At 57.7% G+C, this 57671-nt stretch carries 43 protein-coding genes and 1 pseudogene (1 of these 44 only partly in view); 30 read left to right on the top strand and 14 right to left on the bottom strand.

The annotated features are described in order from the left end of the window. On the bottom strand, positions 1–1025 hold the 5' end (the start) of the coding sequence (locus tag AACY19_RS18760) for a UvrD-helicase domain-containing protein (RefSeq protein ID WP_339452762.1). The gene continues 1450 nt to the left of window position 1, outside the view; the window shows 1025 of its 2475 coding nt (coding positions 1–1025); it begins with the start codon at positions 1023–1025; its stop codon lies off the left edge, out of view. 259 nt (positions 1026–1284) lie between these two features. Between AACY19_RS18760 and AACY19_RS18755 the strand changes: the two genes are divergently transcribed. Then, positions 1285–1980 carry a pirin family protein gene (locus AACY19_RS18755; RefSeq protein ID WP_339452760.1) on the top strand — a complete coding sequence of 232 codons (696 nt, stop codon included), beginning with the start codon at positions 1285–1287 and terminating at the stop codon, positions 1978–1980. 66 nt (positions 1981–2046) lie between these two features. Here the strand turns inward: AACY19_RS18755 and pgm are convergent, their stop codons facing one another. The 4 genes from pgm to AACY19_RS18735 form a co-directional block, all read right to left on the bottom strand. Next, entirely contained in the window at positions 2047–3693 is a 1647-nt protein-coding gene (pgm, locus tag AACY19_RS18750; RefSeq protein ID WP_339452758.1) for a phosphoglucomutase (alpha-D-glucose-1,6-bisphosphate-dependent), read from the bottom strand. Positions 3694–3799: 106 nt separating this feature from the next. Next, complete coding sequence (locus tag AACY19_RS18745) at positions 3800–5200, bottom strand: aminotransferase-like domain-containing protein (protein WP_339452756.1); 1401 nt, start codon at positions 5198–5200, stop codon at positions 3800–3802. 49 nt (positions 5201–5249) lie between these two features. Then, positions 5250–6713, bottom strand: coding sequence for a hypothetical protein (locus tag AACY19_RS18740; RefSeq protein ID WP_339452754.1), 1464 nt, complete (start codon positions 6711–6713; stop codon positions 5250–5252). A gap of 548 nt (positions 6714–7261) precedes the next feature. Beyond that, positions 7262–8284, bottom strand: a complete 1023-nt coding sequence (locus AACY19_RS18735; protein WP_339452752.1) for a zinc-dependent alcohol dehydrogenase family protein — start codon at positions 8282–8284, stop codon at positions 7262–7264. A gap of 269 nt (positions 8285–8553) precedes the next feature. On the opposite strand from AACY19_RS18735, the gene AACY19_RS18730 reads away from it, so the two are divergent. The 4 genes from AACY19_RS18730 to AACY19_RS18715 all read left to right on the top strand — a co-directional run bounded on the left by AACY19_RS18730 (position 8554) and on the right by AACY19_RS18715 (position 15660). Beyond that, complete coding sequence (locus tag AACY19_RS18730; protein WP_339452750.1) at positions 8554–9471, top strand: LysR family transcriptional regulator; 918 nt, start codon at positions 8554–8556, stop codon at positions 9469–9471. 310 nt (positions 9472–9781) lie between these two features. Further along, positions 9782–11035 (top strand): multidrug efflux RND transporter periplasmic adaptor subunit MexE, encoded by a 1254-nt coding sequence (mexE, locus tag AACY19_RS18725; protein ID WP_339452748.1) that lies wholly within the window; start codon positions 9782–9784, stop codon positions 11033–11035. A 15-nt stretch (positions 11036–11050) separates the two neighbouring features. Next, on the top strand, positions 11051–14242 hold the full coding sequence (locus tag AACY19_RS18720; protein ID WP_339452746.1) for an efflux RND transporter permease subunit: 3192 nt from the start codon (positions 11051–11053) through the stop codon (positions 14240–14242). Then, a complete protein-coding gene (locus tag AACY19_RS18715) occupies positions 14239–15660 on the top strand; it encodes an efflux transporter outer membrane subunit (RefSeq protein ID WP_339452744.1) in 1422 nt (473 codons plus the stop codon). Before AACY19_RS18720 ends, AACY19_RS18715 begins: the two co-directional genes overlap by 4 nt. Positions 15661–15844: 184 nt before the next feature. On the opposite strand, the gene AACY19_RS18710 is transcribed toward AACY19_RS18715, so the two are convergent. Genes AACY19_RS18710 through AACY19_RS18700 form a run of 3 tightly spaced genes read right to left on the bottom strand, consistent with a single transcriptional unit; the run spans position 15845 to position 19131 of the window. Then, a complete protein-coding gene (locus AACY19_RS18710) occupies positions 15845–16789 on the bottom strand; it encodes an HlyD family secretion protein (protein WP_339452742.1) in 945 nt (314 codons plus the stop codon). Between the two features lie 4 nt (positions 16790–16793). Then, positions 16794–16994 carry a DUF1656 domain-containing protein gene (locus AACY19_RS18705; RefSeq protein ID WP_339452740.1) on the bottom strand — a complete coding sequence of 67 codons (201 nt, stop codon included), beginning with the start codon at positions 16992–16994 and terminating at the stop codon, positions 16794–16796. Then, positions 16984–19131 (bottom strand): FUSC family protein, encoded by a 2148-nt coding sequence (locus AACY19_RS18700; protein ID WP_339452738.1) that lies wholly within the window; start codon positions 19129–19131, stop codon positions 16984–16986. The genes AACY19_RS18705 and AACY19_RS18700 overlap by 11 nt, the downstream gene beginning before the upstream one ends. A 160-nt stretch (positions 19132–19291) precedes the next feature. On the opposite strand from AACY19_RS18700, the gene AACY19_RS18695 reads away from it, so the two are divergent. The 3 genes from AACY19_RS18695 (at position 19292) to AACY19_RS18685 (ending at position 23652) form a co-directional block, all read left to right on the top strand. Continuing rightward, positions 19292–20347, top strand: a complete 1056-nt coding sequence (locus AACY19_RS18695; protein ID WP_339452736.1) for a tetratricopeptide repeat protein — start codon at positions 19292–19294, stop codon at positions 20345–20347. Between the two features lie 135 nt (positions 20348–20482). After that, positions 20483–21985, top strand: a complete 1503-nt coding sequence (locus AACY19_RS18690) for an ATPase domain-containing protein (RefSeq protein WP_339452734.1) — start codon at positions 20483–20485, stop codon at positions 21983–21985. Then, complete coding sequence (locus AACY19_RS18685) at positions 21982–23652, top strand: ATP-binding protein (RefSeq protein WP_339452732.1); 1671 nt, start codon at positions 21982–21984, stop codon at positions 23650–23652. The genes AACY19_RS18690 and AACY19_RS18685 overlap by 4 nt, the downstream gene beginning before the upstream one ends. Before the next feature lie 70 nt (positions 23653–23722). Here the strand turns inward: AACY19_RS18685 and AACY19_RS18680 are convergent, their stop codons facing one another. The 5 genes from AACY19_RS18680 to AACY19_RS18660 are packed head-to-tail and all read right to left on the bottom strand — an operon-like array spanning position 23723 to position 30267. Next, entirely contained in the window at positions 23723–24100 is a 378-nt protein-coding gene (locus AACY19_RS18680) for a response regulator (protein WP_003225116.1), read from the bottom strand. Positions 24101–24144: 44 nt separating this feature from the next. After that, entirely contained in the window at positions 24145–25359 is a 1215-nt protein-coding gene (locus AACY19_RS18675) for a hybrid sensor histidine kinase/response regulator (RefSeq protein ID WP_339452730.1), read from the bottom strand. After that, on the bottom strand, positions 25353–25946 hold the full coding sequence (locus AACY19_RS18670; RefSeq protein WP_339452728.1) for a chemotaxis protein CheB: 594 nt from the start codon (positions 25944–25946) through the stop codon (positions 25353–25355). The genes AACY19_RS18675 and AACY19_RS18670 overlap by 7 nt, the downstream gene beginning before the upstream one ends. Beyond that, complete coding sequence (locus AACY19_RS18665; protein WP_339452726.1) at positions 25943–26776, bottom strand: CheR family methyltransferase; 834 nt, start codon at positions 26774–26776, stop codon at positions 25943–25945. Before AACY19_RS18665 ends, AACY19_RS18670 begins: the two co-directional genes overlap by 4 nt. Beyond that, positions 26776–30267, bottom strand: coding sequence for a response regulator (locus AACY19_RS18660; RefSeq protein ID WP_339452724.1), 3492 nt, complete (start codon positions 30265–30267; stop codon positions 26776–26778). Before AACY19_RS18660 ends, AACY19_RS18665 begins: the two co-directional genes overlap by 1 nt. A gap of 261 nt (positions 30268–30528) precedes the next feature. Between AACY19_RS18660 and AACY19_RS18655 the strand changes: the two genes are divergently transcribed. The 14 genes from AACY19_RS18655 (at position 30529) to AACY19_RS18590 (ending at position 46028) form a co-directional block, all read left to right on the top strand. Then, positions 30529–30894 carry a response regulator gene (locus AACY19_RS18655; protein ID WP_339452722.1) on the top strand — a complete coding sequence of 122 codons (366 nt, stop codon included), beginning with the start codon at positions 30529–30531 and terminating at the stop codon, positions 30892–30894. A 75-nt stretch (positions 30895–30969) separates the two neighbouring features. After that, positions 30970–32280: a glycosyltransferase gene (locus AACY19_RS18650; protein WP_339452720.1), complete on the top strand. Its 1311-nt coding sequence runs from the start codon at positions 30970–30972 to the stop codon at positions 32278–32280. Positions 32281–32397: 117 nt separating this feature from the next. After that, positions 32398–33264, top strand: coding sequence for a phospholipase (locus AACY19_RS18645; RefSeq protein WP_339452718.1), 867 nt, complete (start codon positions 32398–32400; stop codon positions 33262–33264). Between the two features lie 192 nt (positions 33265–33456). Beyond that, the gene (locus tag AACY19_RS18640; RefSeq protein WP_339452716.1) at positions 33457–34335 is read left to right on the top strand and encodes a phospholipase; all 879 of its coding nucleotides are present in this window, start codon (positions 33457–33459) and stop codon (positions 34333–34335) included. Positions 34336–34404: 69 nt separating this feature from the next. Next, positions 34405–35310, top strand: a complete 906-nt coding sequence (locus tag AACY19_RS18635) for an AraC family transcriptional regulator (RefSeq protein ID WP_339452714.1) — start codon at positions 34405–34407, stop codon at positions 35308–35310. A gap of 252 nt (positions 35311–35562) precedes the next feature. Then, positions 35563–36873 (top strand): ABC transporter substrate-binding protein, encoded by a 1311-nt coding sequence (locus tag AACY19_RS18630; protein ID WP_339452712.1) that lies wholly within the window; start codon positions 35563–35565, stop codon positions 36871–36873. A gap of 154 nt (positions 36874–37027) precedes the next feature. After that, the gene (locus tag AACY19_RS18625; RefSeq protein WP_339452710.1) at positions 37028–37954 is read left to right on the top strand and encodes a carbohydrate ABC transporter permease; all 927 of its coding nucleotides are present in this window, start codon (positions 37028–37030) and stop codon (positions 37952–37954) included. 8 nt (positions 37955–37962) lie between these two features. Then, complete coding sequence (locus AACY19_RS18620) at positions 37963–38793, top strand: carbohydrate ABC transporter permease (RefSeq protein WP_339452708.1); 831 nt, start codon at positions 37963–37965, stop codon at positions 38791–38793. Between the two features lie 79 nt (positions 38794–38872). Then, a complete protein-coding gene (locus AACY19_RS18615; RefSeq protein WP_339452706.1) occupies positions 38873–39976 on the top strand; it encodes an ABC transporter ATP-binding protein in 1104 nt (367 codons plus the stop codon). A gap of 17 nt (positions 39977–39993) precedes the next feature. Beyond that, positions 39994–41466 (top strand): mannitol dehydrogenase family protein, encoded by a 1473-nt coding sequence (locus AACY19_RS18610; protein ID WP_339452704.1) that lies wholly within the window; start codon positions 39994–39996, stop codon positions 41464–41466. Between the two features lie 94 nt (positions 41467–41560). After that, positions 41561–43057, top strand: a complete 1497-nt coding sequence (gene xylB / locus AACY19_RS18605; RefSeq protein WP_339452702.1) for a xylulokinase — start codon at positions 41561–41563, stop codon at positions 43055–43057. 14 nt (positions 43058–43071) lie between these two features. Then, entirely contained in the window at positions 43072–44010 is a 939-nt protein-coding gene (locus AACY19_RS18600; protein ID WP_339452700.1) for a carbohydrate kinase family protein, read from the top strand. Positions 44011–44055: 45 nt separating this feature from the next. Beyond that, on the top strand, positions 44056–44676 hold the full coding sequence (locus tag AACY19_RS18595; RefSeq protein ID WP_339452698.1) for a transglycosylase SLT domain-containing protein: 621 nt from the start codon (positions 44056–44058) through the stop codon (positions 44674–44676). Positions 44677–44825: 149 nt separating this feature from the next. Beyond that, positions 44826–46028: a hypothetical protein gene (locus AACY19_RS18590; RefSeq protein WP_339452696.1), complete on the top strand. Its 1203-nt coding sequence runs from the start codon at positions 44826–44828 to the stop codon at positions 46026–46028. Between the two features lie 166 nt (positions 46029–46194). On the opposite strand, the gene AACY19_RS18585 is transcribed toward AACY19_RS18590, so the two are convergent. Next, positions 46195–47496 carry an OprD family porin gene (locus AACY19_RS18585; protein WP_339452694.1) on the bottom strand — a complete coding sequence of 434 codons (1302 nt, stop codon included), beginning with the start codon at positions 47494–47496 and terminating at the stop codon, positions 46195–46197. Between the two features lie 374 nt (positions 47497–47870). On the opposite strand from AACY19_RS18585, the gene AACY19_RS18580 reads away from it, so the two are divergent. From AACY19_RS18580 to AACY19_RS18545, 8 genes and pseudogenes are all read left to right on the top strand, one after another. Then, positions 47871–49943, top strand: a complete 2073-nt coding sequence (locus AACY19_RS18580; RefSeq protein WP_339452692.1) for a type VI secretion system Vgr family protein — start codon at positions 47871–47873, stop codon at positions 49941–49943. Continuing rightward, on the top strand, positions 49940–50788 hold the full coding sequence (locus AACY19_RS18575) for a DUF4123 domain-containing protein (protein ID WP_339452690.1): 849 nt from the start codon (positions 49940–49942) through the stop codon (positions 50786–50788). The genes AACY19_RS18580 and AACY19_RS18575 overlap by 4 nt, the downstream gene beginning before the upstream one ends. Next, the gene (locus AACY19_RS18570) at positions 50785–51117 is read left to right on the top strand and encodes a hypothetical protein (protein WP_339452688.1); all 333 of its coding nucleotides are present in this window, start codon (positions 50785–50787) and stop codon (positions 51115–51117) included. The genes AACY19_RS18575 and AACY19_RS18570 overlap by 4 nt, the downstream gene beginning before the upstream one ends. A gap of 14 nt (positions 51118–51131) precedes the next feature. Further along, positions 51132–52001 (top strand): hypothetical protein, encoded by an 870-nt coding sequence (locus tag AACY19_RS18565; RefSeq protein ID WP_339452686.1) that lies wholly within the window; start codon positions 51132–51134, stop codon positions 51999–52001. 8 nt (positions 52002–52009) lie between these two features. Next, positions 52010–54235 carry a lipase family protein gene (locus tag AACY19_RS18560; RefSeq protein WP_339452684.1) on the top strand — a complete coding sequence of 742 codons (2226 nt, stop codon included), beginning with the start codon at positions 52010–52012 and terminating at the stop codon, positions 54233–54235. Between the two features lie 1493 nt (positions 54236–55728). Further along, positions 55729–55929, top strand: a pseudogene (locus tag AACY19_RS18555) (type VI secretion system tip protein VgrG); the annotation flags it as partial. Between the two features lie 140 nt (positions 55930–56069). Beyond that, entirely contained in the window at positions 56070–56861 is a 792-nt protein-coding gene (locus tag AACY19_RS18550; protein ID WP_339452682.1) for a hypothetical protein, read from the top strand. Between the two features lie 11 nt (positions 56862–56872). Then, a complete protein-coding gene (locus tag AACY19_RS18545; RefSeq protein WP_339452680.1) occupies positions 56873–57304 on the top strand; it encodes a hypothetical protein in 432 nt (143 codons plus the stop codon). Positions 57305–57671 lie beyond the last annotated feature (367 nt).

The following is a 57671-nucleotide window of genomic DNA, read 5'->3' as shown; positions in this document are numbered from 1 at the left end:
GGCTCAATACCTTTGATCGGCCAGGCGCCTGCGCGGAACCACAGATCCTCGATGACATCGCACAACTCTTCATCGCGCTTGGCAGCGAGCTCGGTCACGGCCATGCGTTTCTGCACGTCCGGGTGATCGCGCTCAAGCTCCTTGAGCTGTAAGCCGGCCCGGGACAGCGGCTGAATCACTTCACGGAAACGCTCGTCCTTATTGAACAAGCGGTGATAGCAGGCATTCAATTGCTGGCGCTGGGCATCGTTGATGCGCAGATCGAACGGGTTACTGTCGACTTCTTCTTCGCCGCCCTGTGGTCGATCGCTGAGGTTTTCAAACGCCCGCAGGCGCTCGAACCCCGGCAAGCTGCGCACCATCGGCAAAATCCGCGAGTGGAATGTCCTCACCAGTTCGCGCGCCTGCTTCAGACTCAGGGCCTGATCCCACAGCGCGAACAGCTCGATCATTTTGTTGATGAAATCCTTGCGCGACTCGCGGGTAAAGGTCACCACGGTCATGGCATCAAGCTCAAAACCCAGGTAATGGGTGAGCAACAAGATGCGCAGCACCAGCGTGGTGGATTTACCCGCACCGGCACCGGCGACCACGGAGGTCGACGGCGTGTCACTGAAGATCATTTTCCACTGCGCCGCGCTGGGCTGGGCGTGTGCAGGCAGCAATCGGGCGACGTCAGCCTTGATGCGTTTCTTCAGCTCGGCGGTCAGCGGCAAACGCCAGTCATCGAATAAGTGGTTATCGATGCTGGGCGGACGGTGTTCGGTGTTGCGACTGTCGCGAATCAACAAGACTTGCCGGCCTTCCTCCAGACCTTCCAGTCTGCCCTCTTTGTATCCGTACTCGACGCCGGCGGTATGACCGCTACGAAAGCCATCGGCCTGACCGTGCAACCAGGAAGCGCGATGTTGCGCGCGCAGACGGGTCAAGCCATGACCGAAGAAACGCGCGGCCAGACGCTTGAACCAGGGCATCTCGGCCAACGGACGAAGTTCGGGTGGAAGATCGGGGGTGTGTTGCGCCACGCTGACGGACTCCAGAGTGTGAGGCTGTTGAGGGGCTATGGTGTCTGTATTTACCGTTGAGTTCTAGCGAAATGCTTGCAGGTCATTGGTTTAGGCGCACAAGTGAAAGTGGCATGAGACGGTGCCCAGCATTTGTCTTATCAACTTATTCGATGCTGATGCCGCACTTTTTACGCTTTTTATCGATGGTTGCCTGATAGATGATCGCCGCCATAAACCCACCGGCCTCGCGTCGGGCGAACCTCTTGAGGAGACGATCATGCTTGAACTCAGACCCTTCAGCACGCTGGGCGGCGCCCATCACGGCTGGCTGGATGCCCATCACCACTTTTCGTTCGCCGAGTATTACGATCCCCAACGCATGAACTGGGGCAACCTGCGCGTCTGGAACGACGACATCATTGCCGCCGGCACGGGGTTCCCGCAGCACCCGCACCGCGACATGGAGATCATCACTTACGTGCGTGAAGGCGCGATTACCCATCAAGACAACCTGGGCAACAAGGGCCGCACCGAAGCCGGCGACGTACAAGTGATGAGCGCCGGCACCGGCATTGCTCACAGCGAATATAACCTCGAAGCCAAGGACACCAAGATCTTTCAGATCTGGATTCTGCCGAGCGAAACCGGCGCGCCCCCGTCTTGGGGTGCAAAGCCGTTCCCGAAAGGTCAGCGTGAAGGCTTTGTGACCTTGGCGAGCGGCAAGGATGGCGATGACCAGAGCTTGCGCATTCGCGCAGATGCGCGCTTGGTCGCAGCCAATATCAAGGCTGGCGAAACGGCGGAATATCGATTGGATGAAGGACGCCGGGCTTACTTGGTGCCAGCGACGGGAGTCATTGAAATCAACGGCTTGCGCGCACAAGCTCGAGACGGTGTAGCAGTAGCCCATGAGCAGTTACTGACTGTCACGGCCATTGAGGACAGCGAGATTGTGCTGGTTGACCTGGTCTGATTAGCCCACTGGAAACACTGTGGCGAGGGGATATATCCCCTCGCCACAGGTTTTGTGCCGACTTGATTACCGGGTCGAAATCGCGCCATCCACCAGGGTTTGCGCTTCAGCCACCAATTGCTTCAAGTGGTCATCACTGATGAAGCTTTCGGCGTAGATCTTGTAGATATCCTCGGTGCCCGAAGGACGTGCTGCGAACCAGCCGTTTTCGGTCATTACTTTCAGGCCGCCAATGGCTTGATCGTTGCCCGGTGCGTGGCTGAGGATGCTCTGGATCTTCTCGCCCGCCAGCTCGGTGGAAGTCACCTGTTCAGGCGACAGCTTGCTGAGCAAGGCTTTCTGCTCCGGATTGGCCTTGGCATCGACGCGCACGGAGAACGGCTCGCCCAGCTCATCGGTCAGCGCCTTGTACGCCTGGCTCGGATCACGACCGGTGCGCGCGGTCATTTCCGCTGCAAGCAAGGCCGGAATCAGACCGTCCTTGTCGGTGCTCCATACGCTACCGTCCTTGCGCAGGAACGAAGCACCGGCGCTCTCCTCCCCGCCGAAGCCCAGCGAGCCATCGAACAGGCCATCAGCAAACCATTTGAAACCAACCGGCACTTCGTACAGGCGACGGCCAAGGCGCTTGGCCACACGATCAATCAGACCACTGCTGACCACGGTTTTGCCCACGGCCGCGTCGGCACGCCATTGCGGGCGATTCTGGAACAGGTAATCGATGGACACGGCCAGATAGTTATTCGGCGCCAACAAGCCACCCGACGGAGTAACGATGCCGTGGCGGTCGTGATCCGGATCGCAGGCAAAGGCGACGTCGAAGCGCTCCTTCAAGCCGATCAGCCCCTGCATGGCGTGGCTGGACGATGGGTCCATGCGAATCTGGCCATCCCAGTCGACAGTCATGAAGCGGAAAGTCGAATCGACTTGCTTGTTGACCACTTCCAGGTCCAGACGGTAGTGCTCGGCAATGGCCGACCAATAGCGCACCCCGGCGCCGCCCAACGGATCGACCCCCAGACGCAGTTTGGCGTCACGAATGGCGTCGAAGTCGATCACATTGATCAGGTCAGCGACGTAGGTGTTCAGGTAGTCGTGGCGGTGGGTCGTGCCGGCCTTGAGCGCCTGCTCATGGCTGATGCGCTTCACGCCGGCCAGTTTGTTGGCCAGCAGTTCGTTGGCCTTGGCTTCGATCCATTTGGTGATGTGGGTGTCCGCCGGGCCACCGTTGGTTGGGTTGTATTTGTAGCCGCCGCTTTGTGGCGGGTTATGCGAAGGCGTGATGACGATACCGTCCGCCAGACCGGAGGTGCGCCCACGGTTGTAGCAGAGAATCGCGTGAGAGACTGCAGGCGTCGGAGTGTATTCGTCACCCTCGGCGATCATCACCGTGACACCGTTGGCCGCCAGCACTTCCAGGGCGCTGGCGCCTGCCGGAGTCGACAGTGCGTGGGTGTCGATGCCGACGAACAATGGACCGGTAATGCCCTGCGCTTCGCGGTACAGGCAGATCGCCTGACTGATGGCCAGAACGTGCCATTCATTGAAACTCAAATCGAAAGAACTGCCCCGGTGCCCGGACGTGCCGAACGCTACTCGCTGAGTGGAAACCGATGCATCAGGTTGGCCGGTGTAATAAGCCGTTACCAGTCGCGGGATATCGACCAACAATTCTGCCGGTGCCGGTTTGCCCGCAAAAGGACTGAGTGTCATGCAAAACCTCTGAGATCGAGTGGTTCAGGAAATACAGCGCAGTTTACTGGCAGTTTGACCGCAGTGCGATGGGATGTATCCGGGACATCACGGATGTTTTTTAACATCAGTCCCCTGGCGCAAGGCGCAAGGTATCGGCCACCCGCCCGACCACGCAGGCCAGATCATGATCACTGTGGCTGATCGGGCTCAAGCGCAGGTGTTGCCGGTAGCGGCCCTGCAGGCTGAACAGCTCGCCCGGCGCCACGACAATCAGCTGCCGGAGCAAACGATAAAATACTTCGCTCATATCGACCCGACGCACTGAACGCACCCAGACTGTCGCGCCGCCCTGAGGCTCGACAATCTGCAGCGCATCGCCCGCACGCTCACGCAGCAACTGGATCAAGTACGTACGCCGCTCCTTGAGCAGACGCTTCAAAACCAGCAGGTGCTGGTCGACGCGTCCGCTGGCATACAAACGGGCAATGGCTTTCTGGCGGTTGGCTGACAGGCGGAAGGCACGCAGCAGGAAGTGTCGTTGCAACTCATCGCGCCAGTGGCGAGACAAGAGATAACCATAAGGTGCCTCGGCGCCAATGACCTTGTCGAAGGTCGAGAAAACCAGCAGTCGATCAGGATCTAGCCAGTCGCGCAGGCGCTGGCCGTTCGGCTCGTCGGCCAGCTCGCTGCAACAGTCGTTTTCCAGCACCCAGGTGCCATGCTCGGCAAGTAACTGCGCAATCGCCTGCCGATTGGCCTGGGGGCCTGAACTCCCATGGGGCAGGCTCAACGCCGAGGACAACAGGATGAACCCTACCCGTTCAGACTTGAGCAGTGACGTCAGATGCTGGGGATCGATGGTGCCGTCTGCCTGCAGCGGCAGTTCGATCATCCGCACCTCAGCTGTTGCGAACAGACGCAGGATCACCCAGTCACAGGGTGATTCGACCAGTACCGTCGTATGCCGCAACTGCAAAACCGAAATCAGTATTTCCAGCACCGAGCGCAGGTCGGCACCGACGTAAACGTCATCAGCGTGCCAGTAATTGACCGGGGACGAGGTATATCGGGCCGCCAGCGCAGTGCGCAACTCCAGCTCGCCACAGGGTTGTACCAGCAACTGCGGCTGACGTGGATACTGGCGCAACAGCTCACGCTCCAGCGTCAGCAACGGGCTGTCCAGCGGCTGCAACGATGCCGGTTCATCCGCGCTCAGCACACACATTCCCATCTGCCGCGCATTGACATACACCGCTTCGAGCAAATCACTGCCGATACCGGGCGCTACCGCGAGCTCTGGCACCTGGGCGTAGTATCCGGACTTGGCGACCGAATAGACCCGCCCTTCTTTCTCCAGCAGCGAATAAGCGTACTGGATGGTCGATATCGACACATTCAAGCGTACTGCCAGATGCCGCAAGGAAGGCAGACGCACGGCACCACTACTGGCAGAGTCATTGATCAGCAGCGTCAGATAGCGATAGACCGCCTGATACGCGAAGTCGGTTTCCCGGACTGTTTTCATAGGTGCGCATCCCGCAAGCCGGGTGCAACACCTGGTGAGTGGTTCACGCTCAACCTTCCGCCGACCGCTCGCCTGAGTTTGACTGCACGCCCTCCACCTGCGCGTCTCGCGGGTCGAAATCGAGTGACTCGGGCAACTGGACCGGTGCCATCGCATACAGTCGGGCAATCAGCTTCACCGGCAGTCCGCTAACGTCGGTCATCCACTTCATCACCTGTTCTGGCGCATGCAAACCCTGCATCGCACGGTGCAGGTCAGGCAACGCGACCAGCATGCCCGGATGGCACTCCCGCAAAAACCGCTCCAGCCCGGCACCCTGCTCAATAAAAGGCGCGAACAACAGGCAGGTCAGTTGGGTTTCGTTGAGCCCGAAAACCTCCTGCATATGATTGACCGCATGCAAGCGTCGCTGCTCAAGATCGAGAAGATTGCCGAACGTCGCAAGCCACTGTTCACACGCCGGCTCGGGAACGTGGTTGCTGCGCATGGTTTTCAGGCTGTCCTGGAGGAATTCCGCCACGCCGGCTTCGTATGTCCTCCCCTCGATGATGCTCGCCTGCAGGCCGCGCAGATGTGCCGCCACCCTTGGTTCGGCAAATTCATGATCACCGTGATACAGGGTCAGACCATCGGTCTGGAATCCGAGGAAGTCACTCAGCAATGGCCAGCGTTCATCGAGCTTGCCGACAATCATGTCGCTGATGTCGATAAAGCTGGATCGACGACATGCCTCGAACTGCCCTTCAGGGCGCCACGGCATGTCCTCGCCGTCCGTATGAAATTGACGGTAATAGTTGCTGCCTAGACGGTCCAGCGTGGGAAACAGCACTTCGAAACCGCCGTGACTGGGCAGCAGCCCCCCTATTCCGGCCTTGAGCGCAGCACGGTTGAGTCCTTCGAGAAACAGCTTCTGCCGACTCGAGGATTCGGCACCGATCATCGCGTCGACACCGTTGTTCCAGCGAGCGATCTGGCTGTAGAACTCGGCGGTAGCCAGATAGGCGTCGTCCCAGAACTCGAGACGCTCATTGGCGATCCGTCGATGCCCCATCATCAGCAGGTTCATGCGGTTTGCTTCAAGATTGTCTTCGCTGGGTACGCCGTCATGAGCGAAGGGCAATACCTGATGATGATCCACCATCACCAGTTCAACCCGTGGATCGTCGTAAAGAAACAGCGCGCCAAAGCTGCGATGCATGTTGTGCAAGGCCGAATGACTGGTGCCGCTCAAGCGCAGCGTGGCCACACGCAATTGAAATGTCGCTGGCGCTCGCCCAGCCAGGCTCAACTGGGCGGCTCGCAGCAACGCAAGGGTATAACAGCTGTCTCGTGAACCCGACTGAATCACCATCACCTTGAAATTACCGATGTGCTCCATGCCTCCGGCGGCCACCAACAATCGCTGGATCAACAGCTGCAATGCCGTCCGTTCTGCCCGGGAGAAGAAACTCTGCAAACGCTGCAAAACTTGCTGGTAGACATAATTCATTGCCTGATCATGGATCGTGGTCATCGATATTTACCCGGTATCAATAATTTCATGCCGCGCAACGTGGGATATCCCCTGCACGACAATTCATCAATAAGTAATAGACGCTCAAATGCTAACACTTCAGCAATCGTAGTTATTTGAAACACATGAGCAGTTAATGGCTCACTGCTGCGCAGGTGTTCGCCATCAAGCCATTGTTATATAAGATGTTTTTTCTTCTAAAAAATGTCCTCGGAAACTTCCGACAACATCCCACGACAAGTGAGTACAAGAAAAAAAGACGCGACTTCGGAATCGCCCTACAACAATTAAACAAGAATTGGCGTATCGGCCTGAAGTAGCCGTTTGATATTGCGCGAAAGAAATTGAATGCACAGACATGGCTCATTCCTTGAGATGAAAGTAATCATTCAATTATCAGGGCTTATATGGCGATTAGAAGATACAGATCCACGCAAAAAACCAGTTCAGTTGCTGAGCGGTCGCGAGGCAGCGCCGGAAGGCTTCACATTTTTTGACGGGATAAACAAAAAAAGTCCGTGCGGGAGCACGGACTCTGATCGGGAGGGTTACGCAGGTTCGACTTGCAGTGCAACCCGCTCACGGCAAGGGCATTCGTCCATGTAGCGATGGGCTTCGACGAACTCGTTGAACGCGAATACGCGGGTCTTGAGCGGAAGCAGCACACGGTCAGCGGTCAATTGGTTGATGTCACGCAGGGCACGTTGCAGGGCGACGTGATCCTGGGTGATGCCCAGTTCCGGTTTGCCGGTGAAGTTGCCGATGCAGTGCACGAAAAACTGAATGTTCTTCTGGAACGCCGCACACGCCGGGAACGGTGTCTGGTTACCGCCTTGCAAGCCATACAGCACCAGGCTGCCACGGGGTGCCAGTACGTCGCCAAGCAACGACATCTGCGGGCCGCCAAGACCGTCGAACACCACGTCTACACCGCGGTTTTCGGTGATCTTGTTGATCCGCATCAGCAGATCCTCTTCCTCGGTAACGATGACCTTTTCGGCCCCCAGGGACAGCAGGTATTCACGCTCCTCCGAGGTTTTCGTCGCGGCAATCACCCTTACGCCCAACGCCTTGCCCAACTGGACAAAAGACGGACCGGCACAGTGGCTGGCGTCAGTCACCAAGGCAAACTGCCCCGGTTTGACCCGCGCCAGATCGGCGTAGGCGAAATAGGCGATCAACAGCGGCGTGTAATGCACGCTCGCCTCGACAGGGCTCAGAACGTCCGGATATCGGGTCAGCGCAGTACGCGGCAGAACGATCTGCTCGCCATAAACCGGGTAGTCGTTCGGGCTTTCGGCCGGGAAACTGGCAACTTTGTCACCCACCGACAAATCGTCGACGCCAACACCTACAGCGGTGACCACACCGGCCATTTCATGGCCAAGCCCGGATGGCAGCCGTGCCTGGGACGAGGCCAGGTTCTGGCGCCAGAGAATGTCGTACCAACTGATGCCGATCGCTTCGACACGCACCTGCACTTCGCCAGGACCTGGCTGAGCGGCCGCATGCTCTTCGCATTTGAGCACCTCGGCCGGACCAAACTTGTGAAAACGGATCGTGCGGGACATCGCAAACCTCGTCAAAGTAACCTCTAATGCCATGAACTCTATCTGGGCTTTTGACCCAAGACTATCAGTGGCTATTAATAGTCGACATGCCTGTCATTGATTCCGCAGCAGGGGCGGCATTGGCAAAATCCATGAAAAACTGCTGGCACCGTCTCAGTAAAGCTTAATTTTCCGGTGCAGAGTACCAGCCTTTCCCCGTAATATTCATGCCGGCCATTGTTCTCATATGGCCGCTCTCGTCAAGCTTGATGACTCTGCCAGGACTCCAGATGAATCGTAATGACCTGCGTCGTGTCGACCTGAACCTGTTGATCGTATTCGAAACATTGATGCACGAACGCAGCGTGACCCGCGCAGCCGAAAAGCTGTTCCTGGGTCAGCCGGCGATCAGTGCGGCGCTTTCGCGCCTGCGCAGCCTGTTCGATGACCCACTATTCGTGCGCACGGGGCGCAGCATGGAGCCGTCTGCCCGCGCGGTGGAAATCTTCGCCCTGCTCTCGCCCGCCCTCGATTCGATTTCGACTGCGGTCAGCCGTGCGGCTGACTTCGATCCGGCGACCAGTACATCGGTATTTCGAATCGGTTTGTCCGATGATGTCGAATTCGCCCTGCTGCCGATGCTGCTCAAGCGCCTGCGCGCCGAGGCACCGGGCATCGTGCTGGTGGTCCGGCGCGTCAATTACATATTGATGCCGGGCCTGCTGGCCTCCGGCGAGATTTCGATTGGTGTCAGCTACACCACCGACCTGCCCGCCAACGCCAAACGCAAGGTCTTGCGACGCAGCGCTCCCAAACTGCTGCGTGCCGACACGGTGCCGGGGCCTTTGAGCCTGGACGACTACTGCGCGCGGCCACATGCGCTGGTGTCATTTGCCGGCGACCTCAGCGGTTTTATCGATGAAGAACTGGAAAAGCTCGGGCGCAAGCGCCACGTCGTGCTCGCGGTTCCGCAGTTCAACGGATTGAGTACGTTGCTGGCCGGCACTGACATCGTTGCAACCGTGCCGGATTACACCGCTGATGCGCTAACGGCGGCGGGCGGTGTGCGCGCCGAAGATCCACCATTGCCGACGCGCACGTTCGAACTGCACATGGCGTGGCGTGGGTCGCAGGATAATGATCCGGGTGAACGTTGGTTGCGGTCGCGGATTCAGATGTTTTTCGGCGATCCGGACAGCCTCGCCTGACCTTGATAGTGTTGAGTGGCTGATGTCCGCCTTCGCAAACAGGCCCGGCCTACCCTGAGATACGCCCCTTCTTGGGAGCGAGCCTGCTTGCTGCATCAGCCTCTCGAGCCAAAGCCAGATTTTTGCATTGTCGGCAAAACAGAATTGTCGTCAAACAAATTGATAGCCTCCTAACGAAAGGCGCATGCTAGAGAGCTCGAAACGTCCTTATATCATTCCGAATGATAGTTACCTTTGCTTCATTCGATTCGTGCCATCACACCCTGCCGAGCATCATCCGCCCATCTTCAATACATTGGCGGATGAATCCATGGAACAGTCACTCAAACATTTGCGCTTCCCGTTGGCCATGTTGGCCGTACTGGTGATGAGCGCCTGCGGCAAGACTCCGGAGACTGCCGCCACCCCGCCTGCTGCAAAGGTCAGCGTGGCCAAGGTGCTTGAACAACCGGTCAACGAGTGGGACGAATTCACCGGGCGCCTGGAGGCGCCGGAAACCGTTGAAATCCGTCCTCGAGTCTCCGGCCAGATCGACGAGGTAGCCTTCACTGAAGGTGCACTCGTCAAGAAAGGCGACTTGCTGTTCCAGATCGACCCACGTCCCTTCCAGGCTGAAGTTCGCCGTCTCGAAGCGCTGGTCGCTCAAGCCCGCGCCAATGCCACTCGCAGTGAAAACGAAGCCGGTCGCGGTGAGCGTTTACGCGCCAGCAACGCGATCTCCGCTGAATTGGCCGAGTCGCGTACCAGCGCCGCCCAGGAAGCCCGCGCCGCCGTCGGCGCCCTGCAAGCGCAACTGGATCTGGCCAAGCTGAACCTCAGCTTCACCCGCGTGACCGCGCCGATCAGCGGCCGCGTCAGCCGCGCCGAAATTACCGCCGGCAACCTGGTGACCGCCGACACCACCGCGTTGACCAGCATAGTTTCCACCGACCGCGTTTACGCCTACTTCGATGCTGACGAGCGTGTCTTCCTCAAGTACACCCAGCTTGCCCGCAACGGTCAGCGCGGTGCCACCACCCCGGTGTACATGGGCCTGTCCAACGAAGACGGCAATCCGCACCTCGGTCAGATGAACTTCGTCGACAACCAGGTCAACCCGAAAACCGGCACCATCCGTGGTCGCGCCGTGTTCGACAACCGCGATGGCACGTATACCCCGGGCCTGTATGCACGTCTGAAACTGGTCGGCAGCGGCACCTACAACGCCATGCTGATCAATGACGAAGCGGTCGGTACCGATCTCGGCAAGAAGTTCGTACTGGTCATGGATGCGGACAACAAAACCGTATACCGCGCCGTCGAACTCGGGCCGAAAATCGAAGGCCTGCGCATCGTCCGTACCGGCCTGAACAAGGGCGACACAATCATCGTCAAGGGGCTGCAACGGGTACGTCCTGGCTCACCGGTCACCCCTGAAGTGGTGCCGATGGCCAGCGAACAGACCATCGCGGCACTCGCTCAACAACGTCAAGCGCTGGAAGCCAGCAACCTGCCCAAAGTCGCTCCTGCCAAAGGCGCGTCCGGTTCGGTTGCGAAGCTGGCTGCTACGACCCCACGCGGTTAAGGGACGACAACTCCGATGAATTTTTCCCAATTCTTCATTTCACGACCGATCTTCGCAGCAGTGCTGTCGCTGCTGATCCTGATCGCCGGTGCGATCTCGCTGTTCCAGCTGCCGATCAGTGAGTACCCGGAAGTTGTGCCACCGACCGTGGTGGTTCGTGCCAACTTCCCGGGCGCCAACCCTAAAGTCATCGGTGAAACCGTGGCCGCTCCACTGGAGCAAGCCATCACCGGCGTCGAGAACATGCTGTACATGTCCTCGCAGTCGACCGCAGACGGCAAGATCACCCTGACCATCACGTTCGCGCTGGGCACGGACCTGGACAACGCGCAGGTGCAGGTGCAAAACCGGGTCACCCGGACCGAGCCAAAACTTCCTGAGGAAGTGACGCGCATCGGTATCACCGTCGACAAAGCCTCGCCTGACTTGACCATGGTTGTGCACTTGACCTCCCCGGACAAGCGCTACGACATGCTCTATCTGTCCAACTACGCCATCCTTAACATCAAGGATGAGCTGGCGCGTCTGAACGGTGTCGGCGACGTACAGCTGTTCGGTATGGGCGACTACTCGCTGCGGGTCTGGCTCGATCCCAACAAAACCGCTTCACGCAACCTGACCGCGACAGATGTGGTCACCGCAATTCGTGAGCAGAACCGTCAGGTCGCGGCCGGCCAGCTCGGTGCACCTCCTGCACCGAATGCCCAGAGCTTCCAGCTGTCGGTCAACACTCAGGGGCGACTGGTCACTGAGGAAGAGTTCGAGAACATCATCATTCGCGCAGGCGACAACGGTGAAATCACTCGTCTCAAAGACATCGCTCGGGTAGAACTCGGCTCCAGCCAATACGCCCTGCGTTCGTTGCTGAACAACCAGCCCGCTGTAGCGATCCCGATCTTCCAGCGCCCAGGCTCCAACGCCATCGATATCTCGAACGAAGTTCGCGGCAAGATGGATGAGCTGAAGAAGGGTTTCCCGCAAGGCATGGACTACAGCATCGTCTATGACCCGACGATCTTCGTTCGCGGCTCCATCGAAGCGGTGGTTCACACCCTCTTCGAAGCATTGATCCTCGTAGTGCTGGTGGTGATCCTGTTCCTGCAAACCTGGCGCGCCTCGATCATTCCATTGGTGGCCGTGCCGGTATCGCTGATCGGTACGTTTGCGGTGATGCACTTGTTCGGCTTCTCGCTCAACGCGCTCTCACTGTTTGGCCTGGTACTGGCCATCGGTATCGTGGTGGACGACGCCATCGTGGTGGTGGAGAACGTCGAACGGAACATCGAACTCGGACTGACGCCGGTCGAAGCAACCAAACGGGCAATGCGCGAAGTGACCGGCCCGATCATCGCGACAGCACTGGTGCTCTGTGCAGTGTTTGTTCCGGCGGCGTTCATCTCCGGTCTTACCGGGCAGTTCTACAAGCAGTTCGCACTGACCATTGCCATCTCGACGGTGATCTCGGCGTTCAACTCGCTGACCCTGTCGCCAGCGCTGGCCGCTGTTCTTCTGAAGAGCCATGACGCACCGAAAGACCGCTTCTCCAAGGTACTCGACAAGATCTTCGGTGGCTGGTTGTTCCGTCCGTTCAACCGCTTCTTCGACCGTGCCAGCCATGGTTACGTAGGCACCGTGCGCCGGGTTATCCGGGGCAGCGGCATCGCCCTGCTGTTGTACGCAGGCCTGATGGTGCTGACCTTCTTCGGCTTCTCCAGCACCCCGACCGGTTTCGTGCCCGGCCAGGACAAGCAGTACCTGGTGGCCTTCGCGCAATTGCCGGACGCCGCGAGCCTGGATCGCACCGAAGACGTGATCAAGCGCATGTCCGACCTGGCACTGAAACAACCCGGCGTGGAAAGCGCCGTAGCGTTCCCGGGCCTGTCGATCAACGGCTTCACCAACAGCCCGAACGCCGGCATCGTGTTCGTGACCCTGAAACCGTTCGACGAGCGCAAAGACCCGAGCATGTCCGCCGGCGCAATCGCCGGGGCTCTGAACGGCCAGTACGCGAACATTCAGGAAGCGTACATGGCGATCTTCCCGCCACCGCCGGTACAAGGTCTGGGCACCATTGGTGGTTTCCGCCTGCAAATCGAAGATCGGGGCAACCTGGGCTACGACGAGCTGTACAAAGAAACCATGAACATCATCAACAAGAGCCACAACGTGCCGGAACTGGCCGGCCTGTTCACCAGTTACACAGTGAACGTGCCGCAAGTCGATGCCGCCATCGACCGTGAAAAAGCCAAGACTCACGGCGTGGCCGTCAGCGACATCTTCGACACCCTGCAGATCTACCTGGGTTCGCTGTATGCCAACGACTTCAACCGCTTCGGGCGCACCTATCAGGTCAACGTACAGGCCGAACAACAGTTCCGCCTCGAATCCGATCAGATCGGTCAGTTGAAAGTCCGCAACAACAGGGGCGAAATGATCCCGCTGGCGACCTTCATCAAGGTCAGCGACACCTCGGGCCCGGATCGCGTGATGCACTACAACGGCTTCATCACGGCTGAAATCAACGGTGCAGCGGCGCCAGGTTACAGCTCCGGCCAGGCCGAAAAAGCCATCGAGAAACTGCTCAAGGAAGAACTTCCGAACGGCATGACCTACGAGTGGACCGACCTGACCTACCAGCAGATTTTGTCCGGTAACACCGCGCTGTTCGTGTTCCCGCTCTGCGTACTGCTGGCGTTCCTGGTACTGGCCGCTCAATACGAAAGCTGGAGCCTGCCTTTGGCGGTGATCCTGATCGTACCAATGACCCTGCTGTCGGCCATCACCGGTGTGATCATCTCCGGCGGTGACAACAATATCTTCACCCAGATCGGCTTGATCGTACTGGTGGGACTTGCCTGCAAGAACGCGATTCTGATCGTCGAGTTCGCCAAGGATAAACAGGAAGAAGGCCTCGATCCGCTGGCTGCGGTACTGGAAGCCTGCCGCCTGCGTCTGCGGCCGATCCTGATGACCTCCTTCGCGTTCATCATGGGTGTGGTGCCACTGGTGTTCTCCAGCGGCGCGGGTGCCGAGATGCGTCATGCCATGGGTGTGGCGGTGTTCTCCGGGATGCTCGGGGTGACTTTCTTCGGTCTGCTGCTGACGCCAGTGTTCTACGTGCTGATCCGTAACTTCGTTGAACGCAGCGAGCAGCGAAAAGCAGCCAAGGCGCACAATCTTCAAAAGCCACTGGAGGCGCAACAATGAGTCTGAAAGTCTTCCTGCCGAGTCTGCTGGTGCTGGCCCTCAGTGCCTGCGCCGTCGGCCCCGACTACAAGACCCCAGCCACGGAGGCGGCCAACATCACGGCCGTCACCGATGGCGCCGCCGGTCAAAAGAACTTCGACCGTTCGAAATTCGAAGGCATCTGGTGGCAGCAATTCGATGACCCGACTCTCAACCAGTTGGTCACCCAATCGCTGCAAGGCAACCGTGAACTGCGTGTAGCGTTCTCCCGCTGGAAAGCTGCCCGCGCGATCCGCGACGACGCCAGCAACGACGCGATGCCGACCATCACCAGCCGCGCCAGCAGTGACCTGGCCAAGGGGCAAATCCCTGGCCAGACCACCAACCGGGTCAACAGCGAACGCTACGACCTGGGGCTGGACATGGCCTGGGAGCTGGACCTGTTCGGACGCATCCAACGCAATCTGGAAGCCAGCGACGCCGATCAGCAGGCTGCCGAAGCTGATCTGTACCAACTGCAAGTCACCATGATTGCCGAACTGGTCGACGCCTACGGCCAACTGCGCGGTGCGCAACTGCGCGAAAAGATCGCCGTGGCCAACCTGAACAACCAGCAGGAATCGCGCAAGATCACCATCAGCCTGCGCGACGCCGGCGTCGGCGATCAGCTTGATGTCGAACGTGCCGATGCGCGTCTGGCCTCGGTTGAGGCCAGCGTGCCGCAACTGCAGGCTGAGCAGGTAAGACAGAAAAACCGTATCGCGACCTTGCTGGGTGAGCGTCCGGACAAGCTGACCGTCGACCTCAGTCCAAAAGACCTGCCGGCGATTGCCAAGGCCCTGCCAATCGGCGATCCGGGCGAACTGCTGCAACGTCGTCCGGACATTCTCAGCGCTGAGCGCAAACTGGCCTCGGCCACAGCGCGGATCGGCGTGGCGAAAGCCGACCTGTTCCCACGGGTCAGCCTCAGCGGCTTCCTCGGCTGGACGGCTGGGCGCGGCTCGCAGATCGGATCCTCGGCGGCCAACGCCTGGGCACTGGGCCCGAGCATCACCTGGGCAGCGTTCGACCTTGGCAGCGTGCGCGCCCGTTTGCGCGGCGCCGATGCCGATGCCGAAGGCGCACTGGCGACCTACGAGCAACAAGTGCTGCTGGCACTGGAGGAATCGGAAAATGCCTTCAGCGATTACGGCAAGCGTCAGCAACGCCTGATCTCGCTGATTCGTCAGAGCGAGTCGAGCCGCAAGGCGGCTGACCTGGCAGAGATTCGCTATCGCGAAGGCACGACAGACTTCCTCGTACTGCTCGATGCCCAGCGTGAACGTCTGAACGCCGAGGACAGCCAGGCCCAGGCCGAAGTGGATCTGTATCGCGGCATTGTCGCGATCTACAAAGCCCTCGGTGGTGGCTGGCAGCCGGAGGCAGTGGCCGCCAGGTAATCAGTTGTTAAAGAGCTCCTTTGGTTGGCCGCAACCAACCAATTTTTTTGCCCCGCGTATCATTTGATCGCGGGGCTTTTTTTGCCTTTTTGATCGTTCCCAAGCGCTGGGCCGGCATGCAGCCGAGGACGCTGCGCATCACAAAATCAAAAGAGCGCAGCCTTCGCCGCCACTTACCCGAGGATCAGTTTTCCATCACGGTAACGGTGGCTGTGGTGCCGGCGCGCAACCGGTTTTTACCGGTATATTCGGGGTCGATGTCGATCCGCACCGGAACCCGCTGCGCCAGTTTTACCCAGGTATAGCTCGGGTTGATGTTGGCCAGCAGTCGGCTTCCCGGTGCATTTTCCCGGTCAGCTATAGCGAACGCGATGCTTTGCACGGTGCCACCGAACGTTTCCCCGCTCATCAGTTGTATCCGCACCCGATCACCCTCCTCGATCCGCGGCAACTTGGTTTCTTCGAAGTAGCCGCTGACGTAGAACGAATCGCTGTCGACCAGGGCCAGCAAGGCACCGCCGCTCACCGCATAATCGCCTTCGCGGGTCAGGAGGTTGGTTACGTAACCGCTGACCGGCGACTCGACGCGGGTACGTTGCAAATCCAGTTCGGCCTGGGTCAGCGCGGCAATCGCCAATTGCACGTTGGCCTCGGCCAAACCGAGATTGGCCTGATTGCGTAACAGGTCGGCCTGCGCTACCGCGACATCGGTTCTGGATTTTTCCCATTCCTCGCCGGAGATGGCGAAACCCTGCTTGAGGGTGCGCCGCCGACGCTCTTCGCTCTGCCGCTGTTTGAGCAGCGCTTCACTGGCAACGATGGCAGCCTGCGACTGACCCAGCGCGGCTTTGGCGACTTCCACCGAGCGGCGCGAATGCTCCACCGCCAACCGATAGCGTGCCGGATCGATCTCCATCAGTAACTGGCCCTTGTCGACATGCTGGTTGTCCTGCACCGCCAGACTGACGATGCGTCCGGAGACATCCGCCGACAGCGTCACCACATCCGCCCTCACCCGCGCATCGCGGGTCCATGGTGCGCGGGTGTAATACTCCCAGGCAAACCAGCCGAGCACGATGGCCAGAACGACCACTGCCAGGGTCATCGAGCGTGCAAGTAACACTTTCAAGGCATCAGGCTCCCATCAACAGAATCAGCGCGGCACAAACGCAGGCATACAAGGCACCTTCGAATAATGCTTCATGCCAGACCAGCCGCAGCACCCCGGCGCGTCGCAACACCCAGTCCAGCAGGATGAATATCGGTATCGCCAGCAACAGGGCCTGGGCAATTGGCGGCAGATAGACGCCACCAATCTCGAAATCAATGGGCAAGGGCCGGTTCTCCTTCTGGTGTATTACGCTGCAGAGATTCTCCATGACGCTCGAGGAACGACACGACAATCAACAAGGCCACGCGCATGCGGAACACAGCCCCTAAATGCTCATGGCTGGCGACATGCAGATTATCCAGCTCGTCGCCCAATGCGTGCAGCGCGTCCAGAGTCGGCGCCAATTGCGCATCCGGGCGCCCCGCAATGAAGCGGCCGGTCTTGCGCAGCGCCGAGGACAGGCGCTGGCTGTAGGCGTCCGTGACCAAGGAATTGTTTTGCGCTTGCCGCCGAAGCTGATGCATGGCGACGCCCACCGCCACACAGGCGAGGCTTGTTTCATACAGCTGCTGCATGTGCCGGTCGTTGGCGGCGGGCAACAGGCCCAACATGCTGGTCAGACGGTCGACCATGCGGCTCTCAAAGGCAAATTGCTGCTCATCGGTGGCGGGCGTCTTGCTCAATGCATACACCTGCTCACGGGCTTCGTTATACAAGCGACGAATGCGCAACACGGGGCGGAACGGAAAAATCCACGCATAGACGATCAGTGCCAGCATCGCCGCGCTGACATAGGCACCGGCGAATTCGAACCATTGAATGGCTGTGTTCTGTCCGGTCCCGACATTCTGTGGGCCGATCATCAGGAAGCTCGACAGACCGAGCCCCATGCCGATACCCGCCGTCGCAGGGCTCGCCAACCCGACCGCGATGACATACAGCAAGGGCGCCAGCATCAGCGCCAAGGGTTCGAAATCACTGATCGACGGCACCAGCATGAATTGATAAAGCGCTGACACCAGCAGCGCCAGGCCCAAACCCCGCGCATAGCTCTGCGCTGCCATCAGGGGCCGGGGGAACGTTGCCATCAGGGAACACAGGATGCCCACTAGAATCATCCCGCCCCGGGCGCCGTCCCAAGCCGTTTCTATCCAGATCAACCCGGCGGCCAACAGCGCAGTAAAGGCCCGGATGGCATTCATTGACGCCAACGTGAAATCCAGGTGCAAGGGGCTGGCCTGACCGCGATAAAGGCAACTGGCCTCTCGCCCTTCCTGAATGGCATCGCTCAGTTCAAGGATCTGTTCCAGTTGCTGTAGCAGTCGCGCCTGCTCCCAACGCAACGCCCATGCCAGCGAACGCAGGGTGGCGCTCATGTCTTCGGTGAGTTGTTCGGCTTCATAAGCCATTTGATCGAAGCGCTGTTGCAGCGTGATGAAACGCTGACGTGCCTGCGCCGACACCGAACGCCCCTGCTCTGCCAATTCATCGAATAGTGCCAGTTCCTCGGCGCGCAGCCGCTGGATATCGAGTGGCAAATCACCCTCCCAGCGCTCAGTCAGCAATTGCCGCTGATGACGCAAAGCCGTCAGCCGTGAGGTGAGCAACATCAACTGGTTGCCCAGCAACAGCACCAGATTGTTCGCGCTGCGCAAACGCGGCGCATCGAAATACAGATGCCGACGCAGCCCTTCCAAAGCGCTGATCTCACCGAGCAACTGCATTTGTCTGCGCTGGAATTCGTCCTCGCTTTCTTCGGTGCGGATGACTGCAGCGGCATGCCGGGCGACCAGTTTGATCACTTGGTCGACCTTGGCGAAATACCCCTTGGCCACGGCTTCCGGGCGGGCTGTCAGCAGGCTCACCACGCAGACACAGGCCACCGCCAGCAGGGTTTCGGTGACTCGCGTGACGGCCAGCAGAAAAGTGCCGTCCTGGTCCGGTATCGCCAGCAACGCCACCACCACTGCGGTGTAACCGCTTAGCACGAACGCCTGTGAGCTGGTGTAGCGCAGCAACGTGCCGCCCGCCGTGCACAACGCCAGCCACAGCGCCAGCGTGGTAATGAACGGCAGCGGCGCCTGCGGAAAAATCGCCATGATCAGCACCGCCACCACCGCCCCGAGCGTGGTGCCGATGATCTGGCCGAAGCTGCGGGCCAGGGCCATTCCTGCCAGTGGCTGGCTGACGATGACAACTGCCATGATTGACCATTTGGGTTGATCGAGATCGAACAGAAACGCGAGATACAGGGTCAGCAACCCGGCCGCAATGGTGCGCAGGGCAAACAGCAGCACCGCCTGGCCGGGATGGATCACCGCTTTGAAATAATTGAACAGGACTTGCATGGGCACACTCATCGAAGCAACTCCTGCAAGCGTAGACACTGCATCGCAAGCCTGACGGGTAACAGAGTCGACGCGACATGTAGGGCAATTCGCAGGCATCGGGTTTGACTCATGACTCAAGCTGATCGAAGCTTACTGCTCTGCCCAAGTACGACTGTTTTCGGAAACCTGCATGCCTCAGTCCCGCCGCTACTTGTTGATCAGCCTTGGTCTGGCACTCGTCATTCTCGTTGGCTGGCTTTCTCTGCGCACGGCTGCGCCCATGGTGCCCGACGCGATCAAACACGGCTACAGCGAAGCCTTGTCCGCCGCCCGTGCCGGCCAACCCGGCGCAGCGCGTCAGTTGTATCAGCAATTGGCGCGACCGGACCTCTCGACCAAGCGTCGCGTCTGGCTGCATGCCGAGTTGCCCAACTACCCTAGCCCGCAAGCCTTGAGGCTGGCCGATGCGGATCTGCAAAACGAGGCACCGGCGGTGCGTCTGGCCGCGATCAAAAGTGTCGTCGGATTGGTTCCGGGGGGGCAGCGCAGCCTGTTGCTGGGGCCAATCCTCGATGATCAAGACCCGACTGTGCGCGTCGCGGCGGTCAATGCGCTGCTCGGCTTGAGTCCGGATGAACTGGGTTTGTATTTCGCCCCGTTGCAGCAAGCCATCGACGCCTGGGAGCAGGTGCTCAAAGGCGAGCCGGCTGACGCCCAGACCTATGCGCAACTGGCTCGCCTGCACTTGCATAATGCTGAACTGAAGCAGGCGCAGGATGCGTTGGAAAATTCCCTGCGTCTGGCACCGGACAATCTGTCGGCACTGGTGATGCAAATCGATGTGCTCGACCGTCAGGGCCAGAGCGACGCCGCCCGGCAACTGCTCGCCCGCCAACTCAAGGCGCAACCCGAATCGGCGTATCTGCAACACGCCCTCGGCCTGTGGTTGCTGCATCACGGGCAGCGTGAGTTGGCGTTGCTCGGTCTCTCGAAAGCGGTCGAGATCGAACCTGACAACAAGGATTACCGCTACGACCTCGCGACCACGCTGCACAGCGCGCAGGAGCTGGAAGCGGCACAAAACCAGTTGCAGGAAATCGTCCAGCGCCACCCTGCCGACCGCAAGGCACGCGTGCTGCTGATCAATTACTGGAAAGAAAGCGGTCAGTTGCAGAATGTACAGATCCTGCTGGCTCAGCTGGAGCAACTGAACCCGGACGATCCCGCCCTTCAACAGGGGCTTTAACGGTGTTTTTTTGCCAGCCTGCAGGCCCTTTGCGAAAGAAAGTGCGGAACTGCCATCACCGCGACAGGGTCAAGTAATTCAGGTCGGTCAATTTCGTCAACGGCCTCGATTCCCGTAGCCATGAGAGGGCATTTTTTGTCTACATCTAACGAGTTGATCAGCGCAAAAGCCGCTACCGGCATCAAGGGCATGGATGACATCCTTGCCGGTGGCTTGTCTCGCGGCCATGTGTTTCTGCTGGAGGGTGAGCCCGGAACCGGTAAAACCACTGTTGCTTTGCATTTTCTGATGGCTGGCGCAAAAGCCGGCGAGCGCTCGTTGTACATCACCCTGTCCGAGACCGAGCGCGAGCTGCGTCAAGGTGCGCTGTCCCACGGCTGGGAGCTTAACGAGAACATCGAGATCTTCGAGCTGACACCGCCGGAGAGCTTGCTCAATGCCGAGCATCAACAGAGTCTGCTGTATTCCTCCGATCTTGAACTGGGCGAAGCGACGAGGCAGATTTTCGAAGTGGTCGAGCGCTTCAAGCCGACCCGCGTGGTGATCGACAGCCTGTCGGAGATCCGTTTGCTGGCGCAGAGTTCGCTGCGTTATCGCCGGCAGATTCTGGCGATCAAGCATTACTTCGTGCGCTACGACGCCACGGTGTTGCTGCTTGATGACCTGACCACCGAATCCCTGGACAAAACCGTGCACAGTGTCGCGCACGGGGTGATCCGCCTCGAAGAATTGACGCCCAACTACGGAGCCGAGCGCCGTCGCGTCCGGGTGATCAAATACCGTGGCCAGAAATATCGCGGTGGCTTCCATGACTTCACCATCATGGGCGATGGCGTTCATGTGTTCCCACGGCTGGTAGCAGCAGAACATCGTGGTGATTACGAGCGATTGCAGTTGAGCAGCGGCATCACTGAAATGGACGCGCTGTTGGGCGGCGGTATCGAAACCGGCTCCAGCACGCTGATCCTCGGTCCCGCCGGTACCGGCAAGTCGCTGATTTCGCTGGTGTTCGCGGCGGCAGCAGTGATGCGTGGCGAGAAAGCCGCCCTGTTCATTTTCGATGAAGAACTCGGCTTGCTCTTCGAGCGCATGAATAATCTTGGCATCGACCTCAAGGCACTTCAGGCCACTGGCAACCTGTTGATCGAACAAGTCGACGCCGCCGAGCTGTCACCGGGCGAGTTTTCCCATCGGGTGCGGCGCTGCGTCGATGAAGACAACATCAAAACCGTGGTCATCGACAGCATCAACGGTTATCAGGCAGCGATGCCGGAAGAGAACGCGCTGGTGCTGCACATGCACGAAATCCTGCTCTACCTCAATCGCAAGGGCGCGGCAACGTTCATGACCGTGGCCCAGCATGGGCTGGTCGGAGACATGCAAGCGCCAGTGGACATTACCTATCTGGCCGACACGGTGATTCTGCTGCGTTACTTCGAAGCCGTCGGCAAAGTGCGCCGGGCCATTTCCATCATCAAGAAGCGCACCGGCAGCCACGAATCGACCATTCGCGAATACCGCATTTCGTCCACGGGCATGACTATTGGCGAACCGCTGGAGGCCTTCCAGGGCGTGCTGCGCGGTGTGCCGACCTACCTCGGGGCAAGCAGCCCGTTGCTCAAGGATGAAACCCTGTGACCCTGACCGTGCCGCTGGCCGAACGCGCGCTGATTCTGGCACCCGTGGGTCGCGACAGCCAGATTGCGCAGATGATTCTCAATGAGGCGGGATATGGCGGCGTAATCACTCCCAACCTCGGCACCCTGTGTACGGAACTTGAACTGGGCGCAGGCTGGTTGCTGATCGCTTCCGAAGCGTTGCGCGGCCCGGAGCTGGAAGCACTGTTCGCCTATCTGGAGCAACAGCCGGCCTGGTCGGATCTGCCCATTGTCGTGCTGACTCATCATGGCGGCCATGAGCAGGGCCCGTCGTCACGACTCAGTGGCCTGCTCGGCAACGTGACATTTCTGGAGCGCCCGTTTCACCCGGCGACACTGGTGAGCATGGTGTCCGCCGCATTGCGCGGGCGACGACGACAATACGAAGCCCGCGATCGACTGATCGATCTGAGTGAAAGCGAACGGCGCCTGCAGTCGACCCTGGAAACCCTTGAGCATCAGGTCGAAGAACGCACCGCGCAATTGCGCCACAACGAAGAGGCGTTACGTCAGTCGCAAAAGATGGAAGCGGTCGGCCAGCTCACCGGCGGTATCGCTCACGACTTCAACAACATGCTCACCGGCATCATCGGCAGTCTGGAATTGTTGCGTCGACGCCTGGCACGTGGGCGCCTGGACGATCTCGATAGCCTGATCGATCTGGGCGTGACCTCGGCCAATCGCGCGGCGGGCCTGACACACCGGCTATTGGCGTTTTCCCGTCGCCAGTCCCTCGACTCCAAAGCCGTGCAGATGAACACGCTGGTGCTGTCGATGGGGGAGCTGCTGCAACGCAGTCTCAACGAAAGCATCCAGCTGGACATGCGTCTGAATGAAAAGCTCTGGGTCGCCGAAGCTGACCCTAATCAGCTGGAAAGCGCCCTGCTCAATCTCGTACTCAACGCCCGTGACGCCATGCCAGAGGGCGGCAAACTGATCGTCGAGACCAGCAATCGGACGCTGAACCGCGAGTTTACCGATGCCTATGCCAACCTGGAACCCGGCGATTACGTGATGCTGAGTGTCAAGGATAACGGCAGCGGCATGCCCGAGAGCGTGATCAATCGCGCATTCGATCCGTTTTTCACCACCAAGCCCATCGGCCAAGGCACCGGGCTCGGCCTGTCGATGATCTATGGCTTCAGCAAGCAGTCTCGCGGGCACGTCTCGATTGATAGCGAAATTGACCAGGGCACCACGGTCAACCTGTATTTGCCGCGCTTCCGTGGTGAAGAAATGTCGAGCACCGACTCCGACATCCAGCAAGCCCCCGACGCCCGGGACGGCGAAACCGTGCTGATCGTCGAAGACGACCCGGCCGTGCGCGTACTGGTCAGCGCCGTGCTCAGTGAGTTGGGTTATGCCTTTGTAGAGGCCAGCGATGCCGACGGCGCCGTGCCGATTCTCAACTCAACGCAACGCATCGATCTACTGATCAGTGACGTCGGCCTTCCGGGCATGAACGGCAGGCAACTGGCCGAAGTCGGCCGGCAATATCGCCCCGGTCTGAAAGTGTTGTTCATCACCGGCTACGCCGAGCACGCGGCGGTGCGCGGGGGCTTTCTGGACTCGGGCATGCAGATGATCACCAAGCCCTTCACCTTTGATCTGCTGACCGCCAAAGTCCGCGAAATGATCAACAACTGAACCCTGAAAGTGCCTGTGGAGCTGTCGCACGCGGCGCCAGCTCCTCCATGAGCGCTTCAGCGTTGGTGGGTCAGGCGAGCAATTCCTGGATCTTTTCCTGCAACACGTCCAGATCGAACGGTTTTTCCAGAATCGGCGCCTTGCGCGTGATCGGGCTGCCGGTTTCGCGGATTTCCTGCGGATAACCGCTGATAAAAATCACTTTCAGATCAGGTCGCAGCTTTACGGCGGGCTCGGCGATCTGCACGCCGGAGATGCCACCCGGCAGGCGGAAATCAGTGATCAACATGTCCAGATGGGGTTTGCTGGCGAGGATCTCGAAGGCCTGTTCGCCGTTTTCTGCTTGCAGTACGCGATAGCCCTGCCCCGACAGATAATCGGTCAATACCATCAAGATAACCGGTTCGTCCTCGACGACGAGTACTACATCTTGCGCATCTACGCTCATGGGAAGCCTTTGTTCGGTCAATAGCTGCTGATACGACCGTGTGGTCACTCAGAGGTTGCGTCGGATTTGCCGTTTTCCTGGATTGGCAGACAAACGCGAAACAGGGCGCCTTCGTTGATCTCACTCACGACGACGATGGAGCCGCCATGGGCGGCGACGATCTGCTCGGAAATGAACAGACCCAGCCCGAGGCCGGCCACTACCGTCTTGGCGGAGACCCGTTCGAACTGTTGGAAAATACGCTTCTGGTTCTCGGCACTGATACCGATACCGCGATCCTGCACCTCAACCCGAGCCTCGTTGCCCTGACGGTAGACCCGAACCTGTATCGGGCTACGTCCGCCGTAACGCAGCGCATTAGTCAGCAGATTGGTGATCACCTGCTCGATGCGGAATTCGTCCCAGTGGCCCGTCACCGGATCTGGAGCTTCGAAAGACACATGCGTTTCCGCCGCCTCGATCTGCGCTGCAAAGTTTTGCAGCAGGTTGCTCACCAGCTGTACCAGGTCGAAGCGGTTTGGCCGGATCGACAGCTTGCCGGTACGAATGCGCGAGACGTCGAGCATGTCTTCGATCAGGCGAATCAGGCTTTTGATCTGCCGCTCGTCGCGGTCAACCATCGCGTGCATCTTGTCGAGGGTGAACGCTGCAGCGTTATCCCGTGCCAGGTGCATCTTGCGCAGTTGGGTTTCGAGAATCAGGCCATTGAGCGGCGTGCGTACTTCGTGGGCGACGATGGACATGAAGTCATCGCGCATGCGCACCGCCTGCTCCAGTTCCAGTTGCGTGCTCTGCAATTGTTGCAGCAGCGCTTCCTGCTCGCGACGGGCCTGCTCCAGCGCCTCGACCTGCTGCTTCATCGCCTTGCTCTGGCGATACAGATCGACAAAGACGTTGACCTTACTCTTCACCGCATGGATATCCAGCGGCTTGTGCAGGAAGTCCACCGCCCCGCTCTCATAGCCCTTGAATGCGTAATTGAGTTCACGGCCAGCGGCGCTGACGAAGATGATCGGGATGTTCTTGGTCTTCTCGGTGCCGCGCATCAGTTCGGCCAGTTCAAAGCCATTCATGCCCGGCATCTGCACGTCGAGAATGGCCATGGCGAACTCGTGCTGCAGCAGCAGGGACAACGCTTCGTCTGCCGACAGCGCCTTATAGACGGTGCGGTCTTCACGCTTGATCAGCGCTTCGAGAGCCAACAGGTTCTCGGGCAGATCATCGACGATCAGCAGTTTGGCCTGGATATTACTTAACATGCGATTCGTTCCAGCTCGACAAGCAAACGGCTGATGCCGTGGATGGGTAGGACATGATCCGGCTGCTGAATGTTCAGCGCAGCGAGGGGCATGGTGGCGACTTGCGCCTCTTCAGGGTCCTGCACGATGGTCAAGCCACCGTGTCGCTTGACCACCGCCAGACCGCGCGCGCCATCGTGGTTGGCGCCGGTCAGCAATACCGCTGCCAGCCGCGGACCATAGGCATCGGCGGCGGATTGGAACAGGTAATCAATGGCAGGACGCGAATGGTGCACGCGATCTTCAAGACTCAGCGAGAGGGTACGGTCCTGCTCGACGGACAGGTGATAACCGGGCGTGGCGAAATACACGGTACCGCCAACAATGTCCTGTTTGTCGCAGGCTTCATGAACCGGCAACGCCAGACGCCGCGCGAACACCTCAGCCAATTGACTGCGCCGCTCTTCCGGCAAGTGCAGCACGATGATGATCGGCAACACAAAACCCTTGCGCAGCGGGCCAAGCAGATTCAGCAATGCCTCAACGCCTCCGGCGGAAGCGCCTATCACGATAGCCTCGACCCGAGGCAAATCCGCAGCGTTGTTCATAATTTGCGGTAGATCCGTTCCTGTTTCACCAACGGCTGGAAGTGGTTCGCGTAGCTGGAAAAATCCAGGGTTTCCTTGCTACCCAACACCAGAAAGCCGCGATGGCAGAGCGATTCATGAAACAGCCCGAACGCTCGATCCTGAAGCTTTTTGTTGAAATAAATCAATACGTTACGACATGAAATCAGGTGTGTTTCGGAGAATACGCTATCGGTCGCCAGGCTGTGATCGGCAAATGTCACGTTCTCGCACAGTGTCTTGTCGAAAATCGCATACCCATAGGCCGCAGTGTAGTACTCGGCAAATGAACGCTGACCGCCGGCTTGCTGGTAGTTGGCCGTGTAAGCCCGGACGTTCTCCATCGAGAAAATCCCCTGCTTGGCCTTGTCGAGCGAGCGCGGATTGATGTCGGTGGCGTAGATGATCGTGCGGTCGAGCAAGCCTTCTTCGCGCAGCAGGATCGCCATCGAATACACCTCCTCGCCCGTGCTGCACCCGGCGATCCAGATCTTCAGCGACGGATAGGTGCGCAGCAGCGGCACGACTTCCTGGCGAATCGCGAGAAAGTGCGACGGATCACGAAACATCTCGCTGACCGGGATCGTCAGCAATTGCAGCAACTGCATGAATGCCGTCGGATCGTGCAGGACCTTTTCCTGCAACGCCGAGATCGTCGCGCATTCGAACTGCCCTAACGCATGTTGCACCCGGCGCTTGATCGATGCGCCGGAGTAATCGCGAAAGTCATAGCTGTACTTGAGGTAGATGGCCTCGATCAGCAAGCGCAATTCGATTTCGCTGTTTCGTTCAAGGGGGCTGCTGCGTTCCACTAAATGCGTTCCATCTTCGGTAACCACACACGAATCAATGAGAACAGCCGATCCAGATCGATGGGCTTGGCCAGGTAATCGTTGGCACCCGCCTGCAGGCAGCGCTCCTGATCGTCCTTCATGGCCTTGGCCGTTACCGCGATGATCGGCAGCTTGCGCCAGCGCGGATCCTTGCGGATCTCGATGGTGGCTTCGAAACCATCCATTTCCGGCATCATCACGTCCATCAACACCAGATCGATGTCCTCGACTTCATTCAGTTTCTCAATCGCCTCACGGCCGTTACGACCGATCACCACGACCGCGCCTTTGTGCTCCAGAGCACTGGTCAGGGCGAAAATGTTACGCACATCGTCGTCCACCAGCAGCACCTTGCGGCCCTCGAAGACCTTGTCGCGGCTGCGCGCAGTCTTGAGCATCTTCTGCCGTTCATGGGACAACTGCGATTCGACTTTGTGCAGAAAGAGTGTGACCTCATCAAGCAACCGCTCCGGCGAGCGTGCACCCTTGATAATGATGGAGCGCGAATACTTGCGCAGCTCGGCTTCTTCATCGCGGGTCAGGTTGCGCCCGGTGTAGACAATGACCGGCGGGAACGAGCAGATATCCTCGGTGGACATGCGCTTGAGCAGGTCATTGCCGAGCATGTCCGGCAACTTCAGATCGATGACCATGCAGTCGTAGATCGTCGTTCGCAGCAGCTCCAGCGCGTCCTGAGCCAGACCAACGGCAGTAATTTCGATATCTTCGTCGCCGATCAGCCGCGCGATGCTTTCACGCTGCAAATCGTCGTCCTCGACCAACAGCACGCGCTTGACCTTCTGCGTGAGCTTGGCTTCGAGACGGGCGAAGACGTCCTTGAGCTCCTCGCGGGTGGTCGGTTTGACCGCGTAGCCGATGGCGCCCATGTGCATCGCGGCTTCGACACGATCCTCGACGGAAATCACGTGCACCGGGATGTGTCGGGTTCCAGCGTGCTCTTTCAAACGCTGCAGCACGGTCAGACCCGAGTGATCGGGCAGGCGCATATCGAGCAGGATCGCATCCGGCACGAACTCTTTGGCCAGGTCGTAGCCCTCGTCGGCACCGTGGGCGACGAGGCACTGGTAACCCAGCTCATGGGCCAGGTCATAGAGGATGTGAGCGAAATTCGGCTCGTCCTCCACCACCAGAATGCAACGGGTAGCAAACGGTGCCTTGTCGCGGTCGTCGGCGAAACGGGGAATATGCACCGGTGCCAGCGATGAAACCACAGGAGCAAGCGGCGCCACAGGTACGGCTGCCGGAGGGGTGAAGGTCAAGGGCGCGGAAGCGACGTCCGCCGACTCGTTATACTGCTGCGGCATCAACAGCGTGAACACACTGCCCTGCCCCGGCGTGCTGCTCACCGTGATCGAGCCGCCGAGCAACGTGGCCAGATCGCGGGAAATCGACAGCCCCAGGCCGGTGCCGCCGTACTTGCGATTGGTCGTGCCATCGGCCTGACGGAAGGCCTCGAAGATGCTCTCCTGCTGATCGGCGGCAATGCCAATGCCCGAATCGCGGACGACAAAGGCGACCTGGTCGTTCGGCTGACCGGCGATGGTCAGGCTGACCGTGCCGCTTTCCGTGAACTTTACAGCGTTTGACAGCAGGTTCTTGATCACCTGCTCAAGGCGCTGGCGGTCGGTGAACAACGTGGCCGGCGTGCCCGGTTGCAGGTCGACACTGAAGCTCAGTTGCTTGTCCGCAGCCATCGGCTCGAATACGCCACGCAAGCCGTCGGCCAGTCGCGCAACGCTGGTATTTTCCGGAATGACTTCGAGTTTGCCGGCTTCGACCTTGGAAATATCAAGAATGTCGTTGATCAGGTTGAGCAAGTCATTGCCCGCCGAGTAGATCGACTCGGCAAACTTGACCTGTTCGGCGCTGAGATTGTCCTGCGGGTTTTCGGCGAGCAACTTGGCCAGAATCAGCGAACTGTTCAGCGGCGTGCGCAGTTCGTGGGACATGTTGGCGAGGAATTCCGACTTGTACTTGCTTGAACGCTGCAATTCTTCTGCGCGTTCTTCGAGCTGGATCTGTACCTGATTCAGCTCGGTGTTCTTCTGGTCCATTGCATCGCGTTGCTCGGCCAGCGTCTGCGCCTGCTCGGCCAGTTGCTCGTTGGTCTGCTCCAGTTCGACTTGCTGGGTTTCCAGGTGCGCCTGGGACTCCTTGAGAATCCGCGATTGCTCTTCGAGCTCTTCGTTGGCGGTTTTCAACTCTTCCTGCTGTACCTGCAACTCCTCGTTGAGTTGCTGGGTTTCGGCGAGGACTTCCTGCAGACGCTGACGGTAGCGCGCGGCTTCGATGGACGTGCCGATGTTGCCGGCAATCAGTTCGAGCAGCTCAATGTCGCGTTCGGTGAGCGGACGCAGGAAACCCAGCTCGATCACGCCGTTGACCCGGTCATCATCGCTGGTCGGCACCACCAGCACGCTTTGCGGCAGGCCTTGACCCAAGCCGGAGCTGACTTTGAAGTAATCGGCCGGCACCGAATCCAGACGAATCAACCGCGCCTGCTGCGCCACCTGACCGACGATGCCTTCGCCGCTGTAGATCGACTGATCCTGCTCTTCCTGCTCGCGGGAGAACCCATAGGTCGCCACACGTTTCAGACCGCCGTGCTCTTCACGCACGTACAGTGCCGCCACGGCTGTGCCGAGGTATTGCGCGCAGAATTGCAGAATGTTGCGACCCAGCAGATTGAGCGTCAGTTGCCCCAGCACTTGCTCAGCCAGTTGAGTCTGGCCGTTGCGCAGCCAGCCCTGCTGCTCCAGGCGTGAAGCACTGGCCTGTTGCGCGGCGAGGTTGGCGCTGTAGTTGTTCGACAGGTTGACCAGGTCACGGCGGCCAATGTAGGCGAGCATGCCACTGATACCCGCGATGAACAGCAGGTACAGGCTGATGCTCCAGATTGTCGTGCGGCGTACTTCTTCGTTGCGCGTGGCGCGCAGCAATTGCTCGGTTTCAATGACGTCTTCGAACTGCTTGCGAATCTCGTCGGTCAGGCGCTTGCCGCGACCGGCCTTCACTGCTGCCTTGTAGTCGCCGCTGGTGCGCTGCAGATCAATCATCGACTGTGCGTAGGTCGCCCACTCGGTCTGCAACGCCTGCAGACGGCGTAGACGATCGGTTTGCGCCGGATTGTCAGCCGTCAGCTCAAGCAATGTGTCGAGTGCGACGGCGATACGCGGCTTGGCCGTTTCATACGGGTCGAGAAAATGCTCGTCACCACTGAGCAGGTATCCGCGCATGCCGGTTTCCAGGTCCACAGTGAGTTTCACCGCTTCATTGGCGTTATTGATCACCCGGTCGGTGTGCTCGACCCACTGGATCACTGACAGCAAATAAGTGATCAGCGCGATGAAAAACACCGCACTCATCGCACCCACGCCCAATGGCAGGCTGATATTGCGTGTCAGAAGTTTGCGAAACCGTGTTTCATCTACCGTGGACGAAGTGGGCATGGGACGGCCTTGTCGAACTGTCGAAACCCGGGAGTTTGCCCCAAAACGGCGGCATCGATCCATTTTTCTCACAGATTTGGCCGCATTAACCTGATTTTGCCTGCGCTCCGTGATCATCCAGCAGTTATCCTTGGCGCCCCGATTGCAGCTAATCTTTTTTGTATCGAATCGGGAACTTGTGGCTATGCGCCACTTACTGATGCAAGAGCCCGGCATTTCGACCGGTTGCACTCCCGATTTCATTTCTTGAGAGCCTTCAATATGTCCACCCCAGCGCCCACCATCCTAGTAGTCGAAGACGACGACATCGTGCGTATGCTCATCATCGATGTGCTGGAGGAACTGGAGTTCAGCGTGTTGGAGTCGGACGGCAGCGAACAGGCGCTGGCGTTCTTGAAAGATCCAGCGGCAACAATCGATCTGATGATGACTGACGTCGGTCTGCCCGGTATGGATGGACATGAGCTGGCCACTGAAGCGCGGAAGTTGCGAGAGACCTTGCCGATCCTGTTCGCCAGCGGTTATGCGGAAACCCTTGCTGTGCCGGCCGACATGCATGTGATCGGCAAGCCGTTCTCGATTGATCAATTGCGCGACAAGGTCAAAAGCATACTTGACGCCAAGTGACGCATTTTTGTCCTCGGTCAGCCCGATCGGTGCTGACCCTCTCTTCTGTTTTCTGCCTTCAAGGAACACCCGTCAATGTCTGCACGCCCCGCCACCCACGTTCTGGTCATCGGCTACGTCTGGCCCGAACCTCGCTCATCGGCGGCCAGCGGGCATGTGATGCAGATCCTCGAGACCTTTCTCGAGCAAGGCTGGGAGATCACCTTCAGCAGCCCTGCCGGCCCCGGCGAGCACAAGGCCGACCTCAGCGCGATGGGCATTCGCGAAGTGCCGATTGAACTGAACAACAGCAGCTTCGATACCTTCGTCATGGAGCTGGCCCCGGATATCGTGTTGTTCGACCAGTTCATGATGGAAGAACAGTTTGGCTGGCGCGTCGAGAAACATTGCCCGAACGCCCTGCGTGTACTCGAAACCTCTGATCTGCAAAGCCTACGCCATGCCCGGCATATGCGGCTCAGGGAACACCTGAAAAACGCTCCGGACGAGCAGGACTTCACGTCCCTGTTCGCGCCGGCCCTGCACGAAGAATTCGAACTCATGGCCGACAGCGACATGGCCAAGCGTGAAATCGCCGCGCTGTATCGCTGTGACCTGAACCTGATGATTTCCACGGTCGAGATTGAGCTGCTGGTGGAACAATTCGGCCTTCCGCGCGCCCTGCTGCACGAGTGTCCGCTGATGATCGACCTGCCGCAAGGCGAGCAACGGACGTTCGCGCAACGCGCGCATTTCCTCAGTATCGGCAACTTCCGACACGCGCCCAACTGGGACGCGGTGCTGTGGATGAAAACCGCAGTCTGGCCGTTGATCCGCGCGCAACTGCCGCACGCGCAGTTACACATCTACGGCGCGTACACCCCGCCAAAAGCCACTGCCCTGCACAACCCAGCGCAGGGATTTCACGTGATGAACTGGGCCGAAGACGCGCTGCAGGTCATGTCGGCGGCGCGAGTGTGCCTGGCACCTTTGCGCTTCGGCGCCGGGATCAAGGGCAAATTCATCGACGCGATGCTGTGCGGCACACCGTCGGTGACCACGCCTGTCGGCGCCGAGGCCATGCACGGCGAGATGCCGTGGCCGGGTGCAGTGGCGTGCAGCGCTCAAGCCCTGGCGGATCGAGCAGTTCAGTTGTATCAGGACGAAGCCCTTTGGAATGAAGCCCGACTGGCTGGGAACACCTTATTGGCTGAGCGGTATCGTCAGTCGGTTCACGGGCCGGCGCTGATCGACAAGTTGCGACAGAGCATGAGCAACTTGAATCAACTTAGAAAAGCCAACTTCACTGGCAGTATGTTGCGCCACCATCACCACAAGAGCACTCAATACATGTCGCAGTGGATCGAAGCAAAGAACCGCCAGGCCCCATCTGGACACACTCAATAAAAGGCAACATATATCCAGCATTAAACTGCATCTTGCCCGGCTAACTCCCCAGCCATTAATAATAAATAACTCGCCAAACAATCGGAGCGAGTTATTTATTATTCAGGGAGAACCGACATGGACAGCAAGACGCTGGATAACTACACACTAAAAAACTGGATGGCCGCCACTCCGGCCATCGATAACCTGTCACTTAATCAATTGACACTGCCGGGCACGCACAATGCCGGCTGCGACTGGCAGGCTTCCTATGCCCTGGTGCCCGGCGCGCATTATTTAGCCTGTCAGCATAACTCTTTTTATGAACAGCTCAATAACGGCGCGCGAGCGCTTGACATCAGAATGGTCTACGACAGTAAGGGCGAAGGTCTCGGCAAGATGCGCATGCAACACGATGGCTATCTGTCTTCACGCGTATTTGGCGGACTGATCACAGACCTGCAGCGCTTTCTTTTGGAAAACCCCGACGAGTTCATTGTTCTCGACTTCCACGAGTTGAAAGATGGCGATCAACCTTTTGATTTTGTCTGGTTCAACAAGACGATGGCACACTTCCTGCGCGACAGAATCATTCCGCCACGAAACCGTCATTTAAGCCTTGGGCGATTAAAGGATATCAGCCCTTCACAGCGAGTTCTGGTACATGCCAACTGGCATCGCGATCTGGACTTGCAATGGTTTAACCAAGAGGTCGAGCATTACTGGATCGGCACACAAACCCCCAGCGCCAGTGACCTTCAGAAATATATCGAAAAAGTGTTGGCTTACCCACCGTCCTCTTATTATCCGTGGTCACTGTCTGCTACCAGTTATTCCTTGTGGGGTGGCCCGGTAGATATTCATTCCGACCTGGATAAATGGTTCGACCCGGCCAATAGCGACTGGCTGCTCAAATGCAACATCGTCAATGTCGACTTCATCGAAGAATCCAGACTGGTTTCGTTCTGCCGCACCGCGAACCTGCTCAAGGCTCGCCAGCTCTAAGCGCAGTGACGGTGCCATGCATTGGCTATTTTTTAGCGAATGTTGCCGTCGCTGGACATGATTTACGCTGTTTGTATGCTGTATTTCACGCTCACTCACAATCGGTGAACGGGCAGGTGCCGCCACAAACGGCACCTCTCACATCAATAACTTCGCCCCCAAGGATGGGGAGCATGGCGACAGGGAGTCACGATGAGCAGTACTGAAGCAGCCTTCGACAAGCAAAAATGGATGGGCCATGTGCTGGATATCGATCAACTCAAGTTGACCGATATCATCTGGCCCGGCAGCCACAACAGTGGCATGGACAAAAAGGCGCCCAACCACAAGTTCGTCACGGGCAACTGGATCACCTGCCAGAACGATTCGTTCGCCTGGCAACTGGAAAACGGCGCCCGGGCATTTGACCTGCGCCTGGGATACAGGGACAGCGGCGGCCGGCCGGTCTTTTATTTTCACCACAATGGCCATGAGTCCGGCCGGCTGCTCGATGAACTGGTCGAGACGCTGACCGCATTCCTTGATCGCAACCCTGACGAATTCGTCGTACTGGACTACCATCAGCTGGGGGATGGCGACAATGCTTTCGATCACCAGCAACTGAATGACTTCATGCTGCGTCGACTGGGGTCGCAGCTGATTCCGTTTTCCGACTCGATGAGCACAATCGGCCAGCTCAAAAGCGCCAGTTCCAGGCGACGCATCGTGTTGGCGGCGCACTACTCGGCGGGCCTGGACCAGCAGTTCTTCTGGCCGCAAATCCCGCACAAATGGACCCGTCAAGTGTTCACCGATACGGGAACTCTGGAACGGCACATCCAAACCACCCTGAAGGATGCGCCCCTCGAATCGTTCATCTGGTCGTTGCCAGTCACCTGCTATTCGCTGCTGGGCGGCCCGGCCAACATCAAGCACAAGATCAATGACTGGTTCCACTCCACTCGGGATTGGGTGACTCGTTGCAGCATCATCAGTACCGATTTCTTCGACGAGTCGGAGATCGTTCGTTATTGCTGGGTGGCCAACAGCATGAAGGCGGTCTACGGGCGGGCGTTGTATGAATCTCGCTGAATCGGGGCTGGTGCCACAAGCGCAGAAAGGGGCATGATCGGCGAGCGATAACAAGAAAAGTGGCCTGACATGTCCCGAACAGCCCGAGTGACCGACCCTTCTTATGAGTTGATGGATGACCACAACGGGTTATCCATCATCTACCGACAGCATGGTTTCCCGTGTCCGTTGGTGCGCTGGCATTTTCACAAGGAATACGAACTGCACCTGATTGTTGCCAGCTCGGGCAAAGTGTTCATCGGTGACTACATCGGCAACTTCTACCCGCAAACCCTGTTTCTGACGGGCCCCAACCTGCCGCACAACTGGATCAGCCAGGTCGCCGAAGATGAGGTCGTGGAAAAACGCGACATGCTGGTCAACTTCACGGACGAACTGTTCGAGAGTGGCCATGCCGTATTTGCCGAACTCAAGACGCTGGCACCGCTGCTTGAGCGCGCGCAGTACGGCATCGAATTTCGTTGCAAACACACGATCCGCCAGGCCATGACGCTGATGCAGCGGATCGCCGATACCCGAGGTGTCACTCGCCTGGGACATTTCTTCATTTTGATGGAGTTGCTCGCCGCGACTGACGACTATCAATTGCTCTCTGGCGCCACCAACACGCAACTGGCCGATGAGCACAACATCGACCGCACCAACCGCGCGGTGGACTACATTTTTGCCCACTACGCCCGGGATATTTCCCTTGAGGAAGTCGCTGATCACCTGGGCATGACGCCGACGTATTTCAGCCGGGTGTTCAAGCAGGCCACCGGGCGTAATTTCATCGAGTTCGTCAATCGCCTGCGCATCAGCAAGTCCTGCGAGTTACTGGCCGATGGTGACAAGCCGGTCACCGACGTCTGCTTCGAGTCGGGTTTCAACAACATCTCGAACTTCAATCGGCGCTTTCAGCAGCTCAAAGGCATGACGCCGTCGCATTATCGGCGGCTCGCGGTGCAGCGGTTGACCGAACAGAACCGCTTGTGAAGACACCGCTCTACCAGTGCTGGGCAATGGCCTGAAACCTGTACGCATTCGTTAGCGCGTTCCCACTGAAAACCCCTTCCCTGCGTTTACCCCGGCAAAGTCCAGTGCAAAAAAGTATCGATAAAAGTGCTAGGGATGATTTGTCAGTGCTGCGATTGAAGGCTGTAATCAGCGCACATTCTTCCTGCACAGGAAGACACAAAAACAATAACTGTCCTTCTGCCTCCCCGGGACGCAGAAAAGGAGTGCACGATGCAACCCACTGCAAAAGCTCTGCTTGCCCTCACCTGCATGACCCTCAGCAGCGTCAGCCTTGGCGCCCAGACCCTGACCATCGCCACCGTCAACAACAGCGACATGATCCGTATGCAGAAACTTTCGAAGACCTTCGAGAGCGAGCACCCGGACATCAAGCTCAATTGGGTCGTGCTGGAAGAAAATGTCCTGCGCCAACGTCTGACCACCGACATCGCGACTCAGGGCGGGCAGTTCGACGTGTTGACCATCGGCATGTACGAAGCCGCACTGTGGGGCGCCAAAGGCTGGCTGGAGCCGATGAAGGACCTACCGGCCAGTTACGCCCTCGACGACGTGTTCCCGTCGGTGCGTGAAGGCCTGTCGGTGAAGGGCTCGCTGTACGCCCTGCCGTTCTACGCCGAAAGCTCGATCACCTATTACCGTACCGACCTGTTCAAAGAGGCCGGGCTGACCATGCCTGAGCGCCCGACCTGGGAGGAAATCGCCGGTTTCGCCGAAAAACTCACCAAAAAAGACCAGGAGCAGTACGGCATCTGCCTGCGTGGCAAGGCCGGTTGGGGCGAAAACATGGCGCTGATCAGCACCGTCGCCAACGCTTACGGCGCACGCTGGTTCAATGAAAAATGGCAGCCGGAATTCAACGGCCCCGAGTGGAAAAATGCGTTGAATTTCTATGTTGATACCATGAAGAAATCCGGCCCACCGGGTGCTTCGAGTAACGGCTTCAACGAAAACCTCGCGCTGTTCAACAGCGGCAAGTGCGCGATATGGGTCGATGCCAGCGTCGCCGGCTCGTTCGTCACCGACAAGACCCAGAGCAAAGTCTCCGATCACGTCGGCTTCACCTTCGCCCCGCATCAAGTCACCGACAAAGGTTCGGCGTGGTTGTATTCGTGGGCACTGGCGATTCCAACCAGCTCCAAGGCTAAGGACGCCGCGAAACAATTCAGCGCCTGGGCGACCTCCAAAGAGTACGGCGAACTGGTCGCCAGGACCGATGGCATCGCCAACGTTCCGCCGGGCACTCGCGCCTCGACCTACAGTGACGCCTACATGAGCGCTGCGCCATTCGCCAAGGTCACGCTGGAATCGCTGAAGGCGGCCGACCCGAGCAAACCGACGCTGAAACCGGTGCCTTACATCGGCATTCAGTTGGTGACCATTCCTGAGTTCCAGGCCGTGGGTACCCAGGTCGGCAAGCTGTTCTCGGCGGCGCTGATCGGCCAGACCACGGTGGATCAAGCCTTGGCCGCCGCTCAGCAAACCACTGAGCGCGAGATGAAGCGCGCCGGTTATCCCAAGTAACCGCCACAGCTCGCTCCTGCCTTTTGTAGGGGTGAGCCTGCTCGCGATGGCAGCTTCCCATTCAACGCAATGGGTGACTGACACACCGCTATCGCGAGCAGGCTCACCCCTACATTAGATCTCCATAGGTCTGAAAGACTCGGTTGTGATCACCATGAATACTTCAACTGCCAAAGCCCACATTGATCTGTCCCAGCCGCAGCGCAAGGTTCGCGTGCGCAATCCGGGCTGGTTCCTGGTCAGCCCTTCGGTGGCCTTGCTGCTGCTGTGGATGATCGTGCCGCTGGGCATGACCCTCTACTTCTCGATGATTCGCTACAACCTGCTCTACCCCGGTGAAAACGAATTCGTCGGGCTGGAGAACTTCAGCTATTTCCTGACCGATTCCGGTTTCCTGCCCGGCGCCAGCAACACCCTGTTGCTGGTCGGCAGCGTGTTGCTGATCAGCGTGGTGTTTGGCGTGCTCATCAGTGCATTGCTGGAGGCCAGTGAGTTTCTTGGTCGCGGCATCGTGCGGGTCATGCTGATCTCACCGTTCTTCATCATGCCCACCGTCGGTGCATTGATCTGGAAGAACCTGATTTTCCACCCGGTGTCGGGAATCCTCGCCTACGTGTGGAAGTTGTTCGGCGCGCAACCGGTGGACTGGCTGGCGCACTACCCGCTGCTGTCGATCATCATCATTGTCTCGTGGCAGTGGCTACCCTTCGCCATCCTGATTCTGATGACCGCCATGCAGTCGCTCGATCAGGAGCAGAAAGAAGCTGCGCGCCTCGATGGCGCCGGCCCCATCGCCATTTTCTGGCACCTGACCCTGCCACACCTGGCGCGGCCGATTGCCGTGGTGGTGATGATCGAAACGATCTTCCTGCTGTCGGTGTTCGCCGAGATTTTCACCACCACCAACGGCGGCCCCGGCTACGCCTCGACCAACCTCGCCTACCTGATCTACAACCAGGCGCTGGTGCAGTTCGACGTCGGCATGGCTTCGGCAGGCGGCTTGATTGCCGTGGTCATCGCCAACATCGCCGCGATCATTCTGGTGCGGATGATCGGTAAAAACCTGACTGACAAAGCCTGAGGCCTGCCATGACACTTCAACATTCCCGTCGGCTGCAAAGCCTGCTGCTCGGCACCCTGGCCTGGGCCATCGCGATCGTGATTTTCTTCCCGATCTTCTGGATGGTGATGACCAGTTTCAAAACCGAAATCGACGCCTTCGCCACGCCGCCGCAGTTCATCTTTACGCCGACGCTGGAGAACTACCTGCACATCAACGAGCGCAGCGACTACTTCAGTTTCGCCTGGAACTCGGTGGTGATTTCCTTTAGCGCAACCGCGTTGTGCCTGTTGATCGCGGTGCCCGCCGCTTACTCGATGGCGTTCTACGAAACCCAGCGCACCAAAGGCACGCTGCTGTGGATGCTCTCGACCAAGATGCTGCCGCCGGTGGGCGTGCTGATGCCGATCTATTTGCTGGCCAAGAGTTTCGGCCTGCTCGATACGCGCATCGCGTTGATCGTGATCTACACGCTGATCAACCTGCCGATTGTGGTGTGGATGGTTTACACCTACTTCAAGGACATCCCCAAAGACATCCTCGAAGCCGCCCGCCTCGACGGCGCCACGCTGTGGCAGGAAATGGTCCGCGTGCTGCTGCCGATTGCCAAGGGTGGCCTTGCGTCGACCGTGCTGTTGTCGCTGATCCTGTGCTGGAACGAGGCCTTCTGGTCGCTGAACCTGACCTCGTCAAAAGCCGCACCGCTGACCGCGTTGATCGCCTCCTACTCAAGCCCCGAAGGCTTGTTCTGGGCCAAGTTGTCAGCGGTCTCGACCCTGGCCTGCGCACCGATCCTGATCTTCGGCTGGATCAGCCAGAAACAACTGGTGCGCGGCCTGTCGTTCGGTGCCGTGAAATGAATATCCCGCACCCAACCCTCGCTCCCACAGAAAAGCCGATCTGGTTTAACCCAATAATGAATTGCGGAGGCCCATCATCATGGCCAACCTGAAAATCAAGAATCTGCAAAAAGGCTTCGAAGGTTTTTCCATCATCAAGGGCATCGACCTTGAGGTGAACGACAAGGAATTCGTGGTCTTCGTCGGCCCGTCCGGTTGCGGCAAATCCACCCTGCTGCGCCTGATCGCCGGCCTCGAAGAAGTCAGCGGCGGCACCATCGAACTGGACGCACGCGACATCACCGAAGTCAGCCCGGCCAAGCGCGATCTGGCGATGGTGTTCCAGACCTACGCGCTGTACCCGCACATGACCGTCAAGAAAAACATGTCCTTCGCCCTCGACCTGGCCGGCGTGCCGAAAGCCGAAGTCGAGAAAAAAGTGGCCGAAGCGGCGCGCATCCTCGAACTCGGCCCGATGCTTGAGCGCAAACCAAAACAGCTCTCCGGTGGTCAGCGTCAGCGTGTAGCGATTGGCCGCGCCATCGTGCGCAACCCTAAGATCTTCCTGTTCGATGAACCGCTTTCAAACCTCGACGCCGCGCTGCGCGTGCAGATGCGTCTGGAACTGCTGCGCCTGCACAAAGACCTGCAAGCGACGATGATCTATGTGACCCACGACCAGGTCGAAGCGATGACCATGGCCGACAAGGTTGTGGTGCTCAACGGTGGCAAGATCGAGCAGGTCGGCTCGCCGCTGGACCTGTATCACAACCCGGCGAACATCTTCGTCGCCGGCTTCCTTGGCACGCCGAAAATGGGGTTCCTCAAGGGCCAGATTGTCCGCGTCGATGCGCAAAGCTGCGAAGTCTCGCTGGACGCCGGCACGCGCATCACCCTGCCCTTCGCCGCCGCGAATCTGAGCGTCGGCAGCGCCGTGACCCTCGGCATTCGCCCGGAACACCTGGAACTGGCGCAACCCGGCGACTGCACCTTGCAAGTCATCGCCGACGTCAGTGAACGCTTGGGCAGCGATACCTTCTGCCACGTCAAGACCAACGCCGGCGAAGCCCTGACCATGCGCGTGCGCGGCGATCTCGCCAGCCGTTACGGCGAGCAACTGAACCTGCACCTGGACGCCAGCCACTGCCACCTGTTCGACGCCGAGGGCGTGGCGCTGACCCGCCCGCTGCGTGCGGCCGCCTGATTCGCGAGAACCCTGTGATGAAACTGAATAAACAGAACCTCAACCGTCTCGCCCCCGAGGTGAAACTGCCGGCCTACAGCCTCGGCGAAACCCGCCAGGGCATCGCCCACATCGGTGTCGGTGGCTTCCATCGCGCCCATCAGGCGTATTACACCGACGCATTGATGAACACCGGCGAAGCCTTGGACTGGGCGATTTGCGGGGTCGGCCTGCGCGCCGAAGACCGCCGCGCCCGGGACGATCTCAAGGAGCAGGATTACCTGTTCACCCTGTTCGAACTCGGTGACGGCGATGACACCGAAGTGCGCGTGATCGGCGCGATCCGCGACATGCTGCTCGCAGAAGACGATGCTCAGGCGCTGATCGACAAACTCGCCGATCCGCACATTCGCATTGTCTCGCTGACCATCACCGAGGGTGGTTATTGCATCGACGACAGCAACGGCGAATTCATGGCGCACCTGCCGCAGATCCAGCACGATCTGGCGCACCCGCAGACCCCAAAAACCGTGTTCGGCTTCCTCTGCGCGGCCTTACAGAAACGCCGTGGCGCGGGCATTCCGGCGTTCACTGTCATGTCCTGCGATAACCTTCCGCACAACGGCGCAGTGACCCGCAAAGCGCTGCTGGCATTCGCCACGTTGCGCGACCCGGGCCTGCGCGACTGGATCGAGCAGAACGTCAGTTTCCCCAACGCCATGGTCGACCGCATTACCCCGATGACCAGCACGGCCCATCGCCTGCAACTCGCCGACAAACATGGCGTCGACGACGCGTGGCCGGTGGTGTGCGAGCCATTTGTGCAATGGGTGCTGGAAGACAAGTTCGTCAATGGCCGACCGGCGTGGGAAAAGGTCGGCGTGCAGTTCACCGACGATGTTTCGCCTTACGAAGAGATGAAAATCAAGCTGCTCAACGGCAGTCACCTGGCCCTGACCTATCTGGGTTTCTTGAAGGGCTATCGCTTTGTTCACGAGACCATGAACGATCCGTTGTTCGTGCGTTACATGCGCGCGTACATGGACCTGGATGTCACGCCACAACTGGCGCCGGTGCCAGGCATCGACCTGAGCGAGTACAAGGACACGCTGGTGGCGCGCTTCTCCAATCAGGCGATTGCCGATCAACTGGAGCGCGTGTGTTCGGATGGCTCGTCGAAATTTCCCAAGTTCACCATTCCGACGATCAATCGCTTGATTGCCGATGGCCGTGAGACCCGGCGTGCCGCCTTGGTGGTCGCGGCATGGGCGCTGTATTTGAAAGGCGTGGACGAGAATGGCGATACCTACTCGATTCCCGATCCGCGGGCTGATTTCTGTCAGGCGTTGGTGGCGGACGATGCTTTAATCACCCAGCGGTTGTTGGCCGTTGAAGAGATTTTCGGCGCGGCGATACCGCGTTCGGCGGAGTTTGTCGCGGCGTTTGAATGGTGCTGCAACAGCTTGCGTGAGGACGGTGTGACGGGGACTCTGCAGCGGATTCTGGATTGAAAAGCCCCTCACCCTGGCCCTCTCCCGGAGGGAGAGAGGACTGTGGTGAGGGGGGTAAGCTCTTGATCTTCACTACACCCCGAGTGGCTCACACATGACAACACAACAACTGTTCCTCGGCATCGACTGCGGCACCCAAGGCACCAAAGCCATCATCCTTGACGCCATCAGCGGTCAAGTCCTCGGTCAGGGCGCCGCCGCGCACACGATGTTCAGCGGCACCAACGGTCGTCGCGAACAGGATACCCGGCAGTGGCTGGATGCCTTCGCCCTCGCCACTCGCCAGGCGTTGCTGGCGGCGAATGTCGATGGCCAGGCGATCCTCGGCATAGGGGTTTCCGGCCAGCAACACGGTCTGGTCTTGCTCGATGACCAAGGCCAGGTGCTGCGCCCGGCCAAGCTCTGGTGCGACACCGAGACCACGGCTGAGAACGACCGATTGCTGACTTATCTGGGGGGCGAGAAAGGCTCGCTTGAACGCCTGGGCGTGGTCATCGCGCCGGGCTACACCGTGTCGAAATTGTTGTGGACCAAGGAGCAGCATCCCGAGGTTTTCGCGCGCATCGCCCGCGTCCTGCTGCCCCATGACTACCTGAATTTCTGGCTCACGGGCCGTTCGTGCAGCGAATACGGTGACGCCTCAGGCACCGGTTATTTCAACGTGCGCACGCGCCAATGGGATTTGCAGTTGCTGCGTGACATCGATGCCACCGGGCGCCTGCAAGCTGCGTTGCCGGAGTTGATCGACGCGCATCAGGCCGTGGGCACGATTCTGCCAGCGATAGCCGAGCATCTGGGCATCAACCCGAATGCACAGGTGTCCAGCGGTGGGGGCGACAACATGATGGGCGCCATCGGCACCGGCAATATTCAGCCCGGCGCCATCACCATGAGCCTGGGTTCATCCGGCACCGTGTATGCCTATGCCGACGCACCGAAGGTCAGTGCCGATACTTCGGTTGCCACGTTCTGTTCCTCCAGCGGTGGCTGGTTGCCGCTGATCTGCACGATGAACCTGACCAACGCCACCGGCGCGATTCGCGAACTGTTCAACCTTGATCTGGGCCAGTTCAACGACCTCGTCGCCCAGTCACCGATCGGCGCCGAAGGTGTGAGCATGCTGCCGTTTCTCAACGGCGAACGAGTGCCCGCCCTGCCTCACGCCACCGGTAGCCTGCACGGCCTGACGCTGGACAATCTGACGCAGGCCAATCTGTGTCGCGCGGCCGTCGAGGGTACGACCTTCGGTTTGCGCTACGGGCTGGATTTGCTGCGCCAGAATGGTTTACAAAGCCGCAGCATTTGCCTGATCGGCGGCGGTTCGAAAAGCGCGGTCTGGCGGCAGATCGTCGCCGACATCATGAACACCCCGGTGATCTGCACCGAGCAAAGCGAAGCAGCGGCCCTTGGCGCGGCGATTCAGGCGGCGTGGTGCAAGTCATGGTCCAATGGCCACGAAGACTCCCTGGCCGATCTCTGCCAACGCTGCGTGACGCTCGACCTGAGCAGTGAAACCCTGCCGGTTGCCGCCAATGTCGCGGCGTTCCAGCAGGCTTACGAACGCTATCAACAGCATGTCGCAACCCTCTAAAGAGCAAAACAACTATGTACCTGGTGTGTGGCGAAGCCCTGTTTGATTTCTTCAGCGAAGACGATGCCAGCGATGTGGCGTCGAAAGTGAATTTCAAGGCGATTGCCGGCGGCTCGCCGTTCAACGTCGCGGTGGGTCTGCGGCGCCTCGGCGTGGACTCTGCACTGTTCGGCGGGCTGTCCACCGATTACCTCGGCCGCCGTTTGCAGCGCGTGTTGCAGGACGAAGGCGTGTGCCCCGACTACCTCGTCGAGTTCGCTGCGCCGACCACGCTGGCAATGGTCGCGGTCGGCACCAATGGCTCGCCGCATTACAGCTTTCGCGGCGAAGGCTGCGCGGATCGGCAGTTGAGCCTGGCGCACCTGCCGGCGCTGGGTGACGACGTGCGCGGCCTGCACATCGGTTCGTTCTCGCTGGTGGTTCAGCCCATCGGCGACACTTTGCTGGCGTTGGTTCAGCGCGAAAGCGGCAAACGCCTGATCAGCCTCGACCCGAACGTTCGCCTCAACCCCGAGCCGAACATCGAACGCTGGCGCGAACGCATCGCCATGCTGGTGCTACTGGCCGACCTGATCAAGGTCAGCGATGAAGACTTGAGCCTGCTCTATCCCGAACAGGACCCGCAGCACGTCATCGAAGGGTGGTTGCAGCACCGCTGTCAGTTGGTGTTCCTCACGCGCGGCGGTGACGGCGCTACGGTGTTCAGCCGCCAACACGGCACGTGGTCGGTGCCAGCGTGCCCGGTGAAGATCGCCGATACCGTCGGCGCCGGTGATACCTTTCAGGCCGCGCTGATCACCTGGCTGACCGAACACGGCCTGGATTCGGTCGAAGGCGTGCAGAGCCTCACCCGCGAGCAGATCGACGCCATGCTCACTTTCGCCGTACAAGCCGCAGCGCTGACGTGCAGCAAAACCGGTCCGGATCTCCCCTATCGTCACCAGTTGACATGAGCGCGTAGACTGTCGGCCTTTTTGCGCATGATGGGATAACCGCTTTTGAAATACGGGCAGACGCTTGGACTACTGACACTTGCAACGCTGTTGACCGGGTGCGGCACCTCGCCGCCCCGCTCGCCGGAAAACCTCTGCGACATCTTCCGCGAAAAAAGCGACTGGTACGACGCCGCCCAGGTCACGCAAAAGCGTTGGGGCGTGCCGATTCAGGTGCCCTTCGCGATCATGTATCAGGAATCCGGCTATCGCTACGACGCCAAGACCCCGCGCAAATACCTGCTGTGGGTGATTCCGTGGGGCCGCGTCAGCACCGCATCGGGTTATGCGCAGGCCAAGGATGAAGTCTGGTCCGATTACCAGAAAAGTACCGGCCGATACGGCGCTGATCGCGAAGACTTCGACGACGCCATCGACTTCGTTGGCTGGTACATGGACAAGACCTATTCGATTAACGGTGTGTACAAATACGACGCCTACAACCAGTACCTCAACTACCACGAAGGCTGGGGCGGCTTCCGCAACAAAACCTACGCCAGCAAGGCGTGGCTGATGCCCACCGCGCGCAAGGTTCAGAACCGTTCCAACCTGTATGCCCAGCAATACGCCGGATGCAAGGAAGATTTGAATCGAGGGTTCTGGAGCCGCTTCTGGCATTGGTTGTAGTGAGTTAATGCCAGCGCTGACCCGCTGTCATATACCTAAAAAAAGCCACTGCCTAGTTGTCAGGTTTGACAGCTAGGCAGTGGCTTTTTTTGTTTGTTTACTGACTTCAAGCGCCAATCGGCAGGTTCTTGCCAAGGAAGGAACGCCCCATGAACATTCATCTGAACAGATTGATTATCCTCGCTGCGCTACTGTCGGCTTCCACGTTGCTGTCCACCGCACAGGCAGGGCAGCCTGAGCTTGCAGGCCCCTCCGAGGGCTCATGTACGACCACAGGTGTCGTCGAACCATCCCGGATAGCAGGTTATTGCGTCGTCGATGGCGTCAAAAAAGCCTGGTATCAGAGCTCGTTCCCGACCGTGCTGATCAATCTCAAGCCCCTGCCGAATCACGTTTCTTGCGATAGTGGTTTCTTGTCCTTCCACTTGATCACCGGCACCTGTGACCCACAGCCAGGTTCGGCGCAGAGCAAAGTGCCGGTGTTCTGGCCAGTGGTGTCCCCCCAAGGCGATCCGCTGCCGTTCGAACCGTTGGCGCGCGATACAAGTAGCGAAGTACTCGCCTCGACACTGTTTGGCAACGTGGCCGGGCAAAGCAACGGCCCTTCCGGTGGCACGGCTGTTGTCTGGTTTCTGGCGAAAAAAGGCGAACCCCAGCAAGTCTCGACTCGTAACGATAACTGTCGTATCGCGGCCATCTCCGACTCCGGGGTCGACAGCACCACACTCGTGGCACTCAACTGTCCAAATGCCTCAGGAACCAGCACGGCCAATGTCGCCACTTTCAATGGCACTGACTACAGCATGAAAGCCCTGAAGCTGCCGGCGACAGCCAGCTACTGCGAGGCCAAAGGCATCAACGGTCAGCATCAGGTCGCCGGGACCTGCCATTATGCCGACAACACCACGGCAGCCACCTTCTGGTCGGGTTTTGCAGGGGAGCCCAAGGTGCTGCCGTCTGTAGAAAGCTTTTCGACCGAGGCGCTGTTTCTCAATGGTTTGGGGAATATGGTTGCCAACGTCGTTACGCCGGCGAAAAAGTTGCCGCTTTTCTGGCCAGCTTCCGCCGCTCAAGCCCAACAGGTACCGATGCCGACACGCTTCGATTTCTGTCAGGCCAATGCCTTCGCCCAAAGCGCCGATACGCTGCTCATGACCTGCGCGGCAAATGACCTGACTGTGCCGGTTACCGTGTTCACCTGGAGCCCGGGCGCCACGGCCCACGCGATTCAGCCGGCACCGGGGGCCGACGCCTACCGAGGCATGGCCATCAGCACTTCAGCGTCTGAAGCGGTGGGACATTTCAAGCCTGCCCCCAACGTAATCCGGGCTTTTATCAGCCACTTGCCTTGACTCGACAAGGGCTGCTGCAGCAGGTCAGCGGTTAAGAAGGCCTTCGCGAGCAAGCCCGCTCCCGCAGGGAGTCTGCAGTGGACACAGATAATGTGACCGACAGATATGTCCTGAGGGAGCGGGCTTGCTCGAGAAAGCGACGGATCAGGCACCACCGTTCTATCGCTTACAACATCGAAAAGTTGTAACTCACGATCACCCGCGTCTCATCGACATCCCGGGCGAACTTCTCGTAGTTGGTCCGGTAAGTCGCATTACGCAAACGCAGGCTGACGTCCTTGAACGTGCCGCTCTGGATCACGTATTTCAACTCGCTGTCCCGTTCCCACTCTTTGCCTTCCTGCTCACTGCCCGGCACCTTGACGTGATCACCGTTCACATAACGCGTCAGGAAACTCAGGCCATTGATACCAATGGCTTTGAAATCATAGTCATAACGCAGTTGCCAGGACCGTTCCTGCGCAGCGGCAAAATCGTTGACCTGCACGTAGTTGACCAGATACGGATTGCTGCCATCGAGGTACGGCATCGAGTTGTCGCCGTTCATGCGCTGCCAGCCGGCGCTGAACGTGTGGCCGCTGAGGGCGTAGGACACCATGCCGCTCAAGGCACGGTTGTCGATGGCGCCGGCTTTCGCCTCACCGCTGTCGGCACTTTTCAGCAGGCGCAGATCGGCTTTAAGCACACCATTACCCAACGGCTGATTCGCCAACAACCCGACAAAGTGCTGACGATAAATGTCTTCCAGTTCGGCGTAGTGATATTGGGCAGTCAGGCGATCATTGATCTTGTAGTCGAAGCCGTACAGGTCGAAATGATCGGCCGTGGTATTGCAGGCGTAGCGCTTGTTCTTGCAGTGCACGCGGATGTCTTGTGAGTCGGTAGAGTCCCGCGCGGTGTACTTGTCCAGCCGCGCCGCCATGAACGTCAGGTCTTTCAACTCTTTCGAGGTGAGCATGGCGCCGTTGAACAGGGTCGGCAGCAAACGCCCGTCGTTGTACTTGAGCAACGGCAGATCCGGCAGCAGTGCGCCATATTTCACTACTGTGTCGGACACCTTCACCTTGGCCGTCAGCCCCATCTTCGCGTACTCGCCTTTCGAACCGCGCGGGTTCTCTCCGCTCGATGGCAGCAGGCCGCTGTTGCTGCGATCCGGGCTGGAATCCAATTGCAGACCAAGCATCCCCAACGCATCGATACCGAAACCGACGGTCCCTTCGGTGTAGCCAGATTGCAGATTGACAATAAAGCCCTGCGCCGACTCTTCACGTTTGGACGCGCCCTGATCATTTGAAGTGTGCCCATCACGAAAATCGCGGTTGAAATACACCGTGCGCGATTCGATTTTCGCCGTCGTGTCTTCAAGGAAACCGCTGGCCAGAACAGGCGCAGTAAAACCGGCGCACAAGACAATGGTTCCGAAGCCAAACGACTGGCGCGGGGTGATGAGGGGAAATGGGGGACGCATGAAAAACTCCAACATTGCAGCGTTTGCGCAGGGCGCAATAAGCCAGAAAAATAGCTCCCGTCCCGGGTCAGCAAAGAGCCGGGAGGCAGTAAACACGCAGGGGTGAGCGGCAATGATGGCAGATGGCTTTGACGTGCTACAGGCGACTTTAGTCTGAAACTGACTGGTCATTACCGAGCAAGCGCTCCGCTTGATCCTCGGCGAGCATGCCGCCCGCCTTCGGTGAAACGCCCGGATTCGTTAGCCGAAACCGCCGTCCTAGGGGTTTTCCCGATGCCATTGAGGGCGGGTGCCTACGGTATTTGCGCCTTGAACGAGGCGATTTAATCCTGCACCATCCATCCCCTGCTTATTCAACGGACGGAATTCAAGGCATGCTGGACGCCAACGCTACCCACATTACTCTCACGCTCGAAGGCGCCAACGCCGACCTGCAAGTGCTCAGCTTCACGGGTCGAGAAGCCCTCAACGAACCGTTCCGATTCGACCTCGAACTCGTCAGCGCCCGCCCCGACCTGAAACTCGAAGAACTCCTGCACAAGCGCGGCGTCCTGACGTTCGGCGCCACCGGCGAAGGCAAGATCCACGGTCTGGTCTATCGCATCGAGCAAGGCGATTCCGGCAAGACCCTGACCCGTTACAGCCTGAGCCTGGTGCCGCAACTGGCGTACCTGCGCCACAACCACGACCAGCAGATTTTCCAGCAACTGACCGTGCCGAAGATCATCGCCCAGGTCCTGGAAGATCGCGGCATCCTCGCTGACGCCTATAGCTTCCAGCTCGGCGCCGAGTACCCGGAGCGCGATTACTGTGTGCAGTACGACGAATCCGACCTGCACTTCATCCAGCGCCTGTGCGAAGAAGAAGGCATTCACTTCCACTTCCAGCACAGCAGCAGCGGCCACAAACTGGTGTTCGGCGACGACCAGACCGTATTCCGCAAACTCAAGCCCGTGAGCTACCAGCAAGACTCCGGCATGGCCGCCGACAAACCGGTGATCAAGCGCTTCAACCTGCGCCTGGAAACCCGCACCACCCGCGTCAGCCGCCGCGATTACGACTTCGAAAAACCGAAGATCCTGCCCGAAGGCACGGCGAAAAGCCCTTTTGCCCCGGATCTTGAGGACTACGACTACCCCGGCCGCTTCACCACCCGCGAGCGCGGCAAATTCCTTTCGACTCGCGCCCTTGAACGCCACCGCAGCGACTACAAACTCGCCGAAGGTAAAGGCGACGAACCGACCCTGACCAGCGGCCACTTCCTGACCCTGGCCGAACACCCGCGCGCCGAATGGAACGATCTGTGGCTGCTGCTGGAAGTTGTCCACGAAGGTAAACAACCGCAAGTGCTCGGCGAAAATGTCACCAGCGACGTCACCGACAACAAAAGCGATTTCCACCAAGGCTACCGAAACAGCTTTCTCGCCACCCCGTGGGACGCGCACTACCGCCCTGCCCTCGAACACCCGAAACCAAAAGTCCTCGGCAGCCAGACCGCTGTCGTCACTGGCCCGGCGGGCGAAGAAATCCATTGCGACCAGTACGGCCGCATCAAAGTGCAATTCCACTGGGACCGCGACGGCCAGTCCAACGACAAAACCACCTGCTGGATGCGCGTCGCCAGCGGCTGGGCCGGCGCAGCCTACGGCGGCATCGCCATTCCGCGTGTGGGCATGGAAGTCCTCGTCACCTTCCTCGAAGGCGATCCCGACCAGCCACTGGTCACCGGTTGCCTGTACCACAAGGAAAACGTCGTCCCCTACGACCTCCCGGCGAACAAAACCCGCAGCACCTTTAAAACCCTGAGTTCACCGGGCGGCAAGGGCTACAACGAATTTCGCATTGAAGACAAGAAAGGCGTCGAGCAAATCTATATCCATGCTCAGCGCGATTGGGATGAAAACATTGAGCACGACCAGAAGATTCGGGTAGGCAACGAACGGCACGACACCGTTGAAGCCAATACGCTGAGCGAGTTCAAGGTTGAAGAGCATCGGATCACGCATCTGGATCGAATCAGCGAGATGCGCGCGGATGATCACCTGACGGTGGGTGTGACGCAGCATGTGAAGGTCGGTACGGCACAGTTTGTTGAGGCTGGGACGGAGATTCACTATCACGCTGGCAACACGGTTGTGGTTGAGGGTGGCATGGAACTCACGGCCAAGGCTGGTGGGAGTTTTGTGAAGGTTGATGCGGGCGGTGTGACGATTAGTGGCGCTGAGGTGAAGGTGAATACGGGTGGTACGCCTGGGGTGGGGACCGGGATCGGGATTCTGGAACCTGTCATCCCGTGGGCCGCTGCGAAAGACAAGGCAGGTGCCCTGCTCGTACCGGCAGCGGTGCAAATGGCCTTGGCCAAGGCAGCTCGCAAAGCAGGCGACATCCGTTGCCCGATCTGTGAAGCCTGCCGCGAAGGCAAATGCGATCTGGGAGCCACAGCATGAGCGACGTGCTTAATAACTGGATAGGCGAACAATCCCGCCTCAACCGTGTGCTGATCCTCGCCCTCGACAGCTTAGCCGAGCCAAATCCAGTCACACCGCTTTACAGCGCGAACGTCATGCAGCGCGCAGTGCAACTGTATCGCCGCACCGAATTCTCGAAGTTCGCCGCCATCAGCCCTTGGCTAACCGAATTGCAGAATCCGGATAACGATGCCTTCCGCAAACTGCTCGATGACCCACAGCGCAACTGGGGCTGGATCGGCAGCATGGATACAGCTGATCTTGACAGCCTTACTGAGCATTGGATCGCTCGAATGGTCATCGACGAAGACGGCGAGCGCTCACTGTTCCGTTTTCAAGACAACCGGGTTCTGGCCCGCTGCCTGGGCAACATGAAGGAAACCGAATGGCCGCTGCTGCTCGGGCCGATCAGCAGCGTGCTGTATTGGGATGAGGATCAGTGGAAAAGCGCGGATAACGGGAAGCCGGGCATGTATCCGGTGCCGAATCCGGCGCCGTGGCTTCGTACACCAGAATCGGGTGAGCAGGCTCGAAGCATCCTGCGAGACAACCTCAAACGCTGGTTGCTGACCTACCATGTCGAGGCGGCTGCCGAACTGGCCGAAACCCGAGTCGTCAGTGAATGGCTTGAGGAGCAAATGGACTTGCTTGAGGCTTGGGACTGGCGCACACCGGAAAAACGAGAAATGATGCTGAGTCATCGTCTCTCCCCAGCTTGCATGACTGATGTTGCGTGGGAGCCGCTTCCCGGAGAAACGTCCCAACAGCACTTTGATCGGTGCCAACGAGTGTTCGTTGATCAGAAAACAGGCAGCGCGGCTTGAAAATTCAACCGGGGGCAGCGGTCGTGGTGTCGTGGCTGCCAGGCGGCTGCAGCCTCACGCACCAAGCTGCAGAAGTCGGCGAGAGTTACCTCTCCCGCGAGCACTTCACCCTCATCAATGCCGTGCCTGCAAACTTCGGCATCACCTCCAAAGCTCTTTACTCCTCCAAATCGGGTCATAACTGCGAGGTATATAGTTTAGGTTTGGAAAACAATGTTATACGCCAACAACGGAAATCTAATACGGCCAAGGTAAAGTCGGCTCCGCAGACAACGCATACGGAGATACTACTGGCTTCACAAATGTACAATCCATCCAAACAGTGTTGAGTGGGAAGCCATTAATGGGTAGCAAATACTTTTCAAAGAGTGCTCAAACTGCGCTTTTCCTATTATTACCGTTAATTGGTGCATGCAGCTTTGCTGGACAAATGGCGAAGGACTCTGTTGAGGGTGCAACGAGTTACTACAGCAGAGAGCATTTCACGCTGACCGCCACTGTTCCTGCAAAATTTGGCTTCACTTCAAAAGCTCAGTATTCACCTAAGCAGGGTGAAACCTGTCAAGTATACAGTTCTGGCCTAGGTGGTTCTGTGACCCGTCAACAACAGAAATCAAATACGATCGACGCGAAAGATATTGAGCAGACGGTGTCTACAGATATTCCATTAGAGTTTCACATTGCCGATTGTTCGATGGAGCTAACGAGGGTGAACTACGAAGTTAATGCCACTTACGGGGCGGACGCTTGGGATCATGGTTTGGAGATGGCGGGTGGGCTCTCTATCAATACCGAAAACACAGACAGTACCGCGACACCCTACCCAGATTTAATCGAGCAAAGAGGCCTCTGTGCTTGGAGTTTTCAGATTAGCACCGCTAAAGCCAAGAAAGATCAGATTGAAAAATTGTTATCGTGTTCTGCTGCAGATCTTGAATGGAAAATTCCAGAGAATCGTTTACAGCGTCGCAAACCAGGCGGATCCTTGGCAAAAAAAGCGATTGCCGACAAGACGATCCATGTGACATTCAAGCTATCAAATGTGGAAGTACCCAGCTACTTACGCTACTGGGTAAAAGTCCCTAACGGCTGGAAACCTTGTACCGGAACATGGAACTCTGGAAGAGAAGAATTATGTACTACTCCACCTCAATTTAGAACTTTCAAACAAGATGGACGTGAGTGCGCCGTGTATCCTGGCTGTAATGAATAGGGATTTTTATGCAGAACCAAGAAAAATCATTGCTTTCTGACCAAAAACGAACTTGCCCATTGCGCGGGGAGTGGATCAGCTTTCGCCTAGTAGACGAGTTTGGAGATGCCAAGCCCTATGCAGGTCTGAGTTACGTGTTAACGGACTCGGAAGGTACTAAATACCAAGGCAACTTGGACGGAGAAGCTTTTGCACGATTAACGGGAACCTATAGCGGCCCGGTGATACTGACGCTATCCTCCGCTTACGCGGGAACGGAAAAGCTATATGTTAATATGTCTGAGCGAGTCGACTATCCGCTGCCGATAACAGAGCTTCAAGTAGCTGCTGAAAAAACTCGTCGTCGCCCTGTCGGCAGCACCAGCAAGACAGGCGCTTACCGGGCCTCAGCCGAAAAAGGCGAATATCACAAGGTTGAAGTTCGCGATTTCGTTGAGTTCAACAAACACTTGCCACCTGCGGCGGAACTCACAAACCCTCTACCGGCAGGTTGTGCCAAACTCGCCCGAGATTTTGCCGGAGACAAGGTCCCGGGCTTTGGTATAGGTCTGCTTCCAGAGAAACATTACGTTCTCGAAGTTCGCGCCTTGCGTGCATTCAGACCGCTTTTATCATTAGCTCCCGAATTCAGCGCCTTGAACCTTTATCAGTTGTCGCTCCTGGCCACATTGAGCTACGGGGATTTCGGGCAAAAGCCGGAAAAGCTGGAAGCGACGCTGCCGAAGGATTTTGCTTTCACCTATCCCATTCGGGGCAGCGTCGGACATGTGCTGAATACCTGCCTGGCCTGCTTCGAAGAACCAACGAAATATGCGGACTCTAAAAACCCTTCGTTCCCGCTGGTTGAAGATGTGCCCTACTCAAAGCGCCTTGAGATCGTTCCTTTTGACCCGGGCCTTTACCCACAAAACGATCCCAATGCCGGAGCAGGAATAGAAACACCGTCGAGTGTGCACTTTTTCAGCGATGCGAGGCAGGGTCCATCCGATTGGAAAAACACCGATACGCAGGCCTATGCCACACACGATGACCGGATGATTCTAATCGCAGTGAGAGGCACGGCTGAAAACTGGGACAAATGGCGAGACATTGATGCCCAGCAAGTATCAATTGAAGGGGGAACCGGAAAAGCACACCAAGGTTTCTATGAGTCCTTCATGGCGCTAAAACCATTCATTGATAACTATATTCGCCGTTTCCGCACTAACCAAAAAATCATCGTCTGCGGCCACAGCCTCGGCGGCGCTATTGCCTTGTTGCTCTCTGATTGGCTACACCGCGAAATAACCAGTGACGTCATTCTCTATACCTTCGGCTCCCCTCGTGCTGGCGACAAAGAATTCGTCGAGTCGGCAAAAGGCCTGGTTCATCACCGAATCGTTAACCAGAATGACCCTGTACCCAGCGTTCCAGCAGGATGGATGGATACAAAAAAACCAATTTGGATTACCGGTCTCGCTGCAACAGTCTCCGGAGTTCTAACGCCAGCCGCCGGAGGATTGGTGATGGCCGCCGGGATGACACGTTTTGGCGGCAAGCCTTATTGGCACCACGGTGAACAGCGTTATTTCATGCCTTTGCAATTACCTGGGCGAATGGTCTCCTCTGTTTTATGGACACCCGGCTGCGAAGGATATGAAGAAGCGGCCATGGCTCGTTGCGTTGCGCAGTTGAAAAACAACGATACGCCGGATCGCAAGCAGTTCTTGGTTCAGGCGGCCAATGGCGGCGATCACAAAATGCTCGACGGTTATATTCCGGCATGTTGGGCAACGCTACGTCGCTGGCAAGATACGGAGAAAACCGGCGGCTACATCATCAGTGCGACCGAATCCGACCGTTTAAAACTCGAAGTTGAAACCTACAGTACGCAACTGGAACAGTGGCAGACTGCGGCAGCCAAGGAGTTCCCAGGGGGAATTATTGAAAGCCGCCCGCAAGATCGCGCGAATGCGTTCCAACGACGCGCAACAATGTCGGATCTTCAGGAGCGCCAAACAGCAATCAGACAAGCGATTAAGCACAATCAAAAGGAATTGGATGCGCTCAAAGGGACACTCAGGACGATTACACGTCTGAGTACCACCACGCTGACGCTGGCTGATATTTATGGCGATTGTACTGCACTTCCGGATTTGCAAACCCACATTGATCGTTGGGATACGCACAGTGAAAATCAAAAATCCGACCGCTTGGCACAAATTCCATCAGCGACTACCAGGGCCACAGCTTGATATAAATAAAGTGATGGCACTTGATTGCAGGAGGGAGTCTCGTCGGACTCCCGTTATGACAGTGTCACTGACCTGATTAACATCCTGCGCCGTGAGATGCACAAAAATCAGGATAAATCGCTGATTGTTATTACGGATGAAGCTGCCAAGCACATCGACAAACTGAACTTCCTAGGTGCTAATGGCTTTGAATTCGCAATGTTTTACATGCAAGGTGTTGATATCGTAATGTCGTTGTATGAGGCGTTAACCGGTGGAGGAAAAGGGCGACGATCGCTCATACGATCATGAACTATCGTAATCAAACTGAGCTGGACCAATGGATCTTAGCGGCAACCCCTGGTGCGCTTGGCCCTATGTTCATGACCCAGAGAGGCTTACTACTATACAACCAATATAAACCTGCAACTGCAGATTTAAAATTGCTGCGGAAGCAGGTGATGCCGAGGCTCAATATTATTTAGCAGAATAACTTCGGCAGCAAAAAAAATACGTTACTGCCGAGACTCAGAAATGGTATGAAGTTGCAGCACTGCAAGGCGATTTGTACGCAATGTTACGGCTTGCGAAATCAAATAACGACTTATGCGAGGTCATGAACAACTGCCCTCAGGGCTCGAAAACCGCACCGACTGGTTGGATTTATTAAACAAAGAATCTGGACAAAAGGCAGATAATGGTGATGGCGAAGCAATGCACATTAAATATCTGTCGTCTGGGCAATTAGGTACGAGTCTGGCGTCAGCAGCTACGGGGCGTATCTTGCTCATGCCCCTTCCCTATATGATTTTCCGCTTGACCTAGTAAAAGGCTACGCACTGACATCCTTACTGAAGGAACTTAATGGCGGTGGGAATATACAGCCTTATGTAGATGAAGTTCTGCCAGAAATTTCTGAAAAAATGAGTACTGAGCAGATAGCAGAAGCCAGGGCATTTGCACAGTAGTGGAAAAACACGCATCCTCCCCTTTCCTTTTACCCCGGAAAATATGGATTGTGACGAAACATTTTTATTCTGCAAAAGGAACGCGCCTTATAAGAATATTGTGTATTGGTTATTTCATATTTTTGATTTCGTTCATATTTCCCAGTTACGTGTCGGTGCAGTTGACCCCCCCAACAACAGGTAGCAAAACTGCAAGGAATCAAGCTATTCAATCAACATAAAAAAGCCGAGCGCGAATTACGCATTGTGGCAGAGACTGGAGGTACTGAAGCACAATTTTATTTAGCCGAAGAACTCCGGCAACAAACAATAAGCCTTAATTCTGAAGCTCTTCAATGGTATGAAGCGGCAGCCACCCAAGGCGACTTTATTCGATGATTCCAATCGACCGAACCAATAATGACCTTTGTTTAACAATGACGAATTGTCCAATAGGAGAAAAAAACCAGAGGAATGGTTGGCTGAAGCGACGAGAATCGCGAAAGATAAATCCGATCACGGTGATGCGGAAGCTCTTTACATAATGCATGAGTTGACCTCCGATAGATCACCGACAACAAAAGCGATTTCCACCAGGGCTACCGCAACAACTTTCTCGCCACTGGGCCTGCGGGCGAAGAAATCCACTGCGACCAATACGGTCGCATCAAAGTGCAATTCCACTGGGACCGCGATGGCCAGTCCAACGACAAAACCACCTGTTGGATGCGCGTCGCCAGCGGCTGGGCCGGGGCAGCCTACGGCGGCCCCTGGGGAAACGCCGGAGAAGTATTTTGAGCGGTGTGAGCGATTTTTCGCTGTGCTCAGCGATGACTTCGCACTGAATTGAGTTCGAGACATTAGGTGTCATGCGCTCGAAACGACCGCCCGAGACAAAGGACAATCAAATGCTTCATCGCAATATTTCCAATGGGTTTGTTCGCAGTTTGATGATTGGGCTGAGTGCGATTGGAGCAACTGGTTGTTCTGTTGCTCAGCAAGACAGTTTTACTTTGGTGACAGAGCTTCCGCCGGGGTTCGAGGTGAAGGGTGAAGCTGTCTATGCTCCTCGCACTGGAGAAACCTGCAAAGTCCCGCCAAAAAATGGTAAGAATCATCTTGGGTCAAAAGCTTTCAAACAGGAACTAAGTAAAAAAGCTCAGAGAGCGCAGTTTACGATCCAACTTTCACGCACTGAAGGCGGCTGTCCTTTGGTTTTGAAGCGTTTTGATTACGAAGTAGATGCGAAATATGGCGCAGCCAGACTTAACTTAGGGCGAGACTACACCAGCATTGCGTTCGAAGACGCTACAGCAAATAACCAGCTCTCCCTCTCACCTCGTTTATTAGAAAGAGAATGCGAGTGGCTATTTCGCACAATCGGATTAAATCGATACATAACAAAGATATTGAAATGCAAAGCAATAGGTGCTTCGCAACATGAAAATGACTCTGCCACCAGCCCTTTGTCGCGAACTCAATTGGCAGGAAAAACGCTCACCGTAAAATTTTCCCTTTCAAAGGAAGAACGCCCTTACATGGGCGATACATGGATTGAGTTCCCAGAGGGATGGAAGCGTTGCATGGGCGAATATCTTAATGATCAATACGGATTTTGTCGCGGCAACACAAAAGACTTTAAGTCCTTCAAAATGCCTGACGGTCGCGAGTGCACTGTGTACCCAAACTGTACTGAATAAGGATATTTCTTATGGCATCACAAAAAATTTGCGATCCCATGTTAAGCGAACAGTCAGAAGCATGCCCATTGCGTGGTGACTGGATCAGCTTTCAACTGGTTAATGAAAATGGCGACGGCAAGTCATACGCTGGTCTTGCTTACGTCTTAAGCGATAGCACCCATCAACAATACATCGGCGTACTAGATGCAAATGGTTCGGCCAAGGTCATAAACCACTACCAAGGGCCGGTTGCACTCACGGTTGACAGCCCTTACGAAGGTACGGAGACTCTCTACAGCGCTCTTTGTCAACGAAGTGGCTATCCTCTTCCAATTACTGAACTCCAAGTAAGGGCAGAGAAAACACGCTTTGCAAGAAAGGATGGCACGCGCGTTGAAAACAACCCTGCAAAAAAAATAACGCTCAGCCATTTTTTCGCGTTGAAGTTAATGACCTTGTAAGAAAATCCGCTCACCTGCCTCCTTACTCAACTATAAAGTATCCGCGAAATTTTAGTCTACTTAAAATTATGGGTGACTTGGAATTTGGCGCACAGGAGTCAGAGCTTCGCGGAATTGCATTATTACCTAACAAGCATACCGTCCTAGAGGTCAGACCGTTACGCGCTTTCCGGCCAATACTTTTAAGACAAACCTAGGCTGAAAGCCTTGCCAAGAGATCGCTCAGTCTGTTCGCTGCGGAGCTCCTCCTATCTTTAGAAGTTTCAAGATAAATGGAAGAGAATGCAGTATTTACCCGACCTGCAGTGAATAAGGAAATAAGCGAATGCAGATGCAGCCCCCAAAAGACTTCGCATTCACTTACCCG

The sequence above is a fragment of the Pseudomonas sp. EA_5y_Pfl2_R50 genome, from assembly GCF_963970475.1.
Classification (GTDB): Bacteria; Pseudomonadota; Gammaproteobacteria; order Pseudomonadales; family Pseudomonadaceae; genus Aquipseudomonas.
The sequence above is the reverse complement of the archived record's forward strand: the minus strand, read 5'-3'. Positions and strand labels throughout refer to the sequence as shown.

Coding starts and splice junctions, on each gene's coding strand:
- AACY19_RS18615 (WP_339452706.1), top strand. CDS start 38,873: ATGGCCAACCTGAAAATCAAGAATCTGCAAAAAGGCTTCGAAGGTTTT.
- AACY19_RS18600 (WP_339452700.1), top strand. CDS start 43,072: ATGTACCTGGTGTGTGGCGAAGCCCTGTTTGATTTCTTCAGCGAAGAC.
- AACY19_RS18580 (WP_339452692.1), top strand. CDS start 47,871: ATGCTGGACGCCAACGCTACCCACATTACTCTCACGCTCGAAGGCGCC.
- AACY19_RS18560 (WP_339452684.1), top strand. CDS start 52,010: ATGCAGAACCAAGAAAAATCATTGCTTTCTGACCAAAAACGAACTTGC.
- AACY19_RS18640 (WP_339452716.1), top strand. CDS start 33,457: ATGAGCAGTACTGAAGCAGCCTTCGACAAGCAAAAATGGATGGGCCAT.
- AACY19_RS18660 (WP_339452724.1), bottom strand. CDS start 30,267: ATGCCCACTTCGTCCACGGTAGATGAAACACGGTTTCGCAAACTTCTG.
- xylB (WP_339452702.1), top strand. CDS start 41,561: ATGACAACACAACAACTGTTCCTCGGCATCGACTGCGGCACCCAAGGC.
- AACY19_RS18630 (WP_339452712.1), top strand. CDS start 35,563: ATGCAACCCACTGCAAAAGCTCTGCTTGCCCTCACCTGCATGACCCTC.
- AACY19_RS18720 (WP_339452746.1), top strand. CDS start 11,051: ATGAATTTTTCCCAATTCTTCATTTCACGACCGATCTTCGCAGCAGTG.
- AACY19_RS18670 (WP_339452728.1), bottom strand. CDS start 25,946: ATGAACAACGCTGCGGATTTGCCTCGGGTCGAGGCTATCGTGATAGGC.
- AACY19_RS18680 (WP_003225116.1), bottom strand. CDS start 24,100: ATGAGCGTAGATGCGCAAGATGTAGTACTCGTCGTCGAGGACGAACCG.
- mexE (WP_339452748.1), top strand. CDS start 9,782: ATGGAACAGTCACTCAAACATTTGCGCTTCCCGTTGGCCATGTTGGCC.
- pgm (WP_339452758.1), bottom strand. CDS start 3,693: ATGACACTCAGTCCTTTTGCGGGCAAACCGGCACCGGCAGAATTGTTG.
- AACY19_RS18650 (WP_339452720.1), top strand. CDS start 30,970: ATGTCTGCACGCCCCGCCACCCACGTTCTGGTCATCGGCTACGTCTGG.
- AACY19_RS18645 (WP_339452718.1), top strand. CDS start 32,398: ATGGACAGCAAGACGCTGGATAACTACACACTAAAAAACTGGATGGCC.
- AACY19_RS18545 (WP_339452680.1), top strand. CDS start 56,873: ATGGCATCACAAAAAATTTGCGATCCCATGTTAAGCGAACAGTCAGAA.
- AACY19_RS18755 (WP_339452760.1), top strand. CDS start 1,285: ATGCTTGAACTCAGACCCTTCAGCACGCTGGGCGGCGCCCATCACGGC.
- AACY19_RS18625 (WP_339452710.1), top strand. CDS start 37,028: ATGAATACTTCAACTGCCAAAGCCCACATTGATCTGTCCCAGCCGCAG.
- AACY19_RS18550 (WP_339452682.1), top strand. CDS start 56,070: ATGCTTCATCGCAATATTTCCAATGGGTTTGTTCGCAGTTTGATGATT.
- AACY19_RS18585 (WP_339452694.1), bottom strand. CDS start 47,496: ATGCGTCCCCCATTTCCCCTCATCACCCCGCGCCAGTCGTTTGGCTTC.
- AACY19_RS18700 (WP_339452738.1), bottom strand. CDS start 19,131: ATGAGTGTGCCCATGCAAGTCCTGTTCAATTATTTCAAAGCGGTGATC.
- AACY19_RS18575 (WP_339452690.1), top strand. CDS start 49,940: ATGAGCGACGTGCTTAATAACTGGATAGGCGAACAATCCCGCCTCAAC.
- AACY19_RS18735 (WP_339452752.1), bottom strand. CDS start 8,284: ATGTCCCGCACGATCCGTTTTCACAAGTTTGGTCCGGCCGAGGTGCTC.
- AACY19_RS18695 (WP_339452736.1), top strand. CDS start 19,292: ATGCCTCAGTCCCGCCGCTACTTGTTGATCAGCCTTGGTCTGGCACTC.
- AACY19_RS18635 (WP_339452714.1), top strand. CDS start 34,405: ATGTCCCGAACAGCCCGAGTGACCGACCCTTCTTATGAGTTGATGGAT.
- AACY19_RS18655 (WP_339452722.1), top strand. CDS start 30,529: ATGTCCACCCCAGCGCCCACCATCCTAGTAGTCGAAGACGACGACATC.
- AACY19_RS18610 (WP_339452704.1), top strand. CDS start 39,994: ATGAAACTGAATAAACAGAACCTCAACCGTCTCGCCCCCGAGGTGAAA.
- AACY19_RS18745 (WP_339452756.1), bottom strand. CDS start 5,200: ATGAAAACAGTCCGGGAAACCGACTTCGCGTATCAGGCGGTCTATCGC.
- AACY19_RS18740 (WP_339452754.1), bottom strand. CDS start 6,713: ATGACCACGATCCATGATCAGGCAATGAATTATGTCTACCAGCAAGTT.
- AACY19_RS18730 (WP_339452750.1), top strand. CDS start 8,554: ATGAATCGTAATGACCTGCGTCGTGTCGACCTGAACCTGTTGATCGTA.
- AACY19_RS18590 (WP_339452696.1), top strand. CDS start 44,826: ATGAACATTCATCTGAACAGATTGATTATCCTCGCTGCGCTACTGTCG.
- AACY19_RS18715 (WP_339452744.1), top strand. CDS start 14,239: ATGAGTCTGAAAGTCTTCCTGCCGAGTCTGCTGGTGCTGGCCCTCAGT.
- AACY19_RS18565 (WP_339452686.1), top strand. CDS start 51,132: ATGGGTAGCAAATACTTTTCAAAGAGTGCTCAAACTGCGCTTTTCCTA.
- AACY19_RS18675 (WP_339452730.1), bottom strand. CDS start 25,359: ATGTTAAGTAATATCCAGGCCAAACTGCTGATCGTCGATGATCTGCCC.
- AACY19_RS18620 (WP_339452708.1), top strand. CDS start 37,963: ATGACACTTCAACATTCCCGTCGGCTGCAAAGCCTGCTGCTCGGCACC.